Raw genomic sequence first — 56,395 nt, 5'->3', positions numbered from 1 at the left:
CCCGTCCGTGCCGATCTCCGGAAGTTCCTGGAGGGCGTCCAGGGTCGCCAGCCACTCCGGCACGGCGAGCTCTGCCAGGTGGGCGTTGTAGCGGACGACGATCGGGCCTTCCGGCTCGCCCGCCGCCCTCGCCCGGAACAGCTCGGCGATTTCTTCCTCGTCGTGCGCGGTGCGCGGCCGGTCGCCGTGGCCGGGAGCGTCGATGCAGGCGACGTGGAAGCCGCAGCCGGTCACCAGGAGGCGGGCCCGGCCGGCCATCGCCGGGTGCTTCTTGTGGTTGCCGCCGCCGTGGCCCATCAGGACCAGGGGCGCGCGATCGGCGCCGGAAGCCGGCGACCAGAGAACTCCGGGGACGTCGCCCACGGTGAAGTCGCGCTCGACCATACCGGCCGACGACGACTCGGAAGTGAACTTCAAAGAGTGCATGGGGTGTTGCCTTTCGGGAGGGCCTTGTGTGCGAGGCGCTCTCCCGGCGACACCTACGTCAGTCGCCGGCCGTGGCGGAGAGGGGGAGCACCCACGTCGATACTGCGTTCACGGGTCTCACCTCCTCGGGCGGCGTCACGGTCGACTGGAAACTACCAGTCCGGTGATCATCCCTTCAATCCTTTTCCCGCCGCGTTCCCTGGCGCCCTAGAGACCCACGATCGTGTTCCACCGCTTCGCGAACTCCGTCCGTTCCGTGGAGGTGATGTCGCGGGCGACGGCGAGGCGGGACCGCATGCCGGGGTCCGGGAAGATCAGGGGGTTGTCGGCGAGGGCGGCGGTGTCCTTGTCCTTCGACGCCGCCAGGACCTCCTTGGCGGCCGGGACCGGGCAGACGTAGTTGACCCAGGTGGCCAGCCTCGCGGCGACGGCAGGGTCGTAGTAGTAGTCGACCAGGCGCTGCGCGTTGGCCTTGTGGCGGGCCCGGTTGGGGATCATCAGGGAGTCCGACCACAGTTCGGCGCCCTCCTCGGGCACCACGAAACGGATGTCGGGGTTGTCCGCCTGCAGCTGGATGACGTCACCGGAGTACGCCTGGCAGGCCAGCACGTCCCCGCTGACCAGGTCCTTGGTGTAGTCGTTGCCGGTGAAGCGGCGTATCTGGCCGTGGCGGACCTCGCGCTCCACCTGGTCGCAGACCCGGTGGAAGTCGTCCGCCGTCCACCTGGTGATGTCCACGCCGTTGCCCTGCATCAGCAGCGCGAAGGACTCGTCCAGGCCGGAGAGGAGCGTCACGCGCCCCTTCAGATCGCTCGCCCAGAGGTCCTTGACGTGCCGGATCTCGCGGCCCAGCCTCTTGCGGTTGTAGGCGATGCCGGTGATGCCCGACTGCCACGGCACCGTGCATCTGCGGCCCTTGTCGAAGGCGGGCGAACGGAGGAGCGGGTCGAGGTACTCGGCCACGTTCGGCTGGCGGGCGCGGTCCATCTCCTGGACCCAGCCCAGCCGGACGAACCGGGCGCACATCCAGTCGCTGATGACGATCAGGTCGCGGCCGGTGGACTGGTGGTTCATCAGCGCGGGGCTGATCTTGCCGAAGAACTCGTCGTTGTCGTTGATCTCCTCGACGTAGTCCACCCGGATCCCGGTGCGCCTCTCGAACGCCTCCAGCGTGGGCCGCCGGTTCGGGTTGTCGTCGTCGGTGTCGATGTACAGCGGCCAGTTCGCCCAGGTCAGCTTCTTGTCGGCCGCGGACTCGTCGGCCACGGCCCGGTCGCCGGGCGCGACATAGGCGGCGGGCACCCCGCAGCCGGCGAGGGCACCGAGCGCGGCGGTGCCGCCGAGGGCGCGCAGGAGGGAGCGGCGGGGCAGCACGGTCGTCCGAGAGGTCTGGGGCACCTCGGAAGGATGCCGTCCCGCGCGGTCAACGGACAATCGACGCTGCGTCGAGCAAGGACCGGCCTGCCCGACACCTTGTCGATCAGTGCCGTTCACGCCCCGTCCGGCCCCCAGCTGCCGACCAGTCCCAGGGCCTCGCCCGCTCCGGTGTCCGGCGCCGGAAGGTAGCCGACCAGGACCTGGCCGGGTTCGTTGGTGTGCAGCACCTCGAAGTCCAGGGTGAGCGGGCCGACCAGCGGGTGGTGCAGGGTGTAGCGGCCGGGGCCCTTGTCCGCCACGTCCTGCCTGGCCCACAGCTCGGCGAACTCCTCGCTCTTCATGGCGAGCGTGCCGATGAGCGAGGCCAGCGCCGGGTCGTCGGGGTAACGGCCCACGCTCACCCGCAGAAAGGCCACGGTCGCCTCGGCCTTCGACCGCCAGCTGTCCGCGAACAGCTCGCGGTAACGGGCGTCGAAGAAGACCAGGTGCGCGAACGTCCGCCGCTCGACGGGCAGTTCGCCGAAGTCGCCGAAGACGGCGGCGGCGAGCTGGTTCCAGGCGAGCACCTGGGTGAGGTGCCCGCAGACGTAGGCGGGGCCGGGCTGGGCGTCGATCAGCCGGCGCAGGGAGGGCCGTACGGTCGCGGTGGCCGGTGCCGCGTTAGGCAGGGCGCGGTCGGGGCGGGCCAGGTTGCGCAGGTGCGCGCGCTCGGCCGGATCCAGGCGCAGCGCCCGGCCGACGGCCTCCAGCACGCTGTCCGACACATGCGGGTTGCGGCCCTGCTCCAGACGTACGTAGTACTCGACGCTCACCCCGGCCAGCTGCGCCAGTTCCTCGCGCCGCAGCCCGGGCACGCGCCGGGGCCCGTACGCCGTCAGCCCCACGTCGGCCGGGGTGAGCCGGGCCCGCCGGGACCTGAGGAACTGGCTGAGTTCGGTGCGCCGTTCGCCGGGTGTGGTCATGCCCACGAGTATCCGGGACGTGCGCGGAAGAAGGGTGGTCAAGTCTTTCCCCCCCTGTAGAACGTGCCTGTTGAGGGAGGCGCCCGGGGGCGCAGAGTCGTGGATGTCAGCGAACGACGAGTGCGACAAGGACGTACGACGATGACTCTCCCCCTCCGCCCCCTCGGCGCCTCCGGCCTCGACATCTCCGTGATCGGGCTCGGCGCCTGGACGTTCGGCGGCGACGGCTGGCGCTTCACGTGGGGCGCGCAGGACGACCGGCAGTCCGTCGAGACCGTGCACCGGGCGGTCGAGCTGGGCGTCAACTGGATCGACACCGCCGCCGTGTACGGCCTCGGCCACTCCGAGGAGGTGGTCGGCAAGGCGCTGGCCGAGCTTCCCGAGGCCGACCGGCCGTACGTCTTCACGAAGGTGGGTCTGGTCTGGGACCCGGAGAACCCGGCTGCGGCACCCCGCCGGATCATGCGGCCCGACAGCGTACGGCGCGAGGCCGAGGACTCGCTGCGCCGGCTCGGTGTCGAGGTGATCGACCTGTACCAGGTGCACTGGCCGGACACCGGCGCGTCCCTGAACTGGGACGGCACCGAGGCCCCTGAGGACGCGCAGGCCACCCCGCTGGAGGAGTACTGGCAGGTGATGGCCGACCTGAAGGCGGAGGGCAAGGTGCGGGCGATCGGGCTGTCCAACCACACGCCCGAACAGCTTGCGGCGGCGCACCGCATCGCTCCGGTCGATGCCGTCCAGCCCCCGCTGTCCCTCCTCAACCGCTCAGCCGAACCGGAGATCGACTGGGCCGCCGACCACGGCGCCGGCGTGATCCCCTACCAGCCGCTCCACTCGGGCCTGCTCAGCGGCACCTTCACCCGGGAGCGGCTGGCCTTGCTGGACCCGTCCGACTGGCGCCGCACCCACCCGGACTTCACGACGCACCTGGACACCAACCTGCGTACGGTGGACCGGCTGCGGGCGGTCGCCCAGGCGCACGGTACGACGGCGGGAGCGGTGGCGATCGCCTGGGTGCTGGCCCGCAGGGGCGTCACGGGGGCGATCGCGGGAGCGCGGCGCCCGGAGCAGACGGCGGACTGGGAGCAGGCGGCACGGCTTGAACTGACCGAGCGGGAGCTGGAGTTCGTCGCAGGGGAATGAAACAGCGCGGTCCCGGACGGGGAGGTGAACCCGTCCGGGGCCGCGCTTCATGGTGCCGGTGAGGACGACGAACCCGGGGCGCGGGGAACTGCGCGAGCAGCCCCCACGCACCTGCAGCCGAAAGCCGGCCGAACCAGCGGAGCTCTATGCGTCCAGGGACGTCATCACGTGCTTGATCCGCGTGTAGTCCTCGAAGCCGTACGCCGACAGGTCCTTGCCGTAGCCGGACTTCTTGAAGCCGCCGTGGGGCATCTCGGCGACCAGCGGGATGTGGGTGTTGATCCACACGCAGCCGAAGTCGAGCTTCTTGGACATCCGCATCGCGCGGGCGTGGTCCTTGGTCCACACCGAGGAGGCGAGGGCGTACTCGACGCCGTTGGCCCACTGAACGGCCTGGTCCTCGTCGGCGAAGGACTGGACGGTGATGACCGGGCCGAAGACCTCGTTCTGGATGATCTCGTCGTCCTGCTTCAGGCCGGAGACGACGGTCGGGGCGTAGAAGTAGCCCTTGTCGCCGACCTGCTGGCCGCCCGCCTCCACCTTGGCGTGGGCGGGGAGGCGCTCGATGAAGCCGGCGACCTGCTTGAGCTGGTTGGGGTTGTTCAGCGGGCCGAAGAGGACGTCCTCGTCGTCCGGCTGACCGGTCTTCGTCTCGGACGCGGCCTTGGCGAGAGCCGACACGAACTCGTCGTGGATGGACTCGTGGACGAGGACGCGGGTCGCGGCCGTACAGTCCTGGCCGGCGTTGAAGAAGCCCGCGACGGAGATGTCCTCGACGGCCTTGGCGATGTCGGTGTCCTCGAAGACGACGACCGGGGCCTTGCCGCCCAGCTCCAGGTGGACCCGCTTGAGGTCCTTCGACGCCGACTCGGCCACCGACATGCCGGCGCGGACCGAGCCGGTGATGGAGGCCATGGCCGGGATGTCGTGCTCCACCATCAGGCGGCCGGTGTCACGGTCGCCGCAGATGACGTTGAAGACGCCCTTGGGCAGGATCGAGCCGATGATGTCGGCGATCAGGACCGTGGAGGCCGGGGTGGTGTCCGACGGCTTCAGGACGACCGTGTTGCCCGCGGCGATGGCCGGGGCGAACTTCCACACGGCCATCATCATCGGGTAGTTCCAGGGGGCGACCTGGGCGCAGACGCCGACCGGCTCGCGGCGGATGATCGAGGTCATCCCCTCCATGTACTCGCCGGCCGAGCGGCCCTCCAGCAGTCGCGCCGCGCCCGCGAAGAAGCGGATCTGGTCGACCATCGGCGGGATCTCCTCGGAGCGGGTGAGCCCGGTCGGCTTGCCCGTGTTCTCCACCTCGGCCGCGATCAGGTCCTCGGCGCGCTCCTCGAACGCGTCGGCGATCTTGAGGAGGGCCTTCTGGCGCTCGGCGGGGGTCGTGTCGCGCCAGGCGGGGAAGGCGCGGGCGGCGGCCTCCATGGCGGCGTTCACGTCCGCCTCACCGGACAGCGGCGCGGTCGCGTACGCCTCGCCCGTCGCGGGGTTGACCACCTCGGTGGTCCGTCCGTCGGCGGCGTCCCGGAACTCACCGTCGATGTAGTTGCGCAGACGACGCAGCTCGGTGCTCACTGCCGGCCTCCTGATCAGGTTCTTTGCGTCCACTGACTGAGACACCCACCCTAACCGCCGGGCCCACGTTTTCAACACCCCCGTCGCCCACACTTCTGCGAAATCCGCAAGGCACGGCGTCTCAAACAACGAATTTCATCGATCGGGCCTTGCGAAACTGTCGAGACGTCGTGCACAGTGAGGTCGTGGCCAGTCGAAGCGCAGACCAGAGGGACTCCTCCCGCGAGTCCAGGAACGGCAACAGCCCCCAGCTGGACGCCGTCTCCCTCGCCATCATCCAGCAGCTCCAGGAGGACGGCCGCCGGCCGTACGCCGCGATCGGCAAGGCCGTCGGCCTCTCCGAGGCGGCCGTGCGCCAGCGCGTGCAGAAGCTGCTGGACCAGGGCGTGATGCAGATCGTCGCCGTCACGGACCCGCTCACCGTGGGCTTCCGCCGGCAGGCGATGGTCGGGATCAACGTCGAGGGCGATGTCGAGTCGATCGCGGACGCGCTGACCGGCATGTCGGAAGTCGAGTACGTGGTGATGACCGCGGGCTCGTTCGACATCCTCGCGGAGATCGTCTGCGAGGACGACGACCACCTGCTGGACGTCATCAACAAACGCATCCGGTCCCTGCCCGGAGTGCGCTCCACCGAAAGCTTCGTCTACCTGAAGCTGAAGAAGCAGACCTACATGTGGGGAACCCGATAACCGTGAGGACCCGATAACCGTGAGCTCCAAGGACCTCAGCCGCACCGCGTACGACCACCTGTGGATGCACTTCACCCGCATGTCCTCGTACGAGAACTCCCCCGTCCCGACCATCGTCCGGGGTGAGGGCACCTACATCTACGACGACAAGGGCAAGCGCTACCTCGACGGTCTCGCGGGTCTGTTCGTGGTCCAGGCCGGTCACGGCCGCACGGAACTCGCCGAGACCGCCTTCAAGCAGGCCCAGGAGCTCGCCTTCTTCCCGGTGTGGTCCTACGCCCACCCCAAGGCCGTCGAGCTGGCCGAGCGCCTCGCCGACCACGCCCCGGGCGACCTGAACAAGGTCTTCTTCACCACCGGCGGCGGCGAGGCGGTCGAGACCGCCTGGAAGCTCGCCAAGCAGTACTTCAAGCTGCAGGGCAAGCCGACCAAGTACAAGGTCATCTCGCGTGCGGTCGCCTACCACGGCACCCCGCAGGGCGCCCTGTCGATCACCGGCCTGCCGGCTCTGAAGGCCCCCTTCGAGCCGCTGGTGCCGGGTGCGCACAAGGTCCCGAACACCAACATCTACCGCGCCCCGCTCTTCGGTGACGACCCGGAGGCCTTCGGCCGCTGGGCCGCCGACCAGATCGAGCAGCAGATCCTCTTCGAGGGCCCGGACACCGTCGCCGCGGTCTTCCTGGAGCCGGTGCAGAACGCCGGCGGCTGCTTCCCGCCGCCGCCCGGCTACTTCCAGCGCGTGCGCGAGATCTGCGACCAGTACGACGTCCTGCTCGTCTCGGACGAGGTCATCTGCGCCTTCGGCCGCCTGGGCACGATGTTCGCCTGCGACAAGTTCGGCTACGTCCCGGACATGATCACCTGCGCCAAGGGCATGACCTCGGGCTACTCCCCGATCGGCGCCTGCATCATCTCCGACCGCCTCGCCGAGCCGTTCTACAAGGGCGACAACACCTTCCTGCACGGCTACACCTTCGGTGGCCACCCGGTCTCCGCGGCCGTGGGCCTTGCCAACCTCGACCTGTTCGAGCGCGAGAACATCAACCAGCACGTGCTGGACAACGAGGGCGCCTTCCTGCAGACCCTGCAGAAGCTGCACGACCTGCCGATCGTCGGCGACGTCCGCGGCAACGGCTTCTTCTACGGCATCGAGCTGGTGAAGGACAAGAACACCAAGGAGTCCTTCAACGACGAGGAGACCGAGCGCGTCCTGTACGGCTTCCTCTCCAAGGCGCTGTTCGACAACGGCCTGTACTGCCGTGCCGACGACCGCGGCGACCCGGTCATCCAGCTCGCCCCGCCGCTGATCTCCAACCAGGAGACTTTCGACGAGATCGAGCAGATCCTGCGCGCCACCCTCACGGAGGCGTGGACGAAGCTCTGAGCCTTCCCGGAAGGTCTGCGCCTTCCCCGAGAAGGTCCGATCATCCGACCGGCTGATCGACACCGGCCCCGGTGCCTCCGTTCGAGTGGGAACGGCGGCCCGGGGCCGTGTGCTGTCCGGGCTGCCGCAGCGGACCTGCCTAGCGTTCCAGTGACCGATCGGCCCAGCCTTCGTTCCCCCGCACGAGGGACCAGGCAGGGAAAACCGGATCAGAACCGAGGTGTACGCGCATGGAGGCCCCGCCGGACAACGACGTGCTCTGGGCACGCTCGCTGCACTTCAGGTACCCGGACGGGTCGCCCGGGCTCGCCGGGGTCGCGCTGGCCGTGCGCGAGCGCGAGATCGTCGCCGTCGCCGGACCGCGGGGCAGCGGCAAGACGACCCTGCTGCGCTGTCTGTCGGGCCTGCTGCCGGTGCGCCACGGCGAGGTGTGGTTCAACAGCACACCCCTGCACACCCTCGGCCCGATGCGCCGGGAGCGGCTGCGCCGGGACCGCTTCGGCTGGATCGACTCCGCACCCGTACTGGTACCCGAGCTGAACGCCTGGGAGAACGTGGCGCTGCCGCTGATGCTGCGCGGTGCCGGCCGCCGCAGGGCCAAGGTCGCCGCGCTGGAGTGGCTGGAGCGGCTCGACGTCGGCGAGAAGGCCCGCAACCGCCCGCACGCACTCCATCAGGCCGAACGCCAGCGGGTGTCGATCGCCCGGGCGCTGGCCGCGGCACCCATGATCCTCTTCGCCGACGAGCCGACGGCGCCGCTGCACCGCGCCGACCGCATCCAGGTCCTGCGCACCCTCATCTCGGCCGCCCGCTCGCACGGCATCACCGTGGTCCTCGCCACGCACGACCCCGAGACCGCCGCCCTCGCCGACCGCGCCGTGGGCCTGCTGGACGGCCGGAGCGTGCGCACCGTACACCTGCCGGAGGCACCCGACACGGAGGGCCGCGCCGCGTGGTCGCTCTCCGTCTGACCCGTGCGGGACGCCCCGCCGTCCAACTGCGCCGCCTGCTGGTGGCCGCGGCCTCGGCGGGCACCGGGTTCCTGCTCCTGTCCTGCCTCGGCTACGCCCTGAACCACCCCGAGTCCGCGCACGCCGCCACGCTGCGCCTGGCCTGGTGCACGGTGCCGCTCGCCGCGACGGTGTACCTGGCGCTCGCCGTCGCCCGCACCGACCCCGGCACCCGGCCACGCCCCGGTCTGTCCGCCGTAGGCCTCGGCCCGGCGCGCCTGATGGCCGTCTCCGCGCTGACGACGGCCCTGTCCTGCGCCCTGGGCTCGCTGCTGGCGCTGCTGGTCTTCCTCCACCTGCGCGGCGACCTGACGGGCATGCCCTTCGACGGCGCGGCGGCGGACGTCCTGGCAGCGGACCAGCCCCTCCCCGCCCCGGCGACCCTGACCCTGCTGACCCTGCCGCCCGCCCTGGCCTCGGCAACGGTGGCCCTGGTCCTGCGCCCGAAGGACCCCCAGTCCGCCACCCCGGCCCACCACAGGTACGGCCGCTTCGGGGCATACGGCTCGATGGCCCGGGAGACGTTCGGCACGTACGCGCGGTTCGGCGCCCGGTTCGGCCGGCGGGGCGGAACCGACGGCGAGCGCCCCGGGGCCCGGCCCGCGGACGACCGCGCCGCCGGCACGGCCGACGACGGCACGCAGGCCCGCCCGCATCCGGCGGGCGGTCGCGCCGCCGGGACAACCACCGACCACGGCGCACAGCCCCATCCCCATCCCACGGACGGCCGCACCACCGGCACGGCCGACGACGGCACGCAGACTCATCCGTATCCCGCTGGTAACCGCGCCCCCGGGGCGGCTCCCGACCCCAGGCAAGGCGGCACCCTGCCGGCGCCGGGCAGCGCGCTGCACCCCGAGCCCCAGGCACCGGCGACCGACTGGACCGACGTCGCCCCCAGGCCCCCCGAAGCCGCCCCCGCCGGCTTCCCCTGGGGCGTCGCCCTCCTCGCCACCGGCCTGACAGCCCAGGCGTACGCCGACCGGTCGGCCCTCGCCGTACTCACCGGCTGGCTCCTCACCACAACCGGCCTCGTCCTCACCGCCCCCGGCCTCACCCACGTGTGCGGCCGCCTTCTCCAGTCCGCCCGCCCCGGCGCCCTCCGCCTCCTCGCCGGCCGGGTCCTCATGACGGAGGCCACCCGCATCGGCCGCCCCCTGGGCGTCGTCTGCGCGGTCGCGTCCGCCGGCCTCGCCAGGACCACCCCGTCCGCCGGCTCGGCACCGGCGTTCGGCCCCCTGACCACCTTCGGCACCCTGTTCGTCGCCGCCTGCACGGTCGCCACCCTCCTCACCGCGGCCGTGGAGACCCGCCAGTGCCGGGCCGGCACGACCGCCGCACTGCTGCGCCTCGGCGCTCCGGCCACGATGCTGCGCACGGCCGCCGCCCTCCGCGCGGCGGCCCTGCTGACGTTCTTCGGCCCGCTCACGCTCGGCGTGGCCGCCCTGGCGACGCTCCCCGTGACCCGCTGAGCGGCCCCGCCGGAAAAAGTCTCCCGCGACCGATGAGTTCTCCCGGGGCCCGGGGTCTACCCCGCCGAACACGCTGACCCCAAGGCGAACCACGGAAGCGAGCACCTCATGTACCAGCAGATGATCTTCGTGAACCTGCCCGTGAACGACCTCGACGCCTCGAAGAAGTTCTTCACGGAGCTCGGCTACACGATCAACCCGCAGTTCAGCGACGAGAACGCCGCCTCCGTGGTGATCAGCGACACCATCGTCGCGATGCTGCTCACCAAGCCGTTCTACGCGACCTTCACCAAGAAGGAGATCGCCGACGCCACCACGACCAGCGAGGTGCTGGTCTGCCTGAGCGCCGAGAGCCGCGAGAAGGTCGACGAGCTGGTCGACAAGGCCATCGCGGCGGGCGGCACGCCGAGCGGCCCAACCCAGGACCACGGTTTCATGTACGGCCGCGCCTTCGACGACCTCGACGGCCACACCTGGGAGGTCATGTGGATGGACCCGGCCGCGATCCAGGCTCAGGGCTGAACCGGGATCAAACGTAACGGCGGTTAATAAGCAGGTAAAGGCAACTGCCCTGGGCGGCATATTCATTGACACTGCTTACGGAGCGCTTATAGACCTGTGAGCCTCCTGGGGGTGATGGGGCTTCACCTCATCCGTAGCTCCAACTCCCCCTTCAGCCCCCCGCAGTTGTGCACTCTGTAAAGGACAAACGTGTCCATAACTCGCCGTAGCGCCCGCCGTTCCGCGCGCATCCTGGGTGTCGCCTCCGCCTCGGCCGCCGTGGTGCTGGGTCTGTCCAGCTCCGCGCTCGCGTGCAACATCCGTGACTTCAAGGCCGAAGCCAAGTGCGACGGCGAAAAGGGCGTCATCGTCGTCACCGACACCGACGCCTCCGGTACCCCCGCCACCATCTCGGTGTTCCTCAAGGGCGGTGGTGGCGTCGAGACCAAGGTGGGCGAGCAGGAGGCCAAGGGCTCGGCTCAGGGCACCCCGGTCAGCTTCCCGGAGGACTGGAAGAAGAACGCGACGTACCGCGTGCACGTCACGGCCGCCCACAAGGTCGTCGACGAGGACATCCAGCCCGACCTGGTGACCCCGTCCACCGCCTGCAAGACCAAGACCTCGACCCCGAAGCCGCCGGCCAAGACGCCTAAGCCGAAGCCGAAGCCGTCGAAGTCCGCCCCGGCCGGGCCGGCGACCCCGACTCCGTCCGCCTCCGAGTCCAGCTCCGCCCCGGCGACCGCGCCGAGCAACGCGCCGTCCCCGGCGGCCGGCAACTCGAACCTCGCCGAGACCGGTGCCAGCTCCAACACCGGCCTGATCGCCGGCATCGCGGGCGCGCTGGTCGTCGTCGGCGGTGGCGCGGTCTTCCTCGGCATGCGCCGTCGTGGGGCGCGCGGCAACGGCTGACGCCTCGCCCTCCGTACACCGCCGCGGCCCGTCCTCCTATCCCCAGGGGACGGGCCGCGGTCGTCTCTGCGCCCGGATCAGCCGAAGGTCGCCCGCTCCAGCCAGAACTCCAACACCGCCCGCTCTCCCAGGACTTCGAGGCCCGGACTGTCCAGCGGCAGCCGCCGGTAGAAGGCCAGCAGCACGGAGGTGAGCGGGCCGCGCAGGGCGACCGTGGCCTTCTCATGGCCGCGCCGCCAGCGCACACCCTCCTCGCCCAGCTCGATCAGCCACTCGGCGTTCAGCGCCGGGTCGGTGCCGGTGGCGTGCAGGTGGATGCTGCTGCCCGGCCGGCGCAGGTCCTTCACCGGGTCCCGCGGCAGCGTCCGCTGTGCCCACTCCACGATCTGGAGCCACTCGTCCAGCGCGTCGGCGGCGATGTCGGGGGCGAGCTCGCAGGGCAGCCCGGCGGCGAGCGTGGCATCGGCACGGTGAACGGTGATCTCGTGGGCCATACGGCGGGCCCAGAAACCGGAGTTCAGCACCCCGGTCCACGCCCACACCGTGGTGTCCGGTCCCGCCTCCCGCAGCGCGCCCACGACCAGCTCGCCGGTCTCCGCGAGCCACTTGTCCAGGCCGGCCGCGTCGCCCCGCTCCTCCGGTCCCCCGGCCAGCGGGACCCGCTCCGGCGGGATGTTCTCCTGCGCCCGGGTACGGACCAGGGTGTCCACCCAGCGCAGGGCGCCACCCGTGTGCCGTACGAGGTCCTCCAGCGACCAGTCCGGGCAGGTCGGCACGGTCGCGGACAGGTCGGCGCCGGAGGTCACCACGGCCCTCAGCTGCTGTACCTGGTGGGCGATTTCGTCGCAGTAACGGTCATGTGCGAGCACGGTCATGCCCTCACCCTAGGGACCCGGCGATCAGTCGAGCACGACGATTTCGGCCGCGTCGAACTCCACGCCCACCCCGTCCCCGACCTCCGGCGCGTCCCGCAGCGCGCAGGCCGCCTCCAGGCGCGGCCCGTCCTCGGGCTGGAGGCGCACGGCCACATGGGTGCCCTTGAAGGTGCGGGCGGCCACCGTGCAGGGCAGGCCGGTGTCGGCCGCCACGAGCCGTACCCCGGCGGGCCGGACCAGCAGGCTGCGGGCGCCCTGCGGGGAGCCCTCCGGCACCGGCAGCTTGCCCCAGGGGCTGTCGGCGGCCGCCCCCGCGACGGTCGCCGGGACCACGTTGTCGAAGCCGAGGAAGCGGGCCACGAACGCGTCGGCGGGCCGCTGCCACACCTGAAGCGGCGTGCCGGACTGCGCGATCCGCCCGTCCCGCATCACCACCACCCGGTCGGCCAGCGCGAACGCCTCACCCTGGTCGTGGGTCACGGCGAGCACGGTGGTGCCCAGCCGGCCGAACACCTCCCGCAGTTCGACCACCAGCCGCTCCCTGAGCGAGCGGTCGAGCTGGCCGAGCGGCTCGTCCAGCATGAGCAGCCGGGGCCGGGGCGCGAGCGCCCGGGCGAGGGCCACGCGCTGCTGCTCGCCGCCGGACAGGGAGGCCACGGCCCGCCGGGCGGCCCCCGGCAGCCCGACCAGCTCCAGCAACCGCCCGACCTCGGCCTCCCGTTCGGCCCTGGAGACGCCGTGCATCCGCAGCCCGAACGCCACGTTCGCGCCGACGTCCCGCTGCGGGAAGAGCTGGTGGTCCTGGAACATCAGGCCGACACCGCGTTTGTGCGCGGGCACGCCCGACTGGTCACGGCCGTCGAGCAACACCCGGCCGCCGGACAGGCTTTGCAGCCCGGCCACCACCCGCAGCAGCGTGGACTTCCCACTCCCGCTGGGCCCGAGCACACACACCACCTCCTGCTCGGCGACGTCGAGACCGACCGCGTCGAGCACGGCCCGCCCGCCGAAGCGCACGGTCGCGGCATCGAGGCTCAGCAGCATCGAGAACTCCCCCGTCGGGCCGGCAGCATCTAGAACTCTCCCGTCCGGTCGGTGCGCAGCCGCTCCAGGACCAGCAGGGCGGCGGCGCACACCACCATCAGAATGGTCGAAAGGGCCATCGCCTGGCCGTAGTTGAGGTCTCCGGGGCGACTGAGCAGCCGGGCCACGGCGACCGGGAGGGTCGGGTTGTCGGGCCGGGCGATGAACACGGTCGCCCCGAACTCGCCGAGCGAGACGGCGAACGCGAACCCGGCCGCGACCAGCAGTGCCCGGCGCACCAGCGGCAGGTCCACCTCCCGCCACACCCGCCAGGGCGAGGCGCCGAGCACGGCGGCGGCCTCCCTCAGCCGTGCGTCCACCGCACGCAGCACCGGCAGCATCGTCCGTACGACGAAGGGGGCGCCGACCAGCGCCTGGGCGAGCGGGACGAGCATCCAGGACTGTCTGAGGTCCAGCGGCGGCTTGTCGAGCGCGATCAGGAAACCGAAGCCCACGGTCACGGCGGACACGCCGAGCGGCAGCATCAGCAGCGCGTCGAAGCCCCGCACCAGCCGTCCGGCGTCCCGGCGGGCCAGCGCGGCGGCGGCGAGACCTCCGATCACGACGGCGACGGCGGTGGCGGCGACGGCGTACTGCAGGGAGGTCCACACCGCGTGCACCGGCGCCACCAGGAACGTACCGCCGTCGGAGTGCGCGAGCGCCCGGTAGTAGCCGAAGCCGGGCGCGTCGAGGGAACGGCGGACGAGGACGGCGAGGGGCAGGACGAGGAGCAGCGCGATGGTGGCGAGGACGCCGGCGAGCAGGGCCCACTGCCCGGCGCCGCGCGGCCGGCGGGCGGTCACCTTCGGGTCGACGAGCCGCAGGGCGGCCTCCCGGCGCCGTACCGTCCAGGCGTGCACGGCGAGGATCGCGCCGACGGCGACGAACTGGACGAGCGTGAGGACGGCGGCCGTGGAGAGGTCGAACACCTCGGAGGTCTGCCGGTAGATCTCCACTTCGAGGGTGGAGAAGGTGGGGCCGCCGAGGATCTGGACGACGCCGAAGGAGGTGAAGGTGAACAGGAACACCATCAGGGCGGCGGCGGCCACGGCGGGCGCGAGGGCGGGCAGGGTGACCTTCCGCCAGGCGTGCCAAGGAGACGCGCCCAGCATCCGGGCCGCCTCCTCCTGCCGGGGGTCGAGCTGGGACCACAGCCCGCCGACGGTCCGTACGACGACCGCGTAGTTGAAGAAGACATGGGCCAGCAGGATCGCCCACACCGTGGTGTCCAGCCGTACGCCCCACAGCTCGTCGAGCAGCCCGCCGTGCCCGACGAGGGCCAGGAACGCGCTGCCGGCGACGACGGTCGGCAGCACGAACGGGACGGTGACGACGGCCCGCAGCAGCCGCTTGCCCGGGAAGTCGAAGCGGGCGAAGACATGGGCGGCGGGCAGGGCGAGCAGCAGGGTGAGCGCGGTGGATGCCAGCGCCTGCCAGGTGGTGAACCACAGCACGTGCCGGATGTCCGGCTGCGTGACCACGTCCGCGAGCCGGCCGAACCGCCAGGCGCCGTCCACCTTCAGCCCGCGCGCGACGATCGCGGCGACGGGCCAGGCGAAGAACAGCGCGAAGAACGCGACGGGCAGGGCCATGAGCCCGAGCCGCGCCGCGCTCCCCGCGCGGTCCTTCCGGGGCACTACTTCAGTACGAGCGAGGTCCACGACTTGACCCACTGGTCACGGTTGGCGGCGATCTTGCCGGGGGCCATGGTCTCCGGGTGCCGGGCGGCCGGCCCGTACTTCGTGAACTCGGCGGGAACCTTCGCGCCCTGCACCACCGGGTAGACGTACATGTTCAGCGGCATGTCATCCTGGAACTCCCTGGAGACCAGGAAATCGACGAACGCCTCGGCCCCCTTGGGGTTCCTCGCGTTGCTCAGCACGCCGGCGAACTCGATCTGCCGGAAGCAGGTGCCGCTCGCCACCCCGGTCGGGGCGGTGCCGGGCCGCTTCTTGGCGTAGATCACCTCGGCGGGCGGGGAGGAGGCGTACGACACCGCCAGCGGCCGGTCGCCGCCGGCCTTCTTGCCCTCGGACGATCCCGAGAACTCCTGGTAGTAGGCCTGCTCCCAGCCGTCGACGACCTTGACGCCGTTGGCCTTGAGCTTCTTCCAGTAGCCCTGCCAGCCGTCGTCGCCGAACTGTACGGCGCTGCCGAGCAGGAAGCCGAGGCCGGGCGAGGAGGTGGCGGCGTTCTCGGTGACGAGGAGGTTCTTGTACGCCGGCTTCGTCAGGTCGGCGAAGGACTGCGGCGGGGTCAGCTTGTGCTTGCTGAAGTAGGCCTTGTCGTAGTTGACGCAGATGTCGCCGTAGTCGACGGGCGTGACCCGGTGCTTGTCCTTGTCGAGCTGGTAGGCGGCGCCCACCTTGTCGAGGCCCTTGGCGGTGTACGGCTGGAAGAGGCCGTTGTCGAGGGCGCGGGACAGCAGGGTGTTGTCGACGCCGAAGAAGACGTCGCCCTGCGGGTTGTCCTTGGTCAGGATGGCCTTGTTGACGGCCTGCCCGGCGTCGCCGTCCTTGAGGACGTGGACCTTGTACCCGGTCTTCTTCTCGAAGTCCTGGAGCACGTTCTTGGACACGGCCCACGAGTCGTGGCTGACGAGGGTCACGGACCTGGAGTCCGCGGACGACGTGCTCTCGCCGGAACCGCACGCGGACAGGCTGATCAGGCCGAGCCCGACCGCGACGGCCACGAAGGTCTTGTTCTGCACTGGATGTCCTCCTGGGGTTGGCCAGGAAGAGACGCGGCCCTGCCCCGGCCTTCGCGAGGAAGGCCGGGGCAGGGCGCAACAGCTTGAGTGGTGACCGAACTCCCTACCCAGAATGACCTGGGCGAGGTTCAGAGGGTCTGCGGCCCTGTCCGCCGCACTCTCAGCGCTGTGGCGCTCCCCTGTCGGAATATGAAGATGTGTGGACCGGGCCAGATTACCGCTCGGTGGCCGCCAGCTGACCACAGGCTCCGTCGATCTCCTGCCCGCGGGTGTCCCGAACGGTCACGGGCACCCCATGAGCGGCGATGGCCTCGACGAACGCCTTCTCGTCCTCCGGCCGGGAGGCGGTCCACTTCGACCCCGGCGTCGGGTTCAGCGGAATGAGGTTGACGTGCACGGGCTTGCCCCTGAGGAGCCGCCCGAGCCTGTCGCCACGCCACGCCTGGTCGTTGATGTCCCGGATGAGGGCGTACTCGATGGACAGCCGGCGTCCGCTCTTCTCCACGTACTCGAACCCGGCGTCCAGCACCTCGCGCACCTTCCACCGCGTGTTCACGGGGACGAGGGTGTCGCGCAGCTCGTCGTCGGGGGCGTGCAGGGAGATCGCGAGCCGGCACTTGAAGCCCTCGTCGGCGAACCGGTGGATGGCCGGCACGAGCCCGACGGTGGACACGGTGATGCCGCGCTGCGACAGCCCGAGCCCGTCCGGGGCGGGATCGGTCAGCGCCCGGACCGCACCCACGACCCGCTTGTAGTTGGCGAGCGGCTCGCCCATGCCCATGAAGACGATGTTCGACAGCCGGGCGGGTCCCCCGGGTACTTCCCCGTCCCTCAGGGCCCGCATCCCGTCGACGATCTGGTGGACGATCTCGGCCGTGGACAGGTTCCGGTCCAGGCCCGCCTGCCCGGTGGCGCAGAACGGACAGTTCATGCCGCAGCCCGCCTGGGAGCTGATGCACATGGTGACCCGGTCCGGATACCGCATCAGCACGGACTCGACGAGGGTCCCGTCGAACAGCCGCCACAGCGTCTTGCGGGTCGCCCCCTGATCGGTGGACAGATGCCGTACGACGGTCATCAGCTCCGGGAACAGCGCTTCCTGCAGCTTGCCGCGGGACCCGGCGGGGATGTCGGTCCACAGCTCCGGGTCGTGCGCGTACCGCGCGAAGTAGTGCTGCGAGAGCTGCTTGGCACGGAACGGCTTCTCACCGATCTCGGCCACCGCGTCCTTGCGCTCGGCGGGCGTGAGGTCGGCGAGATGCCGCGGCGGCTTCTTGGCTCCGCGCGGCGCGACGAAAGTGAGTTCTCCGGGCTTAGGCATGGCTGTACCAGTGTCGCAGATCCACATGGGTGACCTGCGGGTGCCGCTGGCTACGAATGTCGTTAGTAGTATCACTGGCCGCTGCTGGCGGCCTCGGACGACCCAGGGTCGGCCCAGGGTCGGCGCGAGGGCGATCACTCGTCGGCTGCCGGCCACTCGTCGAGCCGGACCCAGAGGGCGTACGACCACGTGTCTTCCCCCGAAGTGCGGATCGCGCCGCTGAACGGCTCAGCGCCATCCGCCCCGCTTGATCTGCCTTCAAACCGGGCCGGGACGGCTTACTTCTCCTGGCCGTCTGCCAGGAAGTCGTTGATCCAGTGGTTCGCCTGCGCGGGCACGGCGGTGGGCATCGCGAAATGGGTGAGCTCGGCGAGAATCTCGATCCGGGCGTCCGGTACGGCCTTGCGGGCGCGGGCTGCGACGTTCGCGGCGTCGTGTACGCCACTGCGGCCGGCGAGAAGGACCAGGAGCGGGACGCTCAGCGCCGTGGGGTCCGGGCGGCGGCCGACGACCAGTTTCCGGTTCGAGAAGTCCGAGACCGCCAAGGCATAGAGCCGCTTCCAGCCCAGGTCGGTGTCGGTCCCCGCGGTTTCGCGGTCCAGGAAGGCCCGCGCTCGGGCTTCCGTCGGACGCAACAGGATCGGCAGGGAGCGCAGCAGGAAACCCAGGCGGTGGTTGGCGAAGCACTGGGTCGGGTCGAGCAGTACCAGCCGATCGACCCGCCGTGCGGCGTGCAGGGCGTAGGCCAGGGCGATCCAGCCGCCGTAGGAGTGGCCCAGCAGGTGCGTGCGGGACACGGTGAGGCCGTCGAGCAGTGCGTCCAACCAGGCCATCAGGTCGGTGGTCGTGCGCAGCGGGCGCCCGCCGGGGACGCTGCGTCCGGCGTCGCCGAGGATGTCGACGGCCAGCACCCGGTGCTGCGTGCCGAGTACCGGGGCATTGGCGAACCAGACCGCGCCGGTGGAGCCGCCGCCGTGCAGAAGGAGGACTGGGGTGGCGTCAGCGGGGCCGTAGGCGTGGACGCGGGTGGTGCCGTACGGGGTGGGAACGTCGATCTCGGTGGTACCGGTGGGCCAGCGGGCGAGAAGTGCGTCGTAGGCGGCGAAGAAATCTTGGGATGAGGACACGGTGAACCCCCGGGAATCGTCTCGTTGACCAAGTATCTCGCTTGGCGAGATACTAACCCGGTGAGTGATGACACCGACCCCGCGATGCGGCTGGTCCACCTGTTGCGCGCAGTAACCGTGGAATTGGACCTGCGCGGCGCCGAGTTCGCCGCGCGAAACGGCCTGCACACGACCGATCTGCGGGCTCTCATCCACCTGCTTGACGCCGACCGGGCGGGCACCGACGTCACCCCGGGCCGACTCGGTGCGGCGCTACGGCTCAACTCGGCCGGCACCACTGCCCTGCTCGACCGGCTGGAGCGCCTGGGGCTCGTCCGCCGGGGGCGCGACGAGAACGACCGACGACGGGTCGTGCTGACGGTGGAACAGAAAGCCATGGAGATGGGCCGCTCCTTCTTCGGCCCGCTCATCGCCAACCTGGTCGAGGCAGCCGGGGACTTCACCCCGGCCGAACTGGACATCGTTCACCGCTACCTGACCGCTGCCCTTCAAGCAGCCGCTCCCGGCCAGGACGCGTCGACGGCCGCCGCCACCGCTGCCACGGTAGCGCCCAGCTCCGACAACCGATGAGCGCTGCGGACGGATCCCCTGGTCCACCCCTCACCCCCGCTCCCATCCATTTCTAACTGCCGGGAGGGCGGAAGGCGACCTGTCGGCGGGCGGCTTCATCGATCTCGTCGGTGGTGAGGAGGGGGGTGGCCCGGGTGTGGAGCGCGCCGCTGGCCTTGACGCTGAGGCTGACGGCAGCCATGGAGACTGGGTCGGGGAAGTCGACGATGCACACAAGGTCGTCCTCTCCGAAGGCGAAGTACATGGCCTCGACCGTCCCGCCGAGGCCGGCCACGACGTGGTCGACGGCGGCACGGCGGCCACTCGCGCCTTCCTGGAGCAAGCCCTTCGTGCCCTCGGGCGTGTAGGTGGCCTGGATGAGGAACTTCGGCATAGGGGTGCTCCCTGCCCGTGACTTGTCCGGTACGCACAACGGCCTTCCCGCTGTCACGCCGGCCACAAATCAACGGACGGCCGAATTCACTCGTAAGACACATCGGCATGTGCATGCGTGGGACAGCGCCTGAAACGGCAGCCGGGGCCGGAATCGGGCGGAGCGCAGTCGTCCGGGATGTTGTTGTGGCCAAGGCGGGCGGCGAGCGGCCAGCCCTGTGAACCGCTCGCACGAGCCGCGGAACCGGCGCGGACGAAGTCCGGTGAGCACTTCGGCGAGCTCGCGACGCTCAGCGGAGGTCACCTGCTCCATCAGGCCAACACGGTGTGGCCCGCGGGACTTTGAGACACGCTTCCAACGGCATGGACTTAGCCATGTCTGCTGTGAAGTTCTGCTGACGAACGGTCGGGTTTCCTGGTCGGGCCTTGTCCCGCCCCATGGCCTGCCGTAACCACATGTGCCATGAACCTTTTCGGCCGCAACTCCTTCCAGCGGCGCGCGCAGCCGTCCCCCATCCCCGTGACGACCGGCGCCCCGGTGGCCAGAGCCACCGCCGTACTGCCCGATCCCGAGCTGGCGGGCCTCACCGGCGAGTGGCTGATCGATCCCGCGCACAGCAGGATCGGGTTCTCCGTGCGGCACGCGATGGTGACGACGGTGCGGGGTGCCTTCACGGAGTACGAGAGCCGTCTGTACTTCGACGGCCGTGACCCGGCCCGTTCCCGCGCCGACCTGGTGCTGTACACCGCCAGCGTCGACACCGGCGTCGAGCAGCGCGACGCCCACGTGGTGGGCCGGCAGTTCCTGGACTCGGCGACGTACCCGCGGATGACCTTCACGAGCACCGCGGTCCGGCTCGCCGGCACGGACGTCTATCTCATGACCGGCGACCTCACCATCAAGGACACCACCCGCCCCGTCGACCTGGAGCTCACCTACATCGGCCATGTGACCGACGCGTTCGGCGACGAGCGGGTCGGCTTCGACGGCACCACCACCGTCAACCGTTCCGACTGGGGCCTGTCCTACGACGCCAGGCTGGCCCAGGGCGGCTCCATGGTGAGCGAGAAGGTCCGCCTCCAGTTCGACATCGCCGCCGTCCGCGCCACACCGTCGGTCTGAGGGCCTGAGGGACCTGCCGTACGCAACGGGCCCCCGCCCTGCACCAGGGAACGGGGGCCCGTAAGCCGTACGGCGCGAGACTCACGACTCACGCCTCACGCGGAGCCGACGAAGAGCACCATCAGGAGCCAGACCACGGGGGCCGTCGGCAGCAGTGAGTCCAGGCGGTCCATGATGCCTCCGTGGCCGGGGAGCAAGGTGCCCATGTCCTTGATCCCCAGGTCCCGCTTGATCATGGACTCGCCGAGGTCGCCCAGCGTGGCGCTGGCCGCGACCGCGAGGCCCAGCAGCAGGCCCTGCCACCAGGAACCGTGGTCGATCAGGAACTGCATGCACAGCGCGCCCGCCACCATCGCGAACAGCACCGCGCCGAGCAGGCCCTCGCGGGTCTTGCCGGGGCTGATGCGCGGGGCCAGCTTGTGCCTGCCGAACCGCCAGCCGACCGCGTACGCGCCGGTGTCGCTGACGACCGTCAGGAGCAGGAAGGTCAGGACACGCCACGGCCCGTCCTTCGCCGTCAGCATCATGGCGACGAACGTGGCCAGGAACGGCACGTAGAAGGCGGCGAAGACACCCGCCGTGACGTCCTTGAGATAGCCCTCCGGCGACTCCGTCATGCGCCAGACGAGGACGGCCAGGGCCGTGAGGGCCATGGCGACCCACGCACCCTCGGCGCCGCGGCCGTACCCGGCGACGACCATCGCCGCACCGCCGACCGCGAGCGGCACCAGCGGCGCCTTGATGCCCTTACGCTCCCGCAGCCTGCTGGTCAGCTCCCACAGGCCGACGACCACGGCAACCGCGATGACGCCGACGAACACCGCCTTCCAGACGAACAGGGAGGCGATGATCACCACACCGAGCCCGACGCCGACCCCTATGGCCGCGCTCAGGTCACGGCCCGCGCTCTTCTTCTGCGGCGCTGGCGCCGGCTGGTGGGCGTCGGGCATGGGCTCCGGATTCTGGTTCTCGGCCGGGACTGTCCGGGGCGGCGCGGGCTCGGAACGGAACTCGTCCTGGAACAGGGAGCCGCTCACCCGAGCGGCCCTCCGGTTGTCGGCTCCGCCCTGGGCGGATTCGTCGGGCACGATGGGCATGGGGCGAGTGTGCTGCGCCTCAGGCGCATCGTACGCGGGACCCGCCGGGGCGGCCCCCTGGACAGGCCCACCCGCGGTGGGCCCCCAGTAGCGGGCCTGCCCCGCCGGTGGCGGCGCCCCCCAGGAAGAGTCGCTCATCAGACTTCGAGCAGTTCCGCTTCCTTGTGCTTCAGGAGCTCGTCCACCTGTGCGACGTACTTGTGCGTGGTGTCGTCGAGCTCCTTCTCCGCACGGCGGCCCTCGTCCTCGCCGACCTCGCCGTCCTTGACGAGCTTGTCGAGGGCCTCCTTGGCCTTGCGGCGCACGGAGCGGATGGACACGCGCGCGTCCTCGGCCTTGCCCTTGGCGACCTTGATGTAGTCGCGGCGGCGCTCCTCGGTCAGCTCCGGGAACACCACCCGGATGATGTTGCCGTCGTTGCTGGGGTTGACGCCCAGGTCGGAGTCGCGGATCGCCTGCTCGATGTTGCGCAGCGCGCTCTTGTCGAACGGCGTCACGACCGCCATGCGCGGCTCCGGCACGGAGAACGAGGCCAGCTGGTTGATCGGCGTCGGGGCACCGTAGTAGTCGGCCACGATCTTGTTGAACATCGCCGGGTGCGCACGGCCGGTGCGGATCGCGGCGAAGTCCTCCTTGGCGACCACGACGGCCTTCTCCATCTTCTCCTCGGCCTCGAGGAGGGTCTCTTCGATCACCACTTGCTCCTGCGTGTCTTGAGTAAGGCCCGGCTGCGGTTCCTGAAGTCGGTCTGCGGCCGGCTGCGTCGCGTCTTCTTCCTGCACGGTTCCCGACCGGCAGGACATTGTCCATCCCCCGGCCAGGGTCCGGCCCCCTTACAGGGCCGCACATCACCGGCCGGGTTGATCCCGGGTCAGCCCCGGCTGCCCTGGTCACCCACCAGGGTGCCGATCTTCTCACCCTTGACGGCGCGGGCGATATTGCCCTCCGCGAGAAGCTCGAAGACGAGGATCGGGAGCTTGTTGTCGCGGCACAGCGTGACGGCGGTGGCGTCGGCGACCTTGAGGTCGCGGGTGATGACCTCGCCGTAGCCGAGAGCGTCGAACTTGACCGCGTCCGGGTTGGTCTTGGGGTCGGAGTCGTAGACCCCGTCCACACCGTTCTTGCCCATGAGCAGCGCCTCGGCGTCGATCTCCAGGGCGCGCTGGGCGGCGGTGGTGTCGGTGGAGAAGTACGGCATGCCCATACCGGCGCCGAAGATGACCACGCGGCCCTTCTCCAGGTGGCGCACGGCGCGCAGCGGGATGTACGGCTCGGCGACCTGGCCCATGGTGATGGCGGTCTGCACCCGGCTGTCGATGCCCTCCTTCTCCAGGAAGTCCTGGAGCGCGAGGCAGTTCATCACGGTGCCGAGCATGCCCATGTAGTCGGAGCGGGCCCGGTCCATGCCGCGCTGCTGGAGTTCGGCGCCGCGGAAGAAGTTGCCGCCGCCGATGACGACCGCGATCTCGGCGCCGTCCCGGACGACGGCCGCGATCTCGCGGGCGATCTTGTGCACCACGTCCGGGTCCACGCCCAGGCCCCCGCCACCGGCGAAGGCCTCTCCGGACAGCTTCAGCAGAAACCGGCCGCGTACTTTGCCGTCGTCGCTCTTCTGGGCCTTGGTGGTCATGGGGATCCCGCCTCTTTCACGTGTTGCACATACGAAGAAGGCCATTGCCGATGGGGTCGCTTTTCGCTCCCATGCGCGGCAATGGCCTCCTCGTCAGATCTGCTGCCGTCCGCTCCACGCCGGGGTGTGGCGGTGTGCGCGGACGACTGCTTACGACCCTATCCGGATTCCTCCCGGGATTGTTCCCGGAATCCCTCCGTGGGTCGTGCGTCGATCGCGGTACGGGCTCAGATGCCGACCTTGATGCGCGAGAAGCGCTTCAGGGTGACACCGGCCTCGTCCAGCACCTTCTGGACCGACTTCTTGTTGTCCAGCGCGTACGGCTGGCCGAGCAGCGTGGCGTCCTTGAAGAAGCCGTTGAGGCGACCCTCGACGATCTTGGCGATCGCGGCCTCGGGCTTGCCCTCGGCGCGGGTGGTCTCCTCGGCGATACGACGCTCGGACTCGACGACGTCGGCCGGCACCTCGTCCTTGGAGAGGTACTTCGGCGCGAAGGCGGCGATGTGCTGCGCGACGCCCTTGGCGACCTCGGCGTTCGGCTTGTCCAGCTCGACCAGGACACCGATCTGCGGGGGCAGGTCGGGCATGGTGCGGTGCATGTAAGCGAGCACGAAGCCGTCGGCGAACTGCGCGAAGCGGTCCAGGACGATCTTCTCGCCGAGGTTGGCGTTGGCCTCGTCCACGAACGCCTGGACGGTCTTGCCGGCCTCGATCTCGGAGGCGAGCAGGGCCTCGAGGTCCGCCGGGTTCGTCTTGGCGACGTGCTCGGCGATGGCCGTGGCCACGGCCTGGAACTTCTCGCCCTTGGCGACGAAGTCCGTCTCGCACTTCAGCTCGACCAGGACACCGGAGGAGTTGTCGTCGGCGATGATGGAGACCACGGCGCCGTTCTCGGCGGAGCGGCCCTCGCGCTTGGCGACGCCCTTCTGGCCCTTGATGCGCAGCGCCTCGACGGCCTTCTCGACGTTGCCCTCGGCCTCGTCCAGTGCCTTCTTGCAGTCCATCATGCCGGCGCCGGTGAGCTCACGGAGCTTCTTGACGTCGGCGGCGGTGTAGTTCGCCATGAGTCTGTGAGTCTTTCTCGAAGTCTGGAAGATCTTCTGATCCGCACGGTTGCGCTCCACATGTAGCCGCGGAACGCGTACCTCGTGCCGACCTACGGGTGAACAGCGGGGGCGGACTTCACCGCGCCGGAGGCGCCGTGGGATGCAGCCGCCCCCGCCGTCGAACGCTGACGGACCGGCGTCAGGCCTGCTCGCCCTCGGCGGCCTTCTCGCCCTCGGCCGGAGCGGCCTCCGCAGCCGGAGCCTCGGCAGCCGGAGCCTCCGCGGCCGGAGCGGCCTCCGCAGCCGGAGCGGCCTCGGCGGCCGGGGCCTCGTCGGCCTTCTTCTCACCCTCGAGCAGGTCGCGCTCCCACTCGGCCAGCGGCTCGCCCGCGGCCTTCTCGCCCTTGTCACCGGTGGCGACACGGGAGCGGGAGATGAGGCCCTCGGCGACCGCGTCGGCGATCACGCGGGTGAGCAGGGTGACGGAGCGGATCGCGTCGTCGTTGCCCGGGATCTTGTAGTCGACCTCGTCGGGGTCGCAGTTGGTGTCGAGGATCGCGACGACCGGGATGTTCAGCTTCCGGGCCTCGCCAACGGCGATGTGCTCCTTCTTGGTGTCCACGATCCAGACGGCGCTGGGCACCTTCTGCATCTCGCGGATACCACCGAGGGTCTTCTCCAGCTTGGCCTTCTCGCGCGAGAGCACGAGAAGCTCCTTCTTGGTCAGACCGGAGGCGGCGACGTCCTCGAAGTCGATCTGCTCGAGCTCCTTGAGGCGCTGCAGACGCTTGTAGACGGTCGAGAAGTTGGTGAGCATGCCGCCCAGCCAGCGCTGGTTGACGTAGGGCATGCCGACGCGGGTGGCCTGCTCGGCGATGGCCTCCTGCGCCTGCTTCTTGGTGCCGACGAACATGACCGTGCCGCCGTGGGCGACGGTCTCCTTGACGAACTCGTAGGCGCGGTCGATGTACGACAGCGACTGGAGCAGGTCGATGATGTAGATGCCGTTGCGCTCGGTGAAGATGAAGCGCTTCATCTTCGGGTTCCAGCGACGGGTCTGGTGACCGAAGTGGACGCCGCTCTCCAGCAGCTCCCGCATCGTGACGACGGCCATGGCCGTTTCTCCTTGTTTTTCTCGGTTATGCCGCGGATGCCGGACGGCTCCCGCGCCTGACGCCCGCGTGCGCCGTGCCACGAAGGACCGAGGGGCGCTGACAGGGACCGTTGCCGGCCGCCGTGTCGGGGCGTGCGAAGTCGACCCGGTGACCCGGATCGCCAGAAGAAGTGTACGGGACCGCCGGGGTACCGGGTGACGCCGATGTCCACAACCGGGGGGTGGTCCACAGACTCCGGCCATGATCGGCGGGGATGCGGGACGGTTGTCGCATGCGACGAGCGATGCGATGCGTGATGGTGTGGGCGGTTGTGTTGCTGGCCCTGCCGGTGGCGGTGCTCACCCCGCCGGCCTGGGCGGACCCCCCGCCCCCGGGGCCACCGCCACCCCCGCGGGCCCCGGTGCCGGCCGTCGCGCGCACATGGCCGGTGGGCGTACACCCCTTGGTGTTGCGGGGCTGGGAGCCCCCGGCGACGGAGTACGGCCCCGGGCACCGCGGTGTGGACCTGTCGGCGCCGGCCGGTTCTCCGGTACGGGCGGTCGCCCCTGGCCGGGTGTCCTTCGCGGGCCGGGTGGCGGGCAGGGGGGTGATCTCGGTCGACCTGACGGGCACGGACCTTCGTACGACGTACGAGCCGGTGAGTCCGTCGGTGCGGAAGGGCGACGAGGTGAGGGCCGGGGAGGTGGTGGGCACGGTCGAACCGACGGTCTCCCACTGCGCCGTCACCTGCGTCCACTGGGGCCTGCGCCGGGGGGAGACCTATCTGGACCCGTTGTCGTTGCTACCGCCCTGGCTTCTGCACAGGGGGCCACCGAGACTGCTGCCGGTGCTGGGAGTACCGCTGCCGGGGTAGTAGCCGAGGCCGTTGCTCCGCCGCGGCCCGGCGAGGGTGATCGCGCAGCTCCCCGCGCGGGGTCAGCCCTTCACACCCCGCAGCACCATCGCCACCGCAGCGTCCGTCACCACGGAAGGATCCTCAGCGGCACCCAGCTCGATGCGCCGCACCGCCGCATCCACCACCCCCTGCAGCAACATCGCCGCCAGCCGGGGCTGCGCATGCCCCATCTCCCCGAGCGCCTCGACGATCATCGCGACCAGCCCCCCGTGCGCCGCCCGGATCTTCTCCCGCGCCCCGGCATCCAGCTCACTCGCGGAGATGGCGACGACCGCCCGGTGCCGCCGGTCCCCGACCAGCGCCAGCTGCTGCCGCACGTACGCCTCGACCTTGCCCTCGGCGGACTCGGTCCGCTCCATCGCGGCAGCCACCTCGGCCGCCCACAGCGGAAAGTCGACCTCGCACAGTTCTTCGACGACGGCGGCCCGCGACCGGAAGTACTCGTACACGGAGGACCGCGCCAACCCCGTCCGCTCGGCCAGCGCGGGAAAGGTCAGGGCTTCGGTCCCGCCCTCGGACAACAGGGACCGAGCCGCGTCCAGCAGGGCGGCTCGCTGCATCGACCGGTGCTCGGCCACGGAGGCCGCTCGAATCCTTGGCACGTCAACCACTTTACGGACGACCCCACCCGAACGGGAGCCTCTCCTCACCGCGCCGCCGGTTCTCACCACCGCGCCGCCGGCCTCAGCGCCCGAAGCTCGCCAGCTTGGCCCGCAGCTGCAGCACCGACTTGGTGTGGATCTGACTGACCCGGCTCTCGGTGACTCCGAGCACGTTGCCGATCTCGGCGAGGGTGAGCCCTTCGTAGTAGTACAGCGTCACCACGGTCTTCTCCCGCTCGGGCAGCGTGTTGATCGCCCGCGCGAGAAACCTTCGCAGTTCCCGGTCCTCGGCCACCTCGACCGGATTGTCCGCGGCGGTGTCCTCCAGCGTGTCCATGAGGCTGAGCCGGTCCCCGCCCTCACCGCCGACGTGCAGCAGCTCCTCCAGCGCGACCACGTTGGCCAGCGACAGCTGGCTGAACACGGCATGCAGCTCCTCGACCTCCATGCCCAGCTCCGCGGCGACCTCGCCCTCGGTCGGGGTGCGCCGCAGCCGGGCCTCCAGGGTGGCGTAGGCCCGCTCCACGTTCCGCGCCTTCTGCCGCACCGACCGCGGGATCCAGTCCAGCGCCCGCAGCTCGTCGATCATCGCGCCCCGGATCCGGGTGATCGCGTACGTCTCGAACTTGATCTCCCGGTCGATGTCGAACTTCTCGATCGCGTCGATCAGCCCGAAGACACCCGAGGAGACGAAGTCGGCCTGCTCCACATTGGGCGGCAGACCGACGCTCACCCGCCCGGCCACGTATTTCACGAGCGGTGAGTAGTGCAGGATCAGCTGCTCCCGCAGCCGGTCGTCCCCCGTCGCCTTGTACGACCGCCACAGCTCGTCGAGCGTCGAGGGAGCGGGCGGCCGCACGCTGCCACCGTCGCGGGCGGCTGGGGGGATCGCCGCCCGGTCGGACCCGGAGGTGTGCTGGGGCATTCGTCGCCTTGTGCCGTTCTGCCGTGAAGTGCTGTGAAGTGCCGTGAAGTGTGCGGGGGGATTGGCTGGGGTGGGGTGGGCTGCCTGGGTGAGCTGTCGGTCTGGTGTCGAGTTGGCGGGATCTGGGTGCCGTCTTCGTGAGCGTAGCGTGACTGAGCTGTCGCGGTGTGCGAACAACGAGGCACCACCCGTGCGCGGGGCGCTCCCGCCGGTCTCGCGCGCGCCTTGCGCAGCTCGCTCTGTGTGACCGGCTGGAGCGCCAACTCCGGGAAACATCAAGGGCGTCGGGGATTCCCCCGGACGGCCGAACACGCTCGCTCAGCACGGAGCGTGACCCGTGCGGACCGACATCACCGCCTGGCGTGTCAACTTCCAGCCGTCGCCGTGTCGTTCGACGTATCCAAGTGCTCGGAGTTCGTACAACCTCGCGATCGCCTCGTCCCGCGTGGTCGGCGTGCCGAGCGCGATCTCCTCGACGGTGGCCGCGCGGTTGCCGGGCAGGGCGGCGAGGACGGCCCGGACGGGGGGTTCCAGCAGGTCACGTGGGAGGACGGGGCCCCGGCGGGCCGGTGCCAGCTCACCCATGTCACCGACGAGTTCCACGACTTCCGCGGCATCGGTGACCAGCGTGGCCTCTCCGCGCAGCAGTTCGTGCACGCCGGCGGAGAGAGCGCTGGTGACGGGGCCGGGCACGCCCATGGTGAACCGTCCCAGGCGCCCTGCGGCCCGCGCGGTGGACAGCGAGCCGCTGCGGGCGGCGGCCTCCACGACGACGGTGCCTCTGGTCAGCGCGGCGATGACGCGGTTGCGCAGGATGAACCGGCTCGGTGTCGGGTGATCCCCCGGCGGCAACTCGCCGACCACCAGTCCCTGTTCCGCGATCCGGCTGATCAGGGCGGCGTGGCCGCGGGGGTAGGGACGGTCGACGCCGCAGGCCAGGACGGCGGCGGTGGCTCCGCGGGCGGCGAGGGCGCCCCGGTGGGCGGCGCCGTCGATGCCGTACGCGCCGCCCGAGACCACGACCCAGCCCCGCTCGGCGAGCCCTGCGGCGAGGGTGGCGGCCATGTGGGTGCCGTACTCGGTGCAGGCGCGTGCCCCCACCACGGCCACCGATCTGAGCGCCCATATCCGCAGACTGGGCCGGCCGCGCACCCACAGCCCGAGGGGCCGGGCGTCCCCGAGGTCGTCGAGCTGCCGAGGCCATTCCGCGTCACGGGGCCCCACGAACCGCGCTCCGGCGGCCCGCGCCACCGCGAGATCCCGCTCCGGCTCGGCCCGCCGGGCCCGCGCGACCAGCCCGGCCCACCGTGCGTCACTCACCCCCGGCAGGGCCCGCTCCCCCGCCCGCAGCCGCCGCACCACCTCCCCCACCCCGAACTCCCGGACCCACCGTCCACCCGCCTCATCCCCCGGCTCCACGACCCGGCAGAGCACGACCCGCCCCAGCAACTCGTGTCCGGGGTCCTCGTCCGGGGTCATGTCAGCGCCCCGATGGCCATCGGCACGCCTCGGGGGACTCCGGTGCGCAGTTGCAGAGCCAGGGCGACGTCGGTCGCGTCCGGACGGTCGTGCCCGACGAGGTCGGCGACGGTCCAGGCGACGCGCAGGACACGGTCGATCCCGCGGGCGGTGAGCACGCCCCGCTCGAGATTGCGCTCCGCCTCGTCCATCGCACCGGCGACGGGCTGGTAGCGGCTGCGCAGTTCCCGCCCCGGCACCTCGCTGTTGGTGTGCCACGGGGTTCCGGCCAGGCGGGCCGCCGTACGCTCGCGGGCCTGCCGCACCCGCCCGGCCACGGTCGCCGTGGACTCGCCCCGGGCGTCGGGTTGGCCGAGCTGGGCGCGCGTGACCGGGTCGACCTCGACACGCAGGTCCACGCGGTCGAGCAGGGGACCGGAGAGCCGCGACTGGTAGCGGCGGATCGCCGACGGCGGGCACTCGCACAGGGAGTCCCGTTGCGTGAAGCGTCCACAGGGGCAGGGGTTGGCCGCCAGCACCATGAGGAAGCGTGCCGGGAACCGGACGACGCCCGCGCTTCGTGCGATCACCACGTGCCCGGACTCCAGCGGCTGCCGCAGGGCGTCGAGGGTCTGGCCGTGGAACTCGGGTGCCTCGTCCAGGAACAGCACGCCGCGGTGGGCGAGGGAGACCGCACCGGGCCGGGCGATGCCGGGGCCTCCGCCGACGAGTGACTGCATCGTGGCCGAGTGGTGCGGGGCGCAGTAGGGAGCCACGTCGATGAGCGGCTTGCCCGGCGGCAGCAGCCCGGCCACCGAGTGCACCGCCGTGACCTCCAGCGACTGGGCCCGGGTGAGCCGGGGAAGGACGGCGGGCAGCCGCTCGGCGAGCATGGTCTTGCCCGCGCCGGGCGGCCCCTCCAGGAACAGGTGGTGTCCGCCGGCTGCGGCCACTTCCACGGCCGTGCGGGCCGAGGTCTGGCCCACGACGTCCGCCAGGTCGTGATCGTGGTCGTGCTGTGCGGCGCCGACGCTGTGCATGCCGGTGGCCGCGCCCGTGCCGGGCATGCGCAGCCCGGCCAGCAGGGGGTCGGGGCGCCCCTGCTCGTCCGGCTCCTCGGCGGGGACGGGCTCTTCGGTGAGGACCGCGATGAGCTGCCGCAGACTGCGGACGCCGAGCACCGAGACTCCGGGGACCAGCGAGGCCTCGGCGGCGGCGCACTCGGGCACGACCACCTGCTCGTACCCCGCGTCGGCCGCGGCGAGGACGGCCGGCAGGATGCCGCGGACCGGTCGCACCCGGCCGTCCAGACCCAGCTCCCCGATCATGACGATGTCCGCGAGGACGCGCGGATCGATCCGTTCGGCGGCGCCGAGCACCGCGCAGGCGACGGCGAGGTCGAAGCCGGAACCGGCTTTGGGCACCGACGCGGGGCTGAGTCCGACGGTGAGCTTCTTCTGCGGCCACTCGCCGCCCGAGTTCACCACCGCCGCCCGGACCCTGTCGCGGCTTTCCGTCAGGCTCTTGTCCGGGAGGCCGACCAGGGTGAAGGCCGCGACGCCGGGTTCCAGGTCGGCCTGGACCTCGACGACCACTCCCTCGACGCCGACCAGGGCCACGGAGCACGTGCGGGCGAATCCCATTCAGGCCACCCCCCGCGCGTGTTCGACCAACGGGGCGCCCCGGTGCGGCAGCAGGACGCCGATCAGGTCGATGCGGACGCCTCCCGGCGGGGCTCCTCCGTGGGCCTGGGTCCAGCGTTGCGCCAGGCCGCGCAGGCGTTCGGCCTTCTCGGGTGTGATCGCGGCCATCGGATGCTGGAAGGTCCCGGCCCTGCGGGTCTTCACCTCGCAGACGACCAGGACGTCTCCGTCCCGGGCCACGATGTCGATCTCGCCGGAACGGCCGCCGCGCCAGTTGCGCTGCAGGATCGTCATTCCGGCCTCGGCGAGTCGCCGGGCGGCCAGGTTCTCGCCGTACTTGCCGAGTCCGTTGCGTGCCTTGCTCATGTCGGCACCACCTCCGGCGCCAACGGTCACGCATCCGGCCCAGAGATGTTGATCTTGGTGGACTACTCGGCGGTTGTGGAAAACCCCGTCACCTGCGCGAGAAAGGCGGGATCACCCGCCCGGCAGCTCCAGGTCGCTCTTGTTCAGCTCCTCGATGTTCACGTCCTTGAACGTGAGGACCCGGACCTGCTTGACGAAGCGGGCCGGCCGGTACATGTCCCAGACCCAGGCATCGGCCATCGACACCTCGAAGAACACCTCGCCCTGGACCGAGTGCACCTGCATCTCGTAGTCATTGGTGAGATAGAAGCGCCGCTCGGTCTCGATCACGTATTTGAACAGACCGACGACATCTCGGTACTCCCGGTAGAGCTTCAGCTCCATCTCGGTCTCGTACTTTTCGAGGTCCTCGGCGCTCATGGCATGTTCCCCTTCAGCCGTGCGATCCCACCATTGTGCGCCAGTCCGACGGGCCCTCAGGCTATTTCCGGGTCGAGGGTCACAGGACAGGCCGGGGGACCCTCGTCGAGCAGCGTGCGCAGCAGCTCGGCGAGTCTGGTCGGATACACCGTCTCATGTGCCCGGGCCAGTTCCTGACACGTCCACCAGCGTGCTCCGGCGACACTGCGCCGCTCCAGTTCCGTGAGCCCCTGCGCCGCGGTGGCCGTCTGCGTCGTACGGGCCAGGTAGTACCACTCGTCCTGGTCCCAGCGGCGGCCCGCGAACGGGAAGGAGCACCTGCGCCGCCACAGCACCGGGCCGAGGTCGACTTCGGTGATGCCGGTCTCCTCGGCGAGTTCCCTGAGCGCGGCCTCCTCGCGCGTCTCACCGCCCTCCAGACCGCCACCGGGGGTGAACCACCAGTCGTCGGCCTTGTCGTCCGGCTCGTGGCCGTGCAGCAGGAGGATGCGGTCCCGGGGGTCCAGGAGGACCACTCGGGCCACCTTGCGCAGGGCGCCCTCCCAGGTGTCCTCGCCCGTCCGCGCGGGCTCAGCGGACACCGGCCGCCTCCGGGCGGGCGGCACGCGCGCGGGAACGGCTCATGCGCCCCGCGATCGGGCCGTAGGCGCCGCCGGCCAGGACCAGGACGGCGCCGGCGACGATGAGCAGTTCGATGGTGCCCAGCGGGCCGGGCCGCGAGAGGACACCGAGCGCCTCGAAACCGGTGGGGCGCTTGAGCGGGCCCTTCCAGGGCCATACGACGGCGTCCACCCGCGCGGTCACGGCGTCCCGGGAGACCGTGCCCTTGGCGGCGTCGGTGAGGTGGGCCGTCGAGTCCAGGGAGCCCTGGCGCTCGTCACCGAGGAGGAACAGGCGGCCCTGCGGGACGGTCACCGTCGGGATGTTCTTGTTCTCGGCGAGGCTGCCCTTGGGCAGATAGGGCTCGTCGATCTTCTTGCCGTTGACGGTCAGCTTGCCGTCGGTGCAGCAGGAGACGGTGTCGCCGCCGACCGCGACCACGCGCTTGACCACCTTGGAGCCTGCGATCCAGCTCTTGTCCTCGAAGACCACGACGTCACCGCGCTTGACCTCGCTGCCGTCGACCTTCTGCGCCAGCACCCGGTCACCGGCGTCGATCGTGGGGGTCATGGAGCTGGTGGGCACGGTGTACGGCCGGTAGCTCACCGCTGCCCAGCCGAATCCGCCGAGGAACAGCACCAGCCCCAGCGCCACGGCCACCCCGGACAGTCGCTGTCCGAGTTTTCGCCTGCTCTCACCACGACCACTCATGGCCCCGGACCCTACCCGGCGGTACCGGGCCTTGCCCACCCACCCGGGTGACTCGTTGGGCCCTCCGTCCCTGGGGCTTTGCCCCTGGACCCCGCCTCGCCCACTCATCGCCCGACTCGGCCGGCTGGAAGAGCGCTGCCGCTCAGCCGCGCTCCGCCCGCACCGCCCTGCGGCGCCGCCACACCGCCACCGGCAGCACCGCCGCGATCGCCACGCCCTGCGGGGCCACCGTCAGGGCGGTGGACGCCGGGGCCTGCTCCCCGAGGCCGGGCTGGTCGAAGGTGTCCGGGATCGGCAGGGTGCCCCAGCGGTTGACCGGCCAGGCCTTGACGATCGCGCGGCCGACGACCTTGTCGACGGGGACCATGCCGTGGTGCTTGTCGGACTGGTTGTAGCGCGAGTCCTTGGAGTTCTGGCGGTGGTCGCCCATCACCCAGATGAAGCCCTTGGGGACCTTCACCTTGAACTGGCCGCCCGCGTCGTCGGAGCACGGGGTGTTGCCGGGGTAGACGTACGGCTCGTTCAGCGCCTTGCCGTTGACCAGCAGCGGGCCGGTGCCCTTGCACTGGACGGTGTCACCGCCGACGCCGATCACGCGCTTGATGAGGTCCTTCTCGTTCGCGGACGGCATCAGGCCGATCCAGCTGAGGACCTGCTGCACCGCGTTCGGGGTCGGCGTCGGTTCGCCCGCCAGCCAGTCGTCCGGGTCGTGGAAGACGACGACCTCGCCGCGCTCGGGCTCGGAGCCGAACCACGGGGTGAGCTTGTCCACCAGGACGCGGTCACCCACCTGCAGGGTGTTCTGCATCGAGGCGGACGGGATCGAGAACGCCTGCACCAGGAACGTCTTGATCAGCAGCGCCAGGACCAGCGCGATGACGACCAGGATCGGCAGCTCCTTCCAGAAGGAGCGCTGCTTCCTCGCCCGGCCGGCGGCCTCGCCGGCACTCGCGTCCCCGGTCGCAGGCCGCTGCCCGTCCTGCGGTGTGCCCTCGCCACCCGCCGGGTCATTCCCGGAGATCATGGCGCCGTCCGGGACGGGGACGTTCGCTTCCACGGGGTGCCCGCGGTGCTCCTCGCCGTCGTGCCCCGACCGTGCGCCAACCGCCACATCCCCCACGCCAACTCCTTACTCTGTGCCGCCGCCTGCCCCACACACGGCGCAGGCCCACCACTCCCATAACGAGCGGGAGTTCCGCAGGGGTCGGGAGCCGGGTCATTCCGTTCGGGTTCTCGGGGGCAACCCTATGCGACAGCCGGGGACCGGCGGTCACCGCCGACACGGAGTCGGCGACGCTTGCGAAGGTTTTAGGTTCCCGCAGACGTGTCCAGTGACCGACCGGCCAGCCGATGACGACGGCCCGGCCGACGACGGAGTCCTCGGAGACCGTGCCGCCGTAGGAGGTGTTCTGATGGGCGCGCGAGTCGGCCGAATTGTCCCGGTGGTCGCCCATCACCCACAGCCGGCCCTTGGGCACGGTGATGTCGAAGGGGGTGGCGGAGGGCGAGTTCCCCGGATAGAGGTAGTCGCCTTCCGTGAGCGGTACGCCGTTGACGGTGACCCGGCCTTGCGCGTCACAGCACTTGACGTGGTCGCCGCCGACTCCGATGACCCGCTTGATCAGGTCCTTCTCGTTGTCGGAGGGCAGCAGGCCGATGAAGGTGAGGCCTTCCTTGAGCTGCTTGACGACGACCGGGTCGTGCTTCTTGGCCGTCTGCTCGTCGGCCAGCCAGCCGCCCGGGTCGTGGAAGACGACGACGTCCCCGCGCTGCGGCTTGGAGCCGAACCACGGGGTGAACTTGTCGACCAGGACGCGGTCGCCGATCCGGATCGTCTGCTCCATCGAGCCGGACGGGATCACGAACGCCTGGACGAGGAAGGTCTTCAGAACCAGCGCTATCAGGACGGCCACACCGACCAGGAGAGGGATCTCCCGAACCGCTGAACGCCGGCGCTTGCGTTTGACCTTGCGCTGGAGTTTCCGCCGCTCCGCGCGCGTACGGCCGCCGCCGGGCGCGGAGGCGCGGCGCGACCCGGTGGGCAGCAGATCGTCGGCGGGACTGCTGGGCACCCCGCGCCGTTTGCCGCGGTTACCCATGGGCCCGCTCCGGCGAAGCGGCGGGCACGCGCGCGTAGGCGGACGGCAGCGTCAGGTGCGTCCAGTGGGCGTACGGCCACAGGATCCAGTCGGCGCGGCCGATGACGTCACCGACCGGGATCATGCCGCCGCCGGGCGAGCCGAGATGATCCCGGGAGTCGCTGGAGTCGCTGCGGTGGTCGCCGAGGACGAACAGACGGCCGGCGGGCACGGCGACGTCGAAGGGCACGCTGGAGGCGCTGTCCCCGGGATAGAGGAACGCCGACTCGTCGACCGCGCGGCCGTTCACCTCGATCCTTCCCTTCTTGTCGCAGCAGACGACATGGTCTCCCCCCACCCCGACAACGCGTTTGACGTAGTCCGCGTCCCCGAAATACCCGGTGCCGTCGAAGACGATCACATCGCCGCGGCGCGGCTGGGCACCGAAACGGTACGCCAACTTATTTACGAGAACGCGGTCCCCGATCCTCAAACCCTGTTCCATGGATCCGCTCGGAATCTGGAACGGTTGCACCACGAAAGCGTTGAGGACCAGCAAAAACGCCAGGCAGGCGAAGAGGGTGAGGGTGATCCGGCCGCCCGGCAGCCAGTCGGCGATCCGTGCCACCAACGCGAAACGCGACCGTTCCTCCGGACCCGGGGAGTCCGGGTGGGAGGAGCGGTCGCGTTCCGTCGGCTGTGCTTCGGTGTCCATCGGAGCCAGATGCTATCCGGCTCCGCTATGAACCCGGTGAGGGCCGTGACACCGGGGAAGCGCTCAGTTCTCGCGCTTCTCCTTGATCTTCGCGGCCTTGCCGCGCAGGTCACGGAGGTAGTACAGCTTGGCGCGGCGCACGTCACCACGGGTGACCAGCTCGATCTTCTCGACGATCGGGGTGTGCACCGGGAAGGTGCGCTCGACGCCGACGGAGAACGAGACCTTGCGGACCGTGAAGGTCTCGCGGACACCGGAGCCCTGGCGACGGATCACAACGCCCTTGAACTGCTGCACACGGGAGCGGTTGCCCTCGATGACGCGGACGTGGACGTTGACGGTGTCACCCGGGCGGAAGGCCGGGATGTCGCTGCGCAGCGACGCGGCGTCGACGGAGTCGAGCAGGTGAGACATTTCGTCTGCTTTCTTCGCTGATGCCACAGGTCATCAACGGAAACTAGGTGTACAGGAAGTCTGCCGTGCGGGTCGGGGCGGGCGTCGTCTCCCCCTGTGGCAGGGGCGCACGCCGGACGGGCGCACAGCAGCGGCCTATTCTTCCACGCCCTCGGCCCGCCGCCAAAATCGGCCGTACGGCTCCCCGTCCGGGTCGGGCTCCCAGCCCAGGATGGAGAGCATCTCGCGGTCCTTCTTGTCGAAGGCCTTCGGGTCGCAGCGCTCGATCAGGTCGGGCCGGTTGGCGGTCGTACGCCGCAGTGCCTCGTCGCGGCGCCAGCGGGCGATCCTGCCGTGGTGGCCGCTGAGCAGCACGTCCGGGATGTCCCGGCCGCGCCAGACGGGCGGCTTGGTGTAGACGGGGCCTTCCAGGAGGCTGGCCATCGCGCCGGGCGCGAAGGAGTCGTCGCGGTGGGACTCGGCGTTGCCGAGGACGCCGGGCAGCAGCCGGGCGACGGCCTCCGTGACGACCAGGACGGCCGCCTCGCCGCCGGCGAGCACGTAGTCGCCGATGGAGATCTCGTAGACGGGCATCCGGGTCGCGTACTCGTCCATCACGCGCCGGTCGATGCCCTCGTAGCGGGCCGGCGTGAAGATCAGCCAGGGGCGCTCGGAGAGTTCGACGGCCAGTTCCTGGGTGAAGGGGCGGCCACTCGGCGTGGGGACGATCAGTGCGGGGGCATGAGCGCCGGACTCGTAGCCGTCGGTGAGGACCGTGTCCAGGGCGTCGCCCCAGGCGTCGGTCTTCATGACCATGCCGGGACCGCCGCCGTACGGGGTGTCGTCCACCGTGCTGTGGCGGTCGTACGTCCACTCCCGCAGGTCGTGCACGTGGACGTTCAGCTGACCACGCGCGCGTGCCTTGCCGACGAGGGAGACGTTCAGGGGTTCCAGGTACTCGGGGAAGATCGTGACGACGTCGAGGCGCATTACGACTCTTCTCCGGAGGCTTCCCGGGCGGACGCGATCTCGGCGCGGTCGTCGATCAGGCCCGGCGGCGGGGCGATGACGGCCTTCTGCTCCTCCAGGTCGATCCCGGTGACGATCTCCTCCACGAAGGGGATCATGACCTCGGTCCCGTCCGGGCGCTCCACGATGAACAGGTCCTGCGAGGGCAGGTGCGAGATCTCGGTGATCCGGCCGACCTCCACGCCGTCCTCGGTGACCACGTCGAGGTCGATGAGCTGGTGGTCGTAGTACTCGTCCTCGCCCTCGGGCAGCTCCTCCGGGTCGATCTCGGCGATCAGGAGGGTGTTGCGCAGGGCCTCGGCCGCGTTGCGGTCGGCGACGCCCTCGAAGCGCAGGAGGAGGCGGCCGCTGTGGACACGCCCCGTCTCGATGGTCAGCGGTCCCGCGGCGGCGGGATCCGTGGCGAGTACGGCGCCGGGCGCGAGCCTGAGTTCCGGCTCGTCGGTACGCACCTCGACGGTCACCTCGCCCTTGATGCCATGGGCACGGCCGATCCGTGCGACTACCAGCTGCACCTGTCCAAATCTCCTGTCATACGACTGCGGGCCGGGGACGGCCCAGTGGCCCTCCCCGGCCCGAGCCGGTTGCGATGAAGCATCAGCGGACGTGATCCACGTCGACCAGGTCGACGCGGACACCGCGACCGCCGATGGCGCCCACGACGGTGCGCAGGGCGCGCGCGGTGCGGCCGTTGCGGCCGATCACCTTGCCGAGGTCGTCCGGGTGGACCCGGACCTCGAGCACGCGCCCGCGACGCAGGTTGCGCGAGGCGACCTGCACATCGTCAGGGTTGTCGACGATGCCCTTCACGAGGTGCTCAAGCGCCTCTTCGAGCATGCTGCTCAGGCCTCGGTCGACTCGGACTCGGCAGCGGCCTCGTCCTTCTTCTCAGCCTTCTTCTTCTGGGTGATCGCCTCACCCTTGCCCTCGTCGTCACCGCCGAGAGCCTCGAACGACGGACGGGCCGGCTTCGGCTCGGCGACGAGCAGCGGCGCGGGAGCCGGCTCGCCCTTGAACTTCTGCCAGTCGCCGGTCTTCTTCAGGATGGCGAGAACGGGCTCGGTCGGCTGCGCGCCGACACCCAGCCAGTACGCCACGCGCTCGGCGTCCACCTCGATGACCGACGGGTTGTAGGTCGGGTGGTACTTGCCGATCTCCTCGATGGCCCGGCCGTCACGGCGGGTACGGGAGTCGGCGACGACGATGCGGTAGTGAGGCGAACGGATCTTGCCCAGACGCTTCAGCTTGATCTTGACTGCCACGGGAGTGGGTTCTCCTGGATTTGACGTGGTTGGGCACGGCGAGCTGCCGCGTGGGGTTGCGGTACCCGAGTGCCCGATGGACGCGTCAGCCGGAGGAGAGAGGGGTCCTGTGCGGCTGTCGAGTACAGCTAGCCATTGTGCCACACCCCGCGGGGCACTTCTGGCCGAGGGTGGGTGAGCCGAGGCCTGGGCATGCCTCAGCGGCACCCGGCGTGGAGGTGAGGTCACGTCGGGTGCGCTGCCCGGTGCTGTGAAGTTGCCGCTCGGCCCCGACCGGCACCCACGAGATGCCGGTGCTCGCGGCCGGCGGTCACGCCGCTCCAGCGACCTCCGGGATTCTGAACGGCTTGCCGCAGCCGCCGCAGACGATGGGGGCCTGGGCCAGGACCGAGGGGACCACGCGGACGTTGCGGCCGCAGTCGCAGACCGCCTTGACACGGACGCCGCCGCCGGAGGATCCGTGCCGGGCGGCCGGACCGCGGAAGGTGCGGGAGGTGTCCGACGAGGTGGCCGCCGTGTGGGCCCGCAGCGCGCGCTGCAGCCGCTCGATGGTCGGGCGGTAGCGTCGCTTGGCCTCGGGGTTGAGCGTGACCAGGGAGAAGCCGCTGCTCGGGTGCGGCTCCTCGGGGTGGTCGAGGCCCAGTTCCTCGGCGATCGCGAGGAAACGGCGGTTGTGGTAGCGGCCGGCGCGGGAGGTGTCGCGGATCCCACGGGCGGCGGCGATGCCGTGGACTGCCTCATGGAGCAGTCGCTCGAAGGAGAGTTCGTGACCGCACGCGGACGACGACTCCCCGATCAGGGACTCTGGCGCGGCGAGGTCCGGCAGCTCGGGGTGGTACCGCTGAATGTCGGCCCACGCCTGCGCCAGCTCTGCGGCGAGAACAGGTGGTGTCTGTGTCGTGCTCACGTAATGACAACGAGCGGGAGCTCGAATGTGTTCCTATTCCGGGTCATCTCAAATAATTTGCACGTACCCGTCAGTTGCCGCTGATGCGGCCGGACGAGGGCGGGTGCGCTGATCTGCGGAGAAGACGCACAGCTCCTACCAAGCTGGTGCGTAGTCCGCCGTACGACGCGGCATGTACGGCCCGGTGCGACTGTGGTCGGCGGTTGCGCAAGAGACGTTTCGGCCGCTCTCCTCGCGATGCCTCACCTCGGTCAGCGTCTGTGACGGCCGTGACGTTACCGCTCGCCGTCCGGCACCCCGGCACCGGCCGCTACCCCGGAAGCGGACACGGTATGACCTTCCAGATGACCAGGATGTGAAATCTCGCCACACCCGCGTCCGGAGCCCAAGCGGAACCCCACACCCCCTGGACGGAGCCGCGAGCCGGGAGTTACCTGACATACGTGGGAAGTGCGCGCGCACGGCAACGGGGGCCACACAACCGGGCACAGCGGCGAACTGTCGGCGGATTGGGGCGCTTACCTATGACACCTACGCTCGTGCGACAGCACGCATCTCACGCGGATTCCGCACCCCGCGTGGACCTGTGCGCACGCGCGCGTGACTGGTCCGAGATCCAGGAGCGGATGCTGGTGCCGCTCTACGAAGCCGTCCACGAACGACTCGAAGTGGGCCCCGCCACCCGGCTGCTGGGCCTGCGCTGCGGTTCCGGGCTCGCCCTGCTGCTGGCGGCGGGCAGAGGTGCCACGGTGACCGGGGTCGACACCTCCCCCGAACGGCTCGCCCTCGCCCGCGCGCGTCTGCTGCCGGGCGCCCCGCGGGGCGGCAGCGGCGGCGTGGCCGCGTACGACGGAAGAGGCCGTCCACGCGCGCGTGCGGCGGCGCGGCTCGTCGACGGCTCGCCCCGTGACGCCACCGGCGCTCAGCCGGCCGCGTACGGCCTGGTGACCGTGTTCGAGCCGATCGGCTGCCTCGCCGACGACTCCGAGGGGCTCGGTGAACTGCTCGCGGACGCACTGCCCCTGGCCGCGACCGGCGCCGCCGTGGTGCTGACCGGCTGGGGCCCGCCGGAGCGCTGCGCCACCTCCTCGGTGCTGCGGGTGGCGACGAAACTGGCCGATCCCCTGCGCAGCGCGCGCAGCTGGCGGCCCGCCCGGCGGGACGACCTGGAGGAGGTCGCCCAGCGGGCGGGGCTGAAGCCGGACGGCTCGGGGCGGGTGGCCTGCCCGTTCGGCTACGCCGATGTCGACAGCGCCGTACGCGGGCTGCTGTCGACCGGCCTGTTCGACGCGGCGACCGCGGCGACCGACGCCAAGCAGGTCGACAAGGAGCTGACGGAGGCCCTGCACCCGCACCGGCGCCCGGACGGGACCGTGTGGATGCCGAACGTCTTCCGCTACCTCGTCGCCCGGGTGCCCTAGACCTCGTCGAGGTCCCTGGTCAGGCGGGTGATCCCGGCGATCCGGTACGCGTCCGCCTCCTCCAGCGTCTCGTTCTCCAGCAGTGCCTGCGTCAGGGCGTCCAACTGGCCGCGGTGGTCGCGCAGTTTGCGGCGGGCCTCCTCGTAGCACTCGTCCACGATCCGCCGCATCTCCGCGTCGATCACGTCAAGGGTCTGCGGCGCGGCGGACAGCCCGTAGGCCTGCTGGGCATCGCTCGGCAGGGCGGACAGACGGCCGACCCGATCGCTCATGCCCCAGCGGGCCACCATCCCGCGCGCGATGTTGGTGACCTGCTCGAGGTCGTTCTCCGCGCCCGTGGTGACCACTCCGTAGACGACCTCTTCCGCCGCCATCCCGCCCAGAGCGCCGATGATGCGGCCGCGCAGGTACTCCTCCGAGTGGGCGTACCGCTCCACCTCCGGCGTGGACATGGTCACGCCCAGAGCCCGGCCGCGCGGCACGATGGTGATCTTGCGGACCGGATCGGCGCCGGGCTGCAGCATGCCCAGGAGGGCGTGGCCGCTCTCGTGGTAGGCGGTGCGGCGGCGGTCCTCCTCGGGCATCACCAGGGTGCGCTCCGCCCCCAGCTGGACCTTTTCCAGCGCCTCGGACAGGTCCGGCCCGGTCACCTTCTGCTGCTTGCGCTTGACCGCGAGCAGAGCGGCCTCGTTGGCGAGATTGGCCAGGTCCGCGCCGGTCATGCCGGGTGTGACGCGGGCCAGCTGGGCCAGGTCGACGTCGGGCGCGAGCGGTATCTCACGGGTGTGGATCCGCAGGATCGCCTCACGGCCGCCGCGGTCCGGCGGGGACACGTTGACCACCCGGTCGAAGCGGCCGGGACGGGTCAGGGCAGGGTCCAGGATGTCCGCGCGGTTGGTCGCGGCGATGACGATCACACCCTCCGAGCCCGAGAAGCCGTCCATCTCCGTGAGGATCTGGTTCAGCGTCTGCTCGCGCTCGTCGTGCCCGCTCATCGACGCGCCCCCGGCGCGCGCCCGGCCGATGGTGTCGATCTCGTCGATGAAGATGATCGACGGCGCCACCTTCCGGGCCTCGGCGAACAGTTCGCGGACGCGGGACGCGCCGACGCCGACGATCATCTCGATGAACTCGGACGCCGAAGCGGAGAAGAACGGCACGCCGGCCTCGCCCGCGACCGCGCGTGCGAGCAGCGTCTTGCCGGTGCCGGGCGGCCCGGCGAGCAGCACACCGCGGGGCAGCTTCGCGCCCATGCCGCGGTAGACGTCGGGGTGCTCCAGGAAGTCGACGACATCGTCCAGCTCGCCCTTGACCTCGTCGATACCGGCCACGTCCGCGAAGGTGGTGCGCTCGGTGCCCGGTCGCAGCCCGACCGGCTTGGGCGGCGCCCGGCGGCCGAACAGGCCACCCGCACCGGGCAGGGCCCCGCCCATCCGCCGCGCGAAGAAGATCCACACCGCGACCAGGATCACGATCGGGATCAGCGAGATCAGCACATTGGACAGCAGGCTGCGCTCCTGCACGACCGGCCGTGCCGTCACCGTGACACCGTGGCTGCTCAGGCTCTGCCAGAGCCTGTCGTCCGCGAAGGCCGGGCGCTGTGTCTTGAACCGGGTGTACTTCCCGCCGCCCTCGGGATCGGCCCGCGCGCTCTTGAGCTGGCCCTGGATCGCGTCGCCCTTGGAATAGATCTTGGCGACGTTGCCGGTGGCGACCTGTCTGCTGAACTCCGTGTACGAGATCGTCGGCTGGTTGCCCTGGCCGAGATAGTTCAGCCCGACATAGGCCAGCAGGAAGACGATCACCGCAGTGACGAGCAGCCCCCACCACTTAGCGCCGCGGATCCTTCCGCCGGTGGGCCGCCGGGGCGACTCATCTGGGTTGCCCTCGGTGCGCCACGGCTGATCAGGAGTCTTGCGCGGTGGCACCGCATCGCTCATATCTGGACGTTACGGCACATGGCGGGCCTCGGCATGCGCTGAGGGCGCCCCCCTCGACCGGGGGACGCCCTCAGCGGCGTACGAGCGGGACTCAGCCCATGAACTTCTTGAACTCGTCCGGCAGCTCGAAGTCCTGGCCGCCCTGCTGCGGCACCCCGAAGGCGTTGCCCTGGGCGGCGGCCTCGCGGCGCTGGGCCTCCTCCAGCTCCTGCTGCTTGCGCTTCATCGGGTTGCCGGAGCGCTGCTTGCCCTTGGCCTTCTTCTGCTGCTTCTTCTGCCGGCCGGGGCCGCCGCCCATGCCCGGGATCCCCGGCATGCCCGGCATCCCGCCGCCCTGCGCCATGCGCGACATCATCTTGCGGGCATCGAAGAACCGCTCGACCAGGTTCTTCACCGCGCTGACCTCGGCACCGGAACCCTTCGCGATACGGGCGCGGCGGGAGCCGTTGATGATCGTCGGGTCCTGGCGCTCGCCCGGGGTCATCGACTTGATGATCGCGGCCATGCGGTCGACGTCCCGCTCGTCGATGTTCTGGATCTGGTCCTTGATCTGGCCCATGCCCGGGAGCATGCCGAGCAGCTTGGAGATGGAGCCCATCTTCCTGACCTGCTCCATCTGGGCCAGGAAGTCGTCCAGGGTGAAGTCCTGGCCCTTCTTGGACGCCAGCTTCGAGGCCATCTTGGCGGCCTCTTCCTGGCTGAAGGTCTTCTCCGCCTGCTCGATCAGGGTGAGCAGGTCACCCATGTCGAGGATGCGGGAGGCCATCCGGTCCGGGTGGAAGGCGTCGAAGTCGTCCAGCTTCTCGCCGTTCGACGCGAACATGATCGGCTTGCCGGTGATCTGCCGGATCGACAGGGCGGCACCACCGCGGGCGTCACCGTCGAGCTTGGAGAGCACCACGCCGTCGAAACCGACGCCGTCGCGGAACGCCTCGGCGGTGTTGACGGCGTCCTGGCCGATCATCGCGTCGACGACGAAGAGGATCTCGTCGGGGCCGACCGCGTCGCGGATGTCCGCGGCCTGCTGCATCATCTCGGCGTCGATACCGAGGCGGCCGGCCGTGTCCACGATCACGATGTCGTGGACCTTGGACCTGGCGAAGTCGATGGAGTCCTTGGCGACCTTCACCGGGTCGCCGACGCCGTTGCCCGGCTCGGGCGCGTAGACGGCGACGCCCGCGCGCTCGGCGACGACGCTGAGCTGGTTGACGGCGTTCGGGCGCTGGAGGTCGGCGGCGACGAGCAGCGGGGAGTGGCCCTGCTCCTTCAGCCAGCGGCCGAGCTTGCCCGCGAGGGTGGTCTTACCGGCACCCTGCAGGCCGGCCAGCATGATCACGGTGGGGGGCTGCTTGGCGAAGCGGAGACGCCGGGTCTCGCCGCCGAGGATGGTCACCAGCTCGTCGTTGACGATCTTCAGGACCTGCTGGGCCGGGTTCAGCGCGCGCGAGACCTCGGCGCCGAGGGCGCGCTCCTTGACGTTCTTGATGAACGTGCGCACGACAGGCAGGGCGACGTCCGCCTCGAGGAGCGCGATGCGGATCTCGCGTGCGGTGGCGTCGATGTCCGCCTCGCTCAAACGCCCCTTGCCGCGCAGATTCTTGAAGGTCGCTGAGAGGCGATCGGAGAGAGTATCGAACACGGCGGCGTCGGTCCTCGGAGTCGGGGGCAGTCTGAGCGTCTTCCAGGGTATCTGGCCGCGCAACCTCTTCGTCCTCGCGCGCCCGCTCGAGTGAGCGCGCGCGGACGGCGAGGCCGCGGGGTCAGGCCCGCAGCGTCTCCTCCAGCACCCTCGCCGTCGACGCGGCGTCCGCCGCCGGCAGTGGCACACCCGTGCCGGTGGTGACGTAGAACGCGTCGACGGCGTTGGAGCCCAGCGTGCTCACGTGCATGCTCCGCACCCGTACCCCCGCCTTCTCCAGGGCCATGCCGATGCGGTGCAGCAGCCCCGGGGCGTCCTGGGCGCGGACCTCGATCACCGTTGCGTGGTGGGAGGCCGCCGGGGCGACCGTCACGCGGGGCGGCGGGGCGACCCAGCCGCGCCGGCGGGGGTAGGCCGCGTCCCGTTCGGCGAGGCGGCCGGCGATGTCCAGGGTGCCGTCCAGGGCGCGGACGAGGTCGGCGCGCAGCCGGGTGGCCTGCGGCAGGGAGCCGTACTCGGCGGCGACGCGCCAGTCGAGCAGCAGGACCGAGCCGTCTTCGACGTCGTCGGGCAGGCTCAGGGCGCGGAGTTCCGCCGTACGGACCGTGAGGCGGTGGACCGCGAGGACGCCGGCGACCGCGGGGAGCACCGCGGGCTGGTCGGGTACGGCGATGAGCAGCTCGACGCCGAGGGGTTCGCCGGAGCCGCCCTCCTCCGCGACCGGTTCCGTCTGGGCGCGCAGCGCGAGGACCGGGCCTCCCGTGCGGTACGCCTCGATCGCCAGTCGTTCCTGCTCGGTCGTGGGCGCGGCGGGCTCCGGCTCGTCGAGGGCGTTCCCGGCGAGCACGGCGCGGACGCGGCGGACCAGGTCGGCGACGAGGGAGCCGCGCCAGGAGGACCAGGCCGCCGGTCCGGTGGCGAGGGCGTCGGCCTCGGTCAGGGCATGCAGCAGTTCCAGGGTGCTCTGGGTGCCGACGGCCTCGGCGACCGAGCGGACCGTGGCCGGGTCGTCCAGGTCGCGGCGGGTGGCGGTCTCGATCAGCAGGAGGTGGTGGCGGACGAGCGTGGAGAGCACGGCCACGTCCGCGCGGTCGAAGCCGATCCGCGCGGCGACGTCCTTGGCGATGATCTCGCCGGCCACCGAGTGGTCGCCGGGCCAGCCCTTGCCGATGTCGTGCAGCAGGGCGGCGACCAGGAGCAGGTCGGGGCGGCTGACGCGGCGGGTCAGTTCCGAGGCGCGGACGGCTGTTTCGATCAGGTGCCGGTCGACCGTCCACAGGTGCACGGCATTGCGCTGCGGGCGGAAACGGACCCGCTCCCAGTCCGGCAGGAGGCGGCTGATCAGGCCCTCCGCCTCCAGTGCCTCCCAGACGTCCACCGTCGGGCGTCCGGAGCCGAGCAGCGTCACCAGCTGCTCGCGGGCCTCGGCGGGCCAGGGCGTGGGCAGGGGGCGTGCGGCGGCGGCCATGCGCCGTACGGCGTGCAGGGAGAGCGGGAGGCCGGCCTGCGCGGCGGCGGCCGCGGCGCGCAGGGGGAGCACGGGATCGCGCTCCGGGCGCGCGGCGCGGGCGAGCACCACCTCGCCGTCCTGCTCCACCACCCCCTCCGCCAGCGGCAACCGCTCCGCGACCGGCTTGCCGCCGCCCAGCATGGCGCGCAGCCGCGGGCGCACGGCGCGCGAACGCAACACGCGCCCCACCTCGCGCCAGGTGACGTCACTGGCGTACGAGATGACCCCCGCCGCCTCGTAGACCTGCCGCAGCAGCGTGTCCGCGTCCAGCAGACCCAGCTGGGCCGCCACCTGGTCCTGTTCCTGCAGCGCGAGCCGGTCGGTCGCGCGCCCGGTGGCCAGATGCAGCGCGTCCCGTACGTCGAGCAGGCGCCGGCGGGCGTCCGCGAGGCCCTCACGCGGGGCGTCGGCGAGCCAGGAGGCGGCGACGGCACGCAGGGCGGTGGCGTCCCTCAGCCCGCCGCGGGCCTCCTTGAGGTCGGGTTCGAGCAGGTACCGCAGCTCGCCCTGGCGTTCGGCGCGCTCGGCGCACAGTTCCTGGAGTTCGGGGAGGCGTTTGGGGGCCTGGTTGCGCCAGTCGGCGAGGACGGCCGTACGCAGTCCGGCGGTGAGGCCGAGGTCGCCGGCGAGATGGCGGGCGTCCAGAAGGCCGAGTTGGACCTTCACATCCTCCGCGGACGTCTTCCGGGCCTCCGCGGGGGTGCGCACGGAGTGGTCGAGGGCGAGGCCGAGGTCCCAGACGGGGTACCAGAGGCGGTCGGCCAGGGCGGCGACCGCGGCCGGGTCGGAGCCGTCGTGCAGCAGCAGGAGGTCGAGGTCGCTGCGCGGGGACAGCTCGCCGCGGCCGTAGCCGCCGACGGCGACCAGGGAGACGCCCCGGAGATCGCGGGCCGACGCGCTGAACAGTCCGGCCAGCCAGTCGTCCGTCAGCTCCGCGAGGGCGGCACGGCGCGGCGGCCCGGACCGCGCCCCCTCGGTGAGGAGGCGCAGCCGGGCCGCCGCGTAACCGCTGGGTCCCGAGTCCTCTGCTTCCGTACGCACGTCCGTTCCCGACACCCAGCGACTCCCGTTCTCACCCGTTGTGGTCAGAGCGCGTCCGGACCGCGCTCGCCGGTGCGGACCCGTACCGCCGTCTCGACCGGCACGGACCAGACCTTGCCGTCGCCGATCTTGCCGGTGCGGGCCGCCTTGACGACGACCTCGATCAGCTGCTCGGCGTCGTCGTCCTCGGCCAGCACCTCGATGCGGATCTTGGGGACGAGGTCGACGGTGTACTCGGCACCGCGGTAGACCTCGGTGTGGCCCCGCTGCCGACCGTAACCGCTGGCCTCGGTGACCGTCAGTCCGTGGACGCCGAAGGCCTGAAGCGCCTCCTTGATCTCGTCGAGCCGGTGGGGCTTGACGACGGCGGTGATGAGCTTCATGCGTCCACCTTCTTGGTCTGCGCGGCGGCCAGGGCCGGGGCGTGGGCGGCGGAGCCGATGACACCGCCGCCGGCACCGCTGAAGTCGTAGGCGGTCTCGGCGTGCTCGGCCTGGTCGATGCCGGAGATCTCCTCGTCCTCGGTGACCCGCATGCCGATCGTCTTGTCCAGCAGGAAGGCGAGGACCGCGGAGACGACCAGGGAGTAGGCGAGGACCGCGCCGACACCGGCGCACTGCTTCCACAGCTGGGTCCAGGTGTGGTCGCCGTAGAAGACGCCCGTGGCGGTGGACTGGCCCTTGCCGGTGGCGAAGAAGCCGATGAGCAGGGAGCCGATGATGCCGCCGACCATGTGGACGCCGACGACGTCGAGGGAGTCGTCGTAGCCGAACCGGAACTTCAGGCCCACGGCCGCGGCGCAGGCGACGCCGGCGATGGCACCGACGGCGATCGCGCCGAGCGGGGAGACCGCGCCACCCGACGGGGTGATGGCGACCAGACCGGCGACCGCGCCGGAGGCGGCGCCCAGCGTGGTGAACGCGCCGTGCCGGATCTTCTCGTAGGCGAGCCAGGCCAGCATGGCGGCGCCGGTGGCGACCTGCGTGTTGACGAACATCAGCGCGCCGACGCCGTCGTCGTTGCCGAGCCAGGAGCCCGCGTTGAAGCCGAACCAGCCGAACCACAGCAGGCCCGCGCCGAGCATGACCAGCGGGAGGCTGTGCGGGCGCATCGGGTCCTTCTTGAAGCCGACGCGCTTGCCGATGACGAGGATGACGCCGAGGGCCGCCGCGCCCGCGTTGATGTGGACCGCCGTACCACCCGCGAAGTCGATCACGCCGAGCTTGAAGGCCCAGCCGTCGGCGCCCCAGACCCAGTGGGCGACCGGGACGTAGACGACCGTGGCCCACAGGGCGACGAAGAGCGACCAGGCCGAGAACTTCACGCGGTCCGCGAGGGCGCCGCTTATCAGGGCCGGGGTGATGATGGCGAACATCATCTGGAAGACCATGAAGACGAAGACCGGGATGGTGTAGCCGGGCCACAGCTCGGTCAGCCCGATCTTGCTGAGGCCGAACCAGTCGGGGTTCCAGCCGATGAGGCTGTTGTGCTCACCGAAGGCGAGGGAGAAGCCGTAGAGCACCCACAGGATGGTGACGATGCCCATGCTGATGAAGCTCATCATCAGCATGTTGAGGGTGCTCTTGACGCGGACCATGCCTCCGTAGAAGAAGGCCAGGCCCGGGGTCATGATCAATACCAGGGCGGAACAGATGAGCATGAAGCCTGTGTTCGCGGCAGACAGCTTGGGTGCCTCCGCGGCAAGCGTGATGGCTGGGGCCATCGGCGTCTCCTCGTCGGTTGGTACGGCCCCGTGCGGGCGGTGCCTGAGCGGTCCGGCGGGTCGGGGGGTGTGGGCCGGTTATGCGCCATGAGACTGGCGCAGCGCGGTTTCGGTGGAAGCCCCTCGTTGTTTCGCCGGGGTGACGAAGGCGCCAGGCGTGTTACGCGTCCATGAACTGCCGGATCTCGGCCGTGCCGATCGTTATCGTGGCGCAACCTCCTGCGGAGGGTTCCTGCGGAGACAGGCCGGCCGCGGCGGGCCTCTCCGATGACCTGGCGCGGGGGAGCCGAGTCGGGCAGTTCGGGAGGACCGGCCGCGGCCGGGGCACGGTGCCGGAGGAGTCAGACCGCTTCGGCGGTCTCCGGCAGGTCGACGGCGAGCTGGTCGGTGAGGTCGACGACGGCGGCGAGATCGCCGTGGTCCCGCACGGCCGTGTCGACCGTCTTTCGAATACGAGTGTTCACACGCTCGGAGCGGACCTTCTTGGCGGTTTCCATGGCCCGGGAGGCGTAGACCGTGCTCTGTTCCGGCTCGCGCCGGAGCAGTTGCACGGTGGCCATGCCGATCAGGTTGAGCGCATACGACCGCTGGTGCTCACCGTCCTTGGCGAACAGCTCCACCGCGCGCTGCATGAGCGGCTCGGCCAGGGAGGCGTAGGCGGGGCTGCGCCCGGCGACGTAGGCGAGGTCGCGGAAGGAGTGGGAGTTCTCGCCGTACAGCTCGGCCTCGGAGAAGAAGCGGATCCAGTCGGGGTCCGGCTCGTCCCACTCGTCGGCCTCCGAGAAGGTGTCCTCGGCCATGCGGACCGCGCGCTTGGTCTTGCCCGGCTGTCCCATGTTGGCGTAGGCGCGGGCCTCCATCGCATACAGCATGGACTGGGTGCGCGGGCTCGCGCAGTCACGGCTGCCGTACTGGGCGAGGTGGATCAGCTCCAGCGCGTCGTCGGGCCGGCCGAGATGGATCATCTGGCGGCTCATGCTGGAGAGGATGTACGAGCCGAGCGGCTTGTCGCCGGCCTCCTTCGCCGCGTGCAGGGCGAGGACGAAGTACTTCTGCGCGGTGGGCTGGAGCCCGACGTCGTACGACATCCAGCCGGCCAGTTCGGCCAGCTCCGCGGCGACCTTGAAGAGCTTGCGGGTGGTGGCCTCCGGCTGGGGTTCCTGGAGCAGGTCGGTGACCTCGTGCAGCTGGCCGACGACCGCCTTGCGGCGCAGACCGCCGCCGCACTGGGCGTCCCACTGCCGGAACATGCGGGTGGTGGACTCCAGCAGGTCCAGCTCGGGCTTGGAGAGCCGGCCGGGCCTGCGGGAGTCGAGGACCGGCTCCGGCTCGGGCGGGACCGGGGAGGCGGGGGTGGGCACGAGCCAGCGCTGCATGGGCTCGATGAGGGACGGCCCGGCGGACAGCGCCAGGGAGGTGCCGAGGAAGCCGCGCCGGGCCAGCATCAGGTCGCTGCGCGAGAACTCGCTGAGCAGGGCGACGGTCTGCGGGGCGGTCCAGGGCAGGTCGACTCCGGACGCGGAGGGGGACTGGCGGGCGGCCCGCAGGCCGAGGTCCTCGATGGAGACCACACAGCCGAAGCGCTCGGAGAACAGATCCGAGAGGATGCGCGGGATCGGCTCCCGCGGATTCTCCCCGTCCAGCCAGCGGCGTACGCGCGAGGTGTCCGTGGAGATGTGGTTGGCGCCCAGCTGGCGGGCCCGGCGGTTCACCTGGCGGGCCAGCTCGCCCTTGGACCAGCCGCTGCGCACGAACCACGAGCCGAGCAGCTCGTTGGGGCGCTTGTCAGCGCTCGCCCCACTACCGCCGTTGCCGCTCACTGGAACGCCCCCATCCCTGAGACCACTTGTCGTCGTTGCGACCCTCGGTCACCCCGGAGGGAGACCGCCGCGCGCCAAGCCCTATCAGAATGCCGGTAAATACGGCTTCCCGTCCGGGGGTTCTCACCCTTCGAACGAGCTGACGACTCGCCTCCGGCATACCCATGGATGCATATGCCTCCCGGACTCGCGCACTCACAGTAATCCTACGATCACCCGCTCAGCCACGGGGATCCCAGAAACGCCACCATTCGCCACCCCTTCGAATGAACTCACGGCCGCTCGCACAGGATTCACTTGACATAGGACCACCGGAAGTGGGCGGAGTGAGGCACGCGGGGGCGCGCAGCTCTCTTTGCGCCACCCCGTTGCGCTTCGAAGCGCCGCCTTGGCCTGGCGCCGACGCGGGAAGGCGGACCCGTAGCGTTACGTTCCGCTTCCGTCTCGTTCCGTGTCGTAACCACCGGCGCGCAGGACCCGTTGGAGGGGGCATGGGCTTCACGATCGGCGGCATTCGCGAGATCCGCTCCGGCACGCGCCGGCGCGGTCGTTCGTCGGAGTGCACCACCGTCGCCGAGTTCACCGGGCTGTGGGGCTGGGACGTGGTGCCGGGCGCGCGGGCCGCGGCGGGCGCCTGCTCGTGCGGGCACCCCGACTGCCCGGCGCCGGGGGCCCATCCGCTGGACTTCGCGCCGCGAGTGCCGGCCGGGGCCACGCTGGACGAGGTGAGCAAGGCCTGGTCCGAGTTCCCGGGCGCCGCGGTGATGCTGCCGGTGGGCCAGGCGTTCGACATCGTGGAGGTCTCCGAGGCCGCCGGCCGCCGCGCCCTGGTCCGCCTGGAGCGCATGGGCCTGCCCCTCGGTCCGGTGACCGCGACCCCGGACGGCCGCGCCCACTTCTTCGTCGCGCCGGGCGCCGCCGCCGAGCTTCCCCGGCTGCTCTACCGCATGGGCTGGGACGACCCCTCGGCCCTGGATCTGCGCGGCCTCGGCGTCGGCTCGTACCTCACGGCGCCGCCCTCCGACCGGGGCGGGCTGGGCCCGGTGCGCTGGCTGCGCCCACCCGCGCTGGACTCGGCGACGCCTCCGGCGGCGCGGTTGCTGCTGGGGACGCTGGCGTATGTGGCGCATCGGTCGCGCACGCGGGCGTAGCCACGTCGGCAAGGCGAAGCGCCCGCCCCCCGGCTGTCCGGGGCGGGCGCTTCTTGTCAGCCAGCGCATGCAGTAACCGCTCAGTCACCGATCAGCGCGTCCACGAACGCCTCCGGCTCGAACGGTGCCAGATCGTCCGCGCCCTCGCCGAGCCCGACCAGCTTCACCGGCACGCCCAGCTCGCGCTGGACGGCGACGACGATGCCGCCCTTGGCCGTACCGTCGAGCTTGGTCAGCACGATGCCGGTGATGTCCACGACCTCGGCGAAGACGCGGGCCTGCACCAGGCCGTTCTGCCCGGTGGTGGCGTCCAGCACCAGCAGCACCTCGTCGAGCGGCGCGTGCTTCTCCACGACCCGCTTGACCTTGCCCAGCTCGTCCATGAGGCCGGTCTTGGTGTGCAGTCGGCCGGCGGTGTCGATGAGGACGACGTCGACCCCCATCTCCTTGCCTTCCTTGACCGCGTCGAAGGCGACGGAGGCGGGGTCGCCGGCCTCCGGCCCGCGCACGGTGTAGGCGCCGACCCGCTCGCCCCACGTCTGCAGCTGGTCGGCGGCGGCGGCGCGGAAGGTGTCGGCGGCGCCGAGGACGACGGTGCGGCCGTCGGCGACGAGCACACGGGCCAGCTTGCCGGTGGTGGTGGTCTTGCCGGTGCCGTTGACGCCGACGACCATCACGATGCCGGGCTTGCGGTCCTCGGGCTCGGTCTTGACCGTGCGGTCGAAGTCGGTGCCGACCAGCTTGAGCAGTTCCTCGCGCAGCAGGCCGCGCAGCTCCTGGGGGGTGCGGGTGCCGAGTACCTTCACGCGTTCGCGCAGCCCCTCGACCAGCTCCTGTGTGGGCTGCACGCCGACGTCGGCGGTGAGCAGGGTGTCCTCGATCTCCTCCCAGGTCTCGTCGTCCAGGTGCTCGCGCGAGAGCAGCGTGAGCAGGCCCTTGCCGAGGGCGTTCTGGGAGCGGGACAGGCGGGCGCGCAGCCGGACCAGCCGGCCCGCGGTGGGCTCCGGGATCTCGATCTCGGGAGCCTCGACGACAGGAGGCTCCTCTACGACGACCGGTGCCGGGCCGGGAAGATCCACCTCTTCGATCGTCCGGCGCGGTTCGTCGCGCGGCGTCTCGGCCTCGTCGCCGACGTGCGGCTCGGCCGGGGGCGCGGTGATGTCGGGCGTCTTCGGGGGCGGCGGGGGCAGCGGCTTCCGGCGCCGGCTGCCCACGACCAGCCCGCCGAGCGCGACGAGCACGACCACGGCGATGACTACAGCAAGGATGACGGTTTCCATAACTCGTCCAGTATCGGCCATGGGCTTCGACGAGAGCCTGTTTGTGGCTTCCTCTGAGAGACAAACGCCACTTAAAGCGAGGAGTCGGAGCAAAGTACGATGGTGGCGGCTCTGTTGACGCGCGTAGAGTCCCGAACGTCCCCTGTCCCCCCACGTCTGGCCCCTTTTTCATGAGCAAAACCGTCGAGACCGAAGGCGCTCTCGAGACCCGTGGCATCGAGCAGGTCCCGGATCACGAGCGCACCGCGAAGACCCGTGAGCTGTTCCCCACCTGGGTCGGCGCCAACATCAGCGTGCTGCTGCTGACCATGGGCGCGAGCCTCGTCGTGGCGTACCACCTGAACATCTGGCAGGCGCTCGTCGTCGCGGTGGCCGCGCCGGTCGTGTCGTACGGCCTGGTCGGGCTGATCGGCATCGCCGGCAAGCGGGGCGGCGCGCCCGGCATGGCACTGTCGCGCGCGGTCTTCGGGCAGCGCGGCAATCTGCTGCCCGGCTCCCTGATCTGGGTCGCCCGCTGGGGCTGGGAGACGATCAACGCGGTCACCGGCGCCTACGCGATGCTCACCATCCTGGACATCCTGTTCGGCCTGAAGGCGAACAGCGTGCTGGACATGGTGATGCTGCTGGTGTTCGTGGTCGCGACCTTCGCGATCTCCGGGCTCGGCATCAACGCGGTGCAGAAGTGCAACAAGTACGCCACGTACCTCTTCGGTGTCTTCTCGGTGCTCGTCCTGGTCTACCTGGTGGCGAACACGGACTGGTCGAAGGTGCTGCACCACGGCGGCGGCTCCACGGCCGCGGTGATCACCGGTGTCGGCATGATCGCGGCCGGTGGCGTCAGCTGGATCCCGACCGCGCCGGACTTCACCCGCTACCTCCCCCGCACGGCGTCCTCGAAGGCGATCGTCGGTACGGCGGTGGGCGGCGCCGGCATCGTCGTCCTGCCCATGGTCCTCATGGGCGCGGTGATGGCGGTCTCCACGCCGGACCTGGCCTCGGCCACCGACCCGGTGTCCTTCCTCGGCGAGATCCTGCCGACGTGGATCGCGGTGCCGTACCTGTTCATCGCGCTGATCGGCATGCTGCTGATCAACTCGATGTCGATGTACTCGGCGGGTTTCACCGCGCAGACCCTCGGCTTCAAGGTGCCGCGGCACTGGGCGGTCTCGGTGAACGCGGTGATCTCGCTGATCTTCGGCGGGGTGCTGATGCTGGTGGCGACGAGCTTCATGGGCTCGTTCATCGCCTTCCTGTCGCTGCTGGCCGTCGCCTTCTCCGCCTGGGTCGGCGTGTTCGGCGCGGACATGCTGCGCCGCACCGAGTACGACGGCGCGGCCATGGCCGACACGACCCGCGCCAGCGCCTACTGGTACCGGGGCGGCTTCTCCCCCGCGGCCGTGGCCGCCTGGGCCGTCGGTCTGGTGTCGGGTCTGATGTTCACGACCTCGGACTGGTTCACCGGCCCGCTCGCGAAGAACAACGTCATCGGCGAGTACGGCCTCGGCTGGGTCGCCACGATCGTGATCTCGGGCGTGCTGTACCTGGCGCTGCCGAAGCCGGCGGTGACCCGGCCGGTGGAGGTCGCCGAGCCGGCGGACGAGCCGGCGGCCGTCACCGTCTGACGGCTCTCGGACCGGCCGGACACCATGGCCATCTGACGCGACGTCAGCTACCGTCCCCCTCCACCGCCCGCCCCGGAGGGGGACTTCCCATGCCCGTCACGGTCGTCCGTTTCAACCTCGTCGCTCCCGGCGCCGCCCCCGCCGCCCTCTCCGCCCGCTACCGGGCCGCCCTGGAGATGGCCGCGTACGCGGACCGGCACGGGATCGGCACCGTGCAGACCGAGGAGCACCACGGCGCCGCCGACAACTGGCTGCCGTCGCCGTTCGCCTTCGCGGGCGCGGTGTTCGGGGCGACCCGGAGCATCGCGGTGACGGTGTCGGCGATGATCGGCCCGCTGCACGAGCCCCTGCGCCTGGCCGAGGAGATCGCCGTACTGGACCTGCTGAGCGGCGGGCGGCTGGTGACGGTGGCCGGGATCGGCTACCGGCCCGAGGAGTACGCCCTGTTCGACGTCGACTTCGGGCGCCGGGGCCGGCTCCAGGACGAACTGCTGGAGACCCTGCTGAAGGCGTGGACCGGCGAGGAGTTCGAACACCGGGGCCGTACGGTACGGCTCACCCCGCGCCCGTTGACCGAACCGCACCCCCTGCTCCTGGTCGGCGGCTCCTCGAAGGCCGCCGCCCGCCGGGCCGCCCGGCTCGGCCTGCCGTTCTTCCCCAGCGCGTATCTGCCGGAGCTGGAGGCGTACTACAAGGAGAGGCTCACCGAGTACGGCACCGGGGGCTGGGTCATGATGCCGGCCGCCGAGACCCCTCTGCTGCACGTCGCCGAGGACCCGGACCGGGCGTGGGCGCACTACGGAGAGCACTTCCTGCACGAGGCCCGGACGTACGCCTCCTGGCAGTCGGGCCGGATGCGCTCGGCGGTGAGGTCGGCGGCCACGACGGTGGAGGAGCTGCGGGCGGAGGGCGTGTACCGCATCCTCACACCGGAGCAGTGCGTGGCCCTGGGCGCCGACAGTCTCGTACTGCATCCGCTGGTGGGCGGGATGCCGGTGGAGGAGGGCTGGCGCAGCCTGCGGTTGTTCGCGGAGCGGGTGCTGCCGGAGGTGGGCGGCTGAGGCGCGAGGCGGCTTCTGGCAGATCCGCTCCGGTGTGCGCGCAACGGATCCGCCCATCGCTCCTGCTACGCCCCTGCCGGCGCAAACCGCCGCCCCCGGACCGGGCAGTGGCCGGTGCGGGGGCGGCGGGTGGTACGAGGAGAGGGGCAGCGGGGTCTTGGGCCCCTACTCCTCGGTCTCGGGGGCTGTCCGTACGGGTCAGCCCATCTCCTCCAGCGACTTGCCCTTCGTCTCCTTGACGAACTTCAGGACGAACGGGATGGAGAGCGCGGCGCAGACGGTGTAGATCACGTAGGTGCCGGAGAGGTTCCAGTCGGCCAGCGACGGGAAGCTCGCGGTGATGGCCCAGTTGGCGATCCACTGCGCGGAGGCGGCCACGCCCAGGGCGGCGGCGCGGATCTTGTTCGGGAACATCTCGCCGAGGAAGACCCAGACCACCACGCCCCAGGACAGGGCGAAGAAGAGGACGAAGATGTGCGCGGCGATCAGGGCCGTCCAGCCCTGGGTGCTCGGGAGCTTGCCGTCGACCAGGTGGTAGCTGAACGCCCACACCTCCAGCGCGAGACCGACGACCATGCCGACCGAGCCGATGAGGGCCAGCGGCTTGCGGCCGACGCGGTCCACGAAGATCATCGCGATCACGGTGCCGAT

General features: G+C 70.9%; 55 protein-coding genes (2 of these 55 running past the window's edge). 14 read left to right on the top strand and 41 right to left on the bottom strand.

Annotated features, from left to right (window positions below; translation table 11 throughout):
• From ACZ7GZ_RS29620 to ACZ7GZ_RS29610, 3 genes are all read right to left on the bottom strand, one after another.
• Positions 1-426, bottom strand: partial view of an alpha/beta hydrolase family protein gene (locus ACZ7GZ_RS29620; protein ID WP_471028832.1) — the 5' portion only. It extends 339 nt beyond the left edge of the window; the window shows 426 of its 765 coding nt (coding positions 1-426); it begins with the start codon at positions 424-426; its stop codon lies beyond the left edge, outside the window.
• A 207-nt stretch (positions 427-633) separates the two neighbouring features.
• Positions 634-1,824: an ABC transporter substrate-binding protein gene (locus tag ACZ7GZ_RS29615; protein ID WP_471028831.1), complete on the bottom strand. Its 1,191-nt coding sequence runs from the start codon at positions 1,822-1,824 to the stop codon at positions 634-636.
• Between the two features lie 92 nt (positions 1,825-1,916).
• Complete coding sequence (locus tag ACZ7GZ_RS29610) at positions 1,917-2,765, bottom strand: helix-turn-helix transcriptional regulator (protein WP_471028829.1); 849 nt, start codon at positions 2,763-2,765, stop codon at positions 1,917-1,919.
• A 141-nt stretch (positions 2,766-2,906) separates the two neighbouring features.
• Here ACZ7GZ_RS29610 and ACZ7GZ_RS29605 point away from each other — a divergent pair, with 141 nt between their 5' ends.
• Positions 2,907-3,911 (top strand): aldo/keto reductase, encoded by a 1,005-nt coding sequence (locus ACZ7GZ_RS29605; protein WP_471028827.1) that lies wholly within the window; start codon positions 2,907-2,909, stop codon positions 3,909-3,911.
• A gap of 144 nt (positions 3,912-4,055) precedes the next feature.
• Here the strand turns inward: ACZ7GZ_RS29605 and ACZ7GZ_RS29600 are convergent, their stop codons facing one another.
• Entirely contained in the window at positions 4,056-5,495 is a 1,440-nt protein-coding gene (locus ACZ7GZ_RS29600; protein ID WP_471028826.1) for a gamma-aminobutyraldehyde dehydrogenase, read from the bottom strand.
• A 170-nt stretch (positions 5,496-5,665) separates the two neighbouring features.
• On the opposite strand from ACZ7GZ_RS29600, the gene ACZ7GZ_RS29595 reads away from it, so the two are divergent.
• The 6 genes from ACZ7GZ_RS29595 to ACZ7GZ_RS29570 all read left to right on the top strand — a co-directional run bounded on the left by ACZ7GZ_RS29595 (position 5,666) and on the right by ACZ7GZ_RS29570 (position 11,463).
• Positions 5,666-6,187: an Lrp/AsnC family transcriptional regulator gene (locus tag ACZ7GZ_RS29595; RefSeq protein WP_450796992.1), complete on the top strand. Its 522-nt coding sequence runs from the start codon at positions 5,666-5,668 to the stop codon at positions 6,185-6,187.
• Positions 6,188-6,206: 19 nt separating this feature from the next.
• Positions 6,207-7,571 (top strand): aspartate aminotransferase family protein, encoded by a 1,365-nt coding sequence (locus ACZ7GZ_RS29590; protein WP_471028824.1) that lies wholly within the window; start codon positions 6,207-6,209, stop codon positions 7,569-7,571.
• Between the two features lie 230 nt (positions 7,572-7,801).
• Positions 7,802-8,542 carry an ABC transporter ATP-binding protein gene (locus ACZ7GZ_RS29585; protein ID WP_471028822.1) on the top strand — a complete coding sequence of 247 codons (741 nt, stop codon included), beginning with the start codon at positions 7,802-7,804 and terminating at the stop codon, positions 8,540-8,542.
• On the top strand, positions 8,524-10,053 hold the full coding sequence (locus ACZ7GZ_RS29580; RefSeq protein ID WP_471028820.1) for a hypothetical protein: 1,530 nt from the start codon (positions 8,524-8,526) through the stop codon (positions 10,051-10,053). Before ACZ7GZ_RS29585 ends, ACZ7GZ_RS29580 begins: the two co-directional genes overlap by 19 nt.
• Before the next feature lie 108 nt (positions 10,054-10,161).
• The gene (locus ACZ7GZ_RS29575) at positions 10,162-10,575 is read left to right on the top strand and encodes a VOC family protein (protein ID WP_471028819.1); all 414 of its coding nucleotides are present in this window, start codon (positions 10,162-10,164) and stop codon (positions 10,573-10,575) included.
• Between the two features lie 189 nt (positions 10,576-10,764).
• The gene (locus tag ACZ7GZ_RS29570; protein ID WP_471028818.1) at positions 10,765-11,463 is read left to right on the top strand and encodes an LAETG motif-containing sortase-dependent surface protein; all 699 of its coding nucleotides are present in this window, start codon (positions 10,765-10,767) and stop codon (positions 11,461-11,463) included.
• Between the two features lie 77 nt (positions 11,464-11,540).
• Here ACZ7GZ_RS29570 and ACZ7GZ_RS29565 read toward each other — a convergent pair whose 3' ends face one another.
• From ACZ7GZ_RS29565 to ACZ7GZ_RS29540, 6 genes are all read right to left on the bottom strand, one after another.
• Positions 11,541-12,338: a maleylpyruvate isomerase family mycothiol-dependent enzyme gene (locus ACZ7GZ_RS29565; RefSeq protein ID WP_471028816.1), complete on the bottom strand. Its 798-nt coding sequence runs from the start codon at positions 12,336-12,338 to the stop codon at positions 11,541-11,543.
• Between the two features lie 24 nt (positions 12,339-12,362).
• Positions 12,363-13,382 carry an ABC transporter ATP-binding protein gene (locus tag ACZ7GZ_RS29560; RefSeq protein WP_471028814.1) on the bottom strand — a complete coding sequence of 340 codons (1,020 nt, stop codon included), beginning with the start codon at positions 13,380-13,382 and terminating at the stop codon, positions 12,363-12,365.
• 29 nt (positions 13,383-13,411) lie between these two features.
• On the bottom strand, positions 13,412-15,013 hold the full coding sequence (locus tag ACZ7GZ_RS29555) for an ABC transporter permease (RefSeq protein WP_471028839.1): 1,602 nt from the start codon (positions 15,011-15,013) through the stop codon (positions 13,412-13,414).
• A 44-nt stretch (positions 15,014-15,057) separates the two neighbouring features.
• Positions 15,058-16,131 carry a thiamine ABC transporter substrate-binding protein gene (locus ACZ7GZ_RS29550; protein WP_471028813.1) on the bottom strand — a complete coding sequence of 358 codons (1,074 nt, stop codon included), beginning with the start codon at positions 16,129-16,131 and terminating at the stop codon, positions 15,058-15,060.
• Between the two features lie 214 nt (positions 16,132-16,345).
• The gene (gene rlmN / locus ACZ7GZ_RS29545; protein ID WP_471028810.1) at positions 16,346-17,452 is read right to left on the bottom strand and encodes a dual-specificity RNA methyltransferase RlmN; all 1,107 of its coding nucleotides are present in this window, start codon (positions 17,450-17,452) and stop codon (positions 16,346-16,348) included.
• Positions 17,453-17,730: 278 nt separating this feature from the next.
• Entirely contained in the window at positions 17,731-18,579 is an 849-nt protein-coding gene (locus ACZ7GZ_RS29540; RefSeq protein ID WP_471028808.1) for an alpha/beta fold hydrolase, read from the bottom strand.
• Between the two features lie 84 nt (positions 18,580-18,663).
• Here ACZ7GZ_RS29540 and ACZ7GZ_RS29535 point away from each other — a divergent pair, with 84 nt between their 5' ends.
• Positions 18,664-19,149: a MarR family winged helix-turn-helix transcriptional regulator gene (locus ACZ7GZ_RS29535; RefSeq protein ID WP_471028837.1), complete on the top strand. Its 486-nt coding sequence runs from the start codon at positions 18,664-18,666 to the stop codon at positions 19,147-19,149.
• Positions 19,150-19,201: 52 nt separating this feature from the next.
• On the opposite strand, the gene ACZ7GZ_RS29530 is transcribed toward ACZ7GZ_RS29535, so the two are convergent.
• Entirely contained in the window at positions 19,202-19,522 is a 321-nt protein-coding gene (locus ACZ7GZ_RS29530) for a GYD domain-containing protein (protein WP_471028806.1), read from the bottom strand.
• Positions 19,523-19,984: 462 nt separating this feature from the next.
• Here ACZ7GZ_RS29530 and ACZ7GZ_RS29525 point away from each other — a divergent pair, with 462 nt between their 5' ends.
• Complete coding sequence (locus ACZ7GZ_RS29525; protein WP_471028805.1) at positions 19,985-20,644, top strand: YceI family protein; 660 nt, start codon at positions 19,985-19,987, stop codon at positions 20,642-20,644.
• A gap of 95 nt (positions 20,645-20,739) precedes the next feature.
• Here the strand turns inward: ACZ7GZ_RS29525 and ACZ7GZ_RS29520 are convergent, their stop codons facing one another.
• The 5 genes from ACZ7GZ_RS29520 to rpsB all read right to left on the bottom strand — a co-directional run bounded on the left by ACZ7GZ_RS29520 (position 20,740) and on the right by rpsB (position 25,531).
• On the bottom strand, positions 20,740-21,879 hold the full coding sequence (locus ACZ7GZ_RS29520) for a phosphatidate cytidylyltransferase (protein WP_471028803.1): 1,140 nt from the start codon (positions 21,877-21,879) through the stop codon (positions 20,740-20,742).
• Complete coding sequence (frr, locus tag ACZ7GZ_RS29515) at positions 21,879-22,436, bottom strand: ribosome recycling factor (RefSeq protein WP_055706853.1); 558 nt, start codon at positions 22,434-22,436, stop codon at positions 21,879-21,881. The genes ACZ7GZ_RS29520 and frr overlap by 1 nt, the downstream gene beginning before the upstream one ends.
• Positions 22,437-22,612: 176 nt before the next feature.
• The gene (gene pyrH, locus ACZ7GZ_RS29510) at positions 22,613-23,371 is read right to left on the bottom strand and encodes a UMP kinase (protein ID WP_471028801.1); all 759 of its coding nucleotides are present in this window, start codon (positions 23,369-23,371) and stop codon (positions 22,613-22,615) included.
• A 227-nt stretch (positions 23,372-23,598) separates the two neighbouring features.
• The gene (gene tsf, locus ACZ7GZ_RS29505; RefSeq protein ID WP_471028799.1) at positions 23,599-24,435 is read right to left on the bottom strand and encodes a translation elongation factor Ts; all 837 of its coding nucleotides are present in this window, start codon (positions 24,433-24,435) and stop codon (positions 23,599-23,601) included.
• Between the two features lie 181 nt (positions 24,436-24,616).
• Complete coding sequence (gene rpsB, locus ACZ7GZ_RS29500) at positions 24,617-25,531, bottom strand: 30S ribosomal protein S2 (RefSeq protein ID WP_471028798.1); 915 nt, start codon at positions 25,529-25,531, stop codon at positions 24,617-24,619.
• Between the two features lie 272 nt (positions 25,532-25,803).
• Here rpsB and ACZ7GZ_RS29495 point away from each other — a divergent pair, with 272 nt between their 5' ends.
• Positions 25,804-26,385, top strand: coding sequence for a murein hydrolase activator EnvC family protein (locus ACZ7GZ_RS29495; protein WP_471028795.1), 582 nt, complete (start codon positions 25,804-25,806; stop codon positions 26,383-26,385).
• Between the two features lie 62 nt (positions 26,386-26,447).
• Here the strand turns inward: ACZ7GZ_RS29495 and ACZ7GZ_RS29490 are convergent, their stop codons facing one another.
• From ACZ7GZ_RS29490 to ACZ7GZ_RS29410, 17 genes are all read right to left on the bottom strand, one after another.
• On the bottom strand, positions 26,448-27,005 hold the full coding sequence (locus ACZ7GZ_RS29490; protein ID WP_471028836.1) for a TetR/AcrR family transcriptional regulator: 558 nt from the start codon (positions 27,003-27,005) through the stop codon (positions 26,448-26,450).
• A gap of 106 nt (positions 27,006-27,111) precedes the next feature.
• Positions 27,112-27,954, bottom strand: a complete 843-nt coding sequence (gene whiG / locus ACZ7GZ_RS29485) for an RNA polymerase sigma factor WhiG (RefSeq protein ID WP_471028794.1) — start codon at positions 27,952-27,954, stop codon at positions 27,112-27,114.
• 318 nt (positions 27,955-28,272) lie between these two features.
• Entirely contained in the window at positions 28,273-29,433 is a 1,161-nt protein-coding gene (dprA, locus tag ACZ7GZ_RS29480; protein WP_471028791.1) for a DNA-processing protein DprA, read from the bottom strand.
• Positions 29,430-31,055 carry a YifB family Mg chelatase-like AAA ATPase gene (locus ACZ7GZ_RS29475; RefSeq protein ID WP_471028788.1) on the bottom strand — a complete coding sequence of 542 codons (1,626 nt, stop codon included), beginning with the start codon at positions 31,053-31,055 and terminating at the stop codon, positions 29,430-29,432. Before ACZ7GZ_RS29475 ends, dprA begins: the two co-directional genes overlap by 4 nt.
• Complete coding sequence (locus tag ACZ7GZ_RS29470; protein WP_471028786.1) at positions 31,056-31,421, bottom strand: YraN family protein; 366 nt, start codon at positions 31,419-31,421, stop codon at positions 31,056-31,058.
• Positions 31,422-31,532: 111 nt separating this feature from the next.
• On the bottom strand, positions 31,533-31,841 hold the full coding sequence (locus tag ACZ7GZ_RS29465) for a DUF2469 domain-containing protein (RefSeq protein ID WP_003965949.1): 309 nt from the start codon (positions 31,839-31,841) through the stop codon (positions 31,533-31,535).
• Between the two features lie 56 nt (positions 31,842-31,897).
• Positions 31,898-32,422, bottom strand: coding sequence for an NUDIX hydrolase (locus ACZ7GZ_RS29460; protein WP_471028785.1), 525 nt, complete (start codon positions 32,420-32,422; stop codon positions 31,898-31,900).
• Positions 32,412-33,152 carry a signal peptidase I gene (gene lepB / locus ACZ7GZ_RS29455; protein ID WP_471028783.1) on the bottom strand — a complete coding sequence of 247 codons (741 nt, stop codon included), beginning with the start codon at positions 33,150-33,152 and terminating at the stop codon, positions 32,412-32,414. The genes ACZ7GZ_RS29460 and lepB (ACZ7GZ_RS29455) overlap by 11 nt, the downstream gene beginning before the upstream one ends.
• Positions 33,153-33,294: 142 nt before the next feature.
• The gene (lepB, locus tag ACZ7GZ_RS29450; RefSeq protein ID WP_471028781.1) at positions 33,295-34,272 is read right to left on the bottom strand and encodes a signal peptidase I; all 978 of its coding nucleotides are present in this window, start codon (positions 34,270-34,272) and stop codon (positions 33,295-33,297) included.
• Positions 34,160-35,251: a signal peptidase I gene (lepB, locus tag ACZ7GZ_RS29445; protein WP_471028779.1), complete on the bottom strand. Its 1,092-nt coding sequence runs from the start codon at positions 35,249-35,251 to the stop codon at positions 34,160-34,162. Before lepB (ACZ7GZ_RS29445) ends, lepB (ACZ7GZ_RS29450) begins: the two co-directional genes overlap by 113 nt.
• On the bottom strand, positions 35,244-35,945 hold the full coding sequence (gene lepB, locus ACZ7GZ_RS29440) for a signal peptidase I (RefSeq protein ID WP_471028778.1): 702 nt from the start codon (positions 35,943-35,945) through the stop codon (positions 35,244-35,246). Before lepB (ACZ7GZ_RS29440) ends, lepB (ACZ7GZ_RS29445) begins: the two co-directional genes overlap by 8 nt.
• A gap of 63 nt (positions 35,946-36,008) precedes the next feature.
• Positions 36,009-36,359, bottom strand: a complete 351-nt coding sequence (gene rplS, locus ACZ7GZ_RS29435; RefSeq protein WP_076091320.1) for a 50S ribosomal protein L19 — start codon at positions 36,357-36,359, stop codon at positions 36,009-36,011.
• A gap of 135 nt (positions 36,360-36,494) precedes the next feature.
• On the bottom strand, positions 36,495-37,328 hold the full coding sequence (trmD, locus tag ACZ7GZ_RS29430) for a tRNA (guanosine(37)-N1)-methyltransferase TrmD (RefSeq protein WP_471028777.1): 834 nt from the start codon (positions 37,326-37,328) through the stop codon (positions 36,495-36,497).
• Positions 37,328-37,882: a ribosome maturation factor RimM gene (gene rimM, locus ACZ7GZ_RS29425; RefSeq protein ID WP_471028775.1), complete on the bottom strand. Its 555-nt coding sequence runs from the start codon at positions 37,880-37,882 to the stop codon at positions 37,328-37,330. Before rimM ends, trmD begins: the two co-directional genes overlap by 1 nt.
• A gap of 82 nt (positions 37,883-37,964) precedes the next feature.
• Positions 37,965-38,204, bottom strand: a complete 240-nt coding sequence (locus ACZ7GZ_RS29420; RefSeq protein WP_003973401.1) for an RNA-binding protein — start codon at positions 38,202-38,204, stop codon at positions 37,965-37,967.
• A gap of 5 nt (positions 38,205-38,209) precedes the next feature.
• Positions 38,210-38,629 (bottom strand): 30S ribosomal protein S16, encoded by a 420-nt coding sequence (gene rpsP / locus ACZ7GZ_RS29415; RefSeq protein ID WP_030785131.1) that lies wholly within the window; start codon positions 38,627-38,629, stop codon positions 38,210-38,212.
• A gap of 310 nt (positions 38,630-38,939) precedes the next feature.
• Complete coding sequence (locus ACZ7GZ_RS29410; RefSeq protein WP_351024471.1) at positions 38,940-39,536, bottom strand: hypothetical protein; 597 nt, start codon at positions 39,534-39,536, stop codon at positions 38,940-38,942.
• 578 nt (positions 39,537-40,114) lie between these two features.
• Here ACZ7GZ_RS29410 and ACZ7GZ_RS29405 point away from each other — a divergent pair.
• Positions 40,115-40,957, top strand: coding sequence for a class I SAM-dependent methyltransferase (locus ACZ7GZ_RS29405; RefSeq protein ID WP_471028774.1), 843 nt, complete (start codon positions 40,115-40,117; stop codon positions 40,955-40,957).
• Here the strand turns inward: ACZ7GZ_RS29405 and ftsH are convergent.
• The 6 genes from ftsH to nsdA all read right to left on the bottom strand — a co-directional run bounded on the left by ftsH (position 40,954) and on the right by nsdA (position 50,630).
• Complete coding sequence (ftsH, locus tag ACZ7GZ_RS29400) at positions 40,954-42,897, bottom strand: ATP-dependent zinc metalloprotease FtsH (RefSeq protein WP_471028773.1); 1,944 nt, start codon at positions 42,895-42,897, stop codon at positions 40,954-40,956. The two genes, ACZ7GZ_RS29405 and ftsH, sit on opposite strands and share 4 nt — an antisense overlap.
• Positions 42,898-42,988: 91 nt before the next feature.
• Positions 42,989-44,536 (bottom strand): signal recognition particle protein, encoded by a 1,548-nt coding sequence (ffh, locus tag ACZ7GZ_RS29395; protein WP_471028771.1) that lies wholly within the window; start codon positions 44,534-44,536, stop codon positions 42,989-42,991.
• Between the two features lie 121 nt (positions 44,537-44,657).
• A complete protein-coding gene (locus tag ACZ7GZ_RS29390; protein ID WP_471028770.1) occupies positions 44,658-47,102 on the bottom strand; it encodes a [protein-PII] uridylyltransferase in 2,445 nt (814 codons plus the stop codon).
• A 29-nt stretch (positions 47,103-47,131) separates the two neighbouring features.
• On the bottom strand, positions 47,132-47,470 hold the full coding sequence (locus tag ACZ7GZ_RS29385; protein WP_471028768.1) for a P-II family nitrogen regulator: 339 nt from the start codon (positions 47,468-47,470) through the stop codon (positions 47,132-47,134).
• Complete coding sequence (locus ACZ7GZ_RS29380; protein WP_471028766.1) at positions 47,467-48,810, bottom strand: ammonium transporter; 1,344 nt, start codon at positions 48,808-48,810, stop codon at positions 47,467-47,469. Before ACZ7GZ_RS29380 ends, ACZ7GZ_RS29385 begins: the two co-directional genes overlap by 4 nt.
• Positions 48,811-49,151: 341 nt before the next feature.
• Positions 49,152-50,630, bottom strand: a complete 1,479-nt coding sequence (nsdA, locus tag ACZ7GZ_RS29375) for a transcriptional repressor NsdA (RefSeq protein WP_471028765.1) — start codon at positions 50,628-50,630, stop codon at positions 49,152-49,154.
• 491 nt (positions 50,631-51,121) lie between these two features.
• Here nsdA and ACZ7GZ_RS29370 point away from each other — a divergent pair, with 491 nt between their 5' ends.
• On the top strand, positions 51,122-51,781 hold the full coding sequence (locus ACZ7GZ_RS29370) for a bifunctional DNA primase/polymerase (protein ID WP_471028763.1): 660 nt from the start codon (positions 51,122-51,124) through the stop codon (positions 51,779-51,781).
• 80 nt (positions 51,782-51,861) lie between these two features.
• Here ACZ7GZ_RS29370 and ftsY read toward each other — a convergent pair whose 3' ends face one another.
• Positions 51,862-53,061 carry a signal recognition particle-docking protein FtsY gene (ftsY, locus tag ACZ7GZ_RS29365; protein WP_471028762.1) on the bottom strand — a complete coding sequence of 400 codons (1,200 nt, stop codon included), beginning with the start codon at positions 53,059-53,061 and terminating at the stop codon, positions 51,862-51,864.
• A gap of 170 nt (positions 53,062-53,231) precedes the next feature.
• On the opposite strand from ftsY, the gene ACZ7GZ_RS29360 reads away from it, so the two are divergent.
• Positions 53,232-54,683, top strand: coding sequence for a cytosine permease (locus ACZ7GZ_RS29360; protein WP_471028760.1), 1,452 nt, complete (start codon positions 53,232-53,234; stop codon positions 54,681-54,683).
• 89 nt (positions 54,684-54,772) lie between these two features.
• A complete protein-coding gene (locus tag ACZ7GZ_RS29355) occupies positions 54,773-55,744 on the top strand; it encodes an LLM class flavin-dependent oxidoreductase (protein WP_471028759.1) in 972 nt (323 codons plus the stop codon).
• A gap of 198 nt (positions 55,745-55,942) precedes the next feature.
• Here the strand turns inward: ACZ7GZ_RS29355 and ACZ7GZ_RS29350 are convergent, their stop codons facing one another.
• On the bottom strand, positions 55,943-56,395 hold the end of the coding sequence (locus ACZ7GZ_RS29350; protein WP_471028757.1) for a sugar porter family MFS transporter. It continues 966 nt past the right edge of the window; the window shows 453 of its 1,419 coding nt (coding positions 967-1,419); its start codon lies off the right edge, out of view; its stop codon occupies positions 55,943-55,945.

It is taken from the genome of Streptomyces sp. NPDC037288 (genome assembly GCF_055603265.1).
The sequence above is the reverse complement of the archived record's forward strand: the minus strand, read 5'-3'. Positions and strand labels throughout refer to the sequence as shown.

Coding starts and splice junctions, on each gene's coding strand:
- ACZ7GZ_RS29610 (WP_471028829.1), bottom strand. CDS start 2,765: ATGACCACACCCGGCGAACGGCGCACCGAACTCAGCCAGTTCCTCAGG.
- ACZ7GZ_RS29605 (WP_471028827.1), top strand. CDS start 2,907: ATGACTCTCCCCCTCCGCCCCCTCGGCGCCTCCGGCCTCGACATCTCC.
- ACZ7GZ_RS29585 (WP_471028822.1), top strand. CDS start 7,802: ATGGAGGCCCCGCCGGACAACGACGTGCTCTGGGCACGCTCGCTGCAC.
- ACZ7GZ_RS29575 (WP_471028819.1), top strand. CDS start 10,162: ATGTACCAGCAGATGATCTTCGTGAACCTGCCCGTGAACGACCTCGAC.
- ACZ7GZ_RS29565 (WP_471028816.1), bottom strand. CDS start 12,338: ATGACCGTGCTCGCACATGACCGTTACTGCGACGAAATCGCCCACCAG.
- ACZ7GZ_RS29560 (WP_471028814.1), bottom strand. CDS start 13,382: ATGCTGCTGAGCCTCGATGCCGCGACCGTGCGCTTCGGCGGGCGGGCC.
- ACZ7GZ_RS29555 (WP_471028839.1), bottom strand. CDS start 15,013: ATGGCCCTGCCCGTCGCGTTCTTCGCGCTGTTCTTCGCCTGGCCCGTC.
- rlmN (WP_471028810.1), bottom strand. CDS start 17,452: ATGCCTAAGCCCGGAGAACTCACTTTCGTCGCGCCGCGCGGAGCCAAG.
- ACZ7GZ_RS29535 (WP_471028837.1), top strand. CDS start 18,664: ATGCGGCTGGTCCACCTGTTGCGCGCAGTAACCGTGGAATTGGACCTG.
- ACZ7GZ_RS29530 (WP_471028806.1), bottom strand. CDS start 19,522: ATGCCGAAGTTCCTCATCCAGGCCACCTACACGCCCGAGGGCACGAAG.
- ACZ7GZ_RS29525 (WP_471028805.1), top strand. CDS start 19,985: ATGAACCTTTTCGGCCGCAACTCCTTCCAGCGGCGCGCGCAGCCGTCC.
- ACZ7GZ_RS29520 (WP_471028803.1), bottom strand. CDS start 21,879: ATGAGCGACTCTTCCTGGGGGGCGCCGCCACCGGCGGGGCAGGCCCGC.
- pyrH (WP_471028801.1), bottom strand. CDS start 23,371: ATGACCACCAAGGCCCAGAAGAGCGACGACGGCAAAGTACGCGGCCGG.
- tsf (WP_471028799.1), bottom strand. CDS start 24,435: ATGGCGAACTACACCGCCGCCGACGTCAAGAAGCTCCGTGAGCTCACC.
- rpsB (WP_471028798.1), bottom strand. CDS start 25,531: ATGGCCGTCGTCACGATGCGGGAGCTGCTGGAGAGCGGCGTCCACTTC.
- ACZ7GZ_RS29495 (WP_471028795.1), top strand. CDS start 25,804: ATGCGACGAGCGATGCGATGCGTGATGGTGTGGGCGGTTGTGTTGCTG.
- whiG (WP_471028794.1), bottom strand. CDS start 27,954: ATGCCCCAGCACACCTCCGGGTCCGACCGGGCGGCGATCCCCCCAGCC.
- dprA (WP_471028791.1), bottom strand. CDS start 29,433: ATGACCCCGGACGAGGACCCCGGACACGAGTTGCTGGGGCGGGTCGTG.
- ACZ7GZ_RS29475 (WP_471028788.1), bottom strand. CDS start 31,055: ATGGGATTCGCCCGCACGTGCTCCGTGGCCCTGGTCGGCGTCGAGGGA.
- ACZ7GZ_RS29470 (WP_471028786.1), bottom strand. CDS start 31,421: ATGAGCAAGGCACGCAACGGACTCGGCAAGTACGGCGAGAACCTGGCC.
- ACZ7GZ_RS29465 (WP_003965949.1), bottom strand. CDS start 31,841: ATGAGCGCCGAGGACCTCGAAAAGTACGAGACCGAGATGGAGCTGAAG.
- lepB (WP_471028783.1), bottom strand. CDS start 33,152: ATGAGTGGTCGTGGTGAGAGCAGGCGAAAACTCGGACAGCGACTGTCC.
- lepB (WP_471028779.1), bottom strand. CDS start 35,251: ATGGGTAACCGCGGCAAACGGCGCGGGGTGCCCAGCAGTCCCGCCGAC.
- lepB (WP_471028778.1), bottom strand. CDS start 35,945: ATGGACACCGAAGCACAGCCGACGGAACGCGACCGCTCCTCCCACCCG.
- rplS (WP_076091320.1), bottom strand. CDS start 36,359: ATGTCTCACCTGCTCGACTCCGTCGACGCCGCGTCGCTGCGCAGCGAC.
- trmD (WP_471028777.1), bottom strand. CDS start 37,328: ATGCGCCTCGACGTCGTCACGATCTTCCCCGAGTACCTGGAACCCCTG.
- ACZ7GZ_RS29420 (WP_003973401.1), bottom strand. CDS start 38,204: ATGCTCGAAGAGGCGCTTGAGCACCTCGTGAAGGGCATCGTCGACAAC.
- ftsH (WP_471028773.1), bottom strand. CDS start 42,897: ATGAGCGATGCGGTGCCACCGCGCAAGACTCCTGATCAGCCGTGGCGC.
- ACZ7GZ_RS29385 (WP_471028768.1), bottom strand. CDS start 47,470: ATGAAGCTCATCACCGCCGTCGTCAAGCCCCACCGGCTCGACGAGATC.
- ACZ7GZ_RS29380 (WP_471028766.1), bottom strand. CDS start 48,810: ATGGCCCCAGCCATCACGCTTGCCGCGGAGGCACCCAAGCTGTCTGCC.
- ACZ7GZ_RS29370 (WP_471028763.1), top strand. CDS start 51,122: ATGGGCTTCACGATCGGCGGCATTCGCGAGATCCGCTCCGGCACGCGC.
- ftsY (WP_471028762.1), bottom strand. CDS start 53,061: ATGGAAACCGTCATCCTTGCTGTAGTCATCGCCGTGGTCGTGCTCGTC.
- ACZ7GZ_RS29360 (WP_471028760.1), top strand. CDS start 53,232: ATGAGCAAAACCGTCGAGACCGAAGGCGCTCTCGAGACCCGTGGCATC.
- ACZ7GZ_RS29355 (WP_471028759.1), top strand. CDS start 54,773: ATGCCCGTCACGGTCGTCCGTTTCAACCTCGTCGCTCCCGGCGCCGCC.